The organism is Microcoleus sp. MON1_C5 (genome assembly GCF_036701875.1).
Lineage (GTDB): Bacteria > Cyanobacteriota > Cyanobacteriia > Cyanobacteriales > Microcoleaceae > Microcoleus.
Genome location: NZ_JAUBRN010000040.1, coordinates 1 through 57,671, shown reverse-complemented (window position 1 = coordinate 57,671; position 57,671 = coordinate 1). Strand labels below are relative to the sequence as shown.

Here is a 57,671-nt window from a genome sequence, read left to right as displayed (position 1 = left end):
AACGTTCAGGGCGTCGCGTATCAAGAAAAGTAAGAGGTTTAAAAAACAGGCTCAAAGCTAGGCAGATTCTAGGCAAGCGCCATCTCAAAATAAGTAGACAGCGTAAAGACCATGCAATAAAACTTGCAAGGTGCGTAATCTCATCCAACGATGTAGTCGTTTACGAAGATTTGAGAATCAAAAACATGGTGAAGAATCACTGTCTGGCTAAGTCCATTAACGACGCATCTTGGTATCAATTCCGTGTTTGGCTTGAATACTTTGGTAAAGTATTTGACAAGATTACGGTTGCGGTGAATTCCCAATACACCAGCCAAGAATGCTCTAGCTGCGGGGTAACAGTCAAAAAAACACTATCCACAAGGACTCACGCCTGTAAGTGTGGCTGCGTTTTGGATAGAGATTTTAATGCAGCTAGAAATATCCTCAGTCGAGGATTGGGTACGGTAGGGCATACCGGAACCTTTGGTCTTGAGCCAAGCAACGCTTTAGGAGAATCAATCTCTACTGTGGTTGGAGAAGTCCTGCCTCAGCAAATTGGCTCGTAGATTAAAGAATCCCCGTGCGTAAACGCCGGGGAGTGTCAAGACATTAAACGGGAAAATAATCGTCGGGGCGATCGCCTTAGCAGCCAAATTTACGAATAGGTGGTGAGATGTCTCAAAGGCCACTTCCCAAAAGAGCCTGAATCTCCTGAGAACTCTAAAGCTATAGTCAAGGTCTAAATTTCTATGATTAAATCTATCTAATGATCTCTTCCATCAAGGTCAATAAAGGGATCTAGCGCGGGATGAGCGATCGCTGTATTGAAATTAGTGCTTTCGGTCTATTAAAACTGTTCACTCAAAGCTTTTATATATAGCAGCGTAAGGCGCGCCGAGGCGCACCCTACCGGATAGATATGCAAGGGTAATTTCTATTCCTCTCAAAGCTTTTTTTGATCTCAAACAGCTTTGTTCTATTTTTTCTTTGAATCAGAAACCTCAGCAATCAAATCATCTTTATCAACTTTGGGTACAAAATCAGGGCGTTCTTTGGCTTCCCAACCGGGGGGACGCTTGGAGTTATACCAGGCAACAGAGCCGATCGTAGCTGCCGCAATAAAGCCAGCAACAAGAACTAATATTGGAGTGCTCATGCTGACACTTGATTCCGGCACTGGCTGCTGCATCAGCAGCTCAATCATTACTCGCCGGATGGGTGCAACAACTGCTATGGGAGTGGTCAAGCTGATACCTATCATTAGGCTAAATCCTTATCTACTCTACTTTTACATTATCTTAAGTGCTAAGGACGTTTGGTTGATATATCGGAAGACAGAAAAATTGACAGAATTGCCGTCATAATGTTTAGAGCTTGAAAATAGGAGAGCTGATTTTATGCCGTTGCCGACAATAGCATTGCTGTTGACTGCTAGTTTCAGCCTAGGTGCTTTACCGCTAACGGAATGGGCAGTGCGAGTGTTTGGCCGCCGAGATTTGAGGGCGCTGGGCACGGGGAATGTGGGGGTGTCTGCAGCTTTCATTCACGGGGGGAAATTAGCGGGAATTGCTGCGGTGTTGGTAGAAATTGCCCGGGGTATTGTGCCAGTTTTGGCGGGGCGATTTTGCTTCCCGGATGCACCTGCGATCGCGATCGCCCTGTTAATTCCTCTAGTTACGGGCAGATATGCGATCGCCCGAGGTGGAGGCGTGACCAACGCTGTTTGGGGTCTTTTGGTATTTTCGCCGCCGGTGGCTGTATCATCGGGCATTTGGGGGCTGCTGGCGTGGGGTTTGGCACAGCGGTGGTGGGGTGAGGGCGATCGGGCGAGACTCTTTGCTTCCCGTTGCGGGTGTCTGTGCACCCCAATCTGGGTTTGGGTGTGGCGACAATCAATGCCCGAATTTTTAGCAGCAACAGGATTAGCTTTGTTGCTAGCAGCAATTAATTTCAGTCAGGGTGATGATATGGCTTTATCTAAATCAGAACAATTGTTTTCTCTAGATGACTCGTTAGATGCTGCAATCTGCGGCGATAAAGCTGCTAAATTGTCTCAACTGAAACGCGCAGGTTTTAACGTACCTACGGGTTTTATATGGGCATCGAAGGAAGAAGGAAGAGGGAAGAAGGAAGAAGGAAGAGGGGATGAGGAAAATGGCGATCGACTGTTAATCAGTAATTCTGTAATCCAAAATCTAAAATCCAAAATCCAAAATCGAATGATTGTGCGTTCTTCAGCAGCGGGAGAAGATGGCGATACGAGTTCTGCCGCCGGACAATATCAAACTATTGGCCCTGTTTTGACTGAAGCAGAATTGCTCGATGCAATTAATCGCTGTCGCCAGTCTTATTGGACTTCCGAAGCTGTGGCTTACCGCCGCCAGCGACAACTCCCCGATACCCAAATGGCTGTATTGATTCAGCCTTACATTGACAGCCAAATTGCGGGAGTCATGTTCAGCCGCAATCCTTTAGATGGCGGTTCCCAGATTATTATTGAAGCTTTGCCGGGAGGTGCTGAATCTGTTGTCGGCGGACAAGTTACTCCGGTTCATTTAGAAATAGATTTTAGTACACCTGAATCATTAGAAAAAAGTTTAAGTGAATTTGAAAATAATTCTATTATTGATAAATCGATTATAGCAAAGTTGGTGAAACAAGCGCAAGCAATCGAAGCTTTTTTTCACGGCATCCCGCAGGATATTGAGTGGAGTTGGGACGGGGAAAAAGTTTGGATTTTGCAAAGCAGGCCGATTACAAATTTACAGCCGTTTTGGACGCGCACTATTGCAGCAGAAGTGATTCCCGGTGCAATTCGCCCGCTAACTTGGTCGATTAATCGGCCGCTGACTTGCGGGGTTTGGGGAGAGATTTTTCAGGTGGTTTTGGGCGATCGCGCGATCGGCTTAAACTTTAATGAAACGGCAACTTTGCTGGGTTCTCACGCCTATTTTAATGCGACTTTGTTGGGCGAAATTTTTCGGATGATGGGATTGCCAGAGCAGGGTTTGGAATTTTTGCTGAGAGGGCAAAAAATGGGCAAGCCACCTTTGGGGAAGATTTTGCCTAATTTGCCTGGTTTGTGGCGTCTGGTGCAGCGGGAGAGGGCGCTGAATGCAGAATTTAAAGGCGATCGCACTTCTATTTTCCTCCCCGCACTGCAAAGTCTGGAGAAGGAAGAAGGAAGAGGGAAGAAGGAAGAAGGAAGAGGTTCGAGCGAAGAAGAAATATTAATGCCCAATGCCCAATGCCCAATGCCCGAGTATAAATATTTGTCGGAATTGTTGGAGAAAGCCGAGCAAATTCAGGAGTGGCTGAAACCGATTACTTACTACAATATATTAGGGCCGATCGGGCTGGCTATTCGCAAGGCAATTTTTCGCGTTAATGATGACTGGCTGGCTAATGACAGCGCTCCTGAAATTGCTTCGGTGCGAACTTTACAGCAGTTGGCTCAAAAATTGCGCCAAGCTGCTGTTTCGCAGTCTGACGAAACTGTTTCAGTCGCACATTTAGTACAGACATTTTCTGAAACTCCGGCTTTACAAGCAGACTTTGAAAAGTGGCTTGATATTTACGGATATTTGAGCGAAGTGGGAACGGATATCGCTGTTCCTACTTGGCGAGAACAACCGGAAGTTTACCAAAAACTGCTAATAAGTATGGCTCAAAAAGCCCAAATTAATTTAGTCGAAAAGCGGAAATTAGGCTTGAGTTTTGGGCAGAAGTGGCGACTAGATAAATGTCAGGAAAGAGCGCTCGTCAAAAACGAAATTAGCGAAATTTACGCGCGGTTGTTGGCTCATCTACGCTGGACTTTTTTGGAGATAGAAGCTTGCGGATGGGCAATGCAGGTGTTTCAGGAAAGCGGGGATATTTTTTATCTGGAATTTGGGGAAATTCAGCAATGGATTCGCAGCGGGGCGAGTGTTTCGTTTAAGGATACAATTACGGCAAGGCGCGATCGCCTCTTAGCCGATCGCGATCGCCCGATTCCCCCTGTAGTCTACGGCAATTTGCTGCCAAATTCTCAGAAAAGGTCGATCGAACTTGCCACATCCGCAACTAATATCATGCAAGGAATTCCAGCAAGTATTGGTCGTGTCGAAGGCTTTGTCAAGATTTGCCGCACCGCGAGCACAGATTTAGGAGAAAATGCGATCGCAGTAGTTCCTTACACCGATGCAGGTTGGGCACCGCTGCTATTAGGAGCAACAGCAATTATCGCCGAAGTTGGCGGCCAACTATCTCACGGAGCAATAATCGCTCGCGAGTACAAAATTCCCGCAGTCATGAATATTTCTGAAGCGACCACTCGCTTGCGAGACGGTCAAAAAGTCCGAGTAGACGGGTATCTCGGCACTGTAGAACTGCTGGAATAATTAGCAACAGGCAAGATGCCTGTTCCACAAAGAGTTGATTTCTTGTAAAACAGGCATCTTGCGGAACGGGCAAGATGCCCATTCCACAAGAAAATTGAGTTTTGTGGAACGGGCATCTTGCCCGTTCTTGAAAATGGTGAAAGATGTAAGCTCAAACCAATAATCTCGTAAACCCGCCCCGACTTTCCTAAGCCTTTAAGAAATTCTGGACAACATAGTTCCCCACATTTCTACCCGCACTCAAACCATCTACGTTAGCACTCATGAAATGAATGCCTCCGTAAATGCGACTCATGCCCGATTCATCGGCCGCTTCGCTGAAGTTTTCAAAGGTTCGCAAAGTGTTGACAGTCCTGTCTCCCCGATCTCCAAAGCCGTAATCCGAACCAAATACAGAACTCATAACAGGATCAGCAGCACCGCTAAAGGTGCTGTGGCCCGACGTGTACTCAGGGAACGGCGGAGTAGTTAGCAACGGAGTCCACAGGGGGTCGGCCGTCGTGTCGGGGTTGTTGTCCGTGTCAGCTTGGCGGATAGCTGTCACCGGCCGCCATAAATTGTAGTGGTACTTGGCATCCCAGCAGCTAATAGCTGCATCGGCCAGAGCAATATTCAGCAGGGCGAACAAGCGGGCGCTATCTTCTAAGGATTGACCAGTCAGAGTCGCTGTTTCTTCGGCGATTTGGTTCCAGTGGCCCGGAGGCGTAAACGTCCCAGCGCCGTTGGCCCAGAATTTGGCGATCGCTGTTTGGTCTGGGGTGCGCGTGAGGCTGTCACTTTTGCCGATTTCTTGGACGTAGTTAAGTTCCTCTGCGTACTTGGCGCTGTCAAGGGCGGGCGGGCCCGACGGGCGGAACTGGGAACCGCTAGTCATGGCAAAGGGAGTAACCTCGGGCCACTGCGGCGCCAGCCCTGCGGCAAGGGCAGGGGGAGTCGGCACCCAACTGCCAAGGTCGGTTTTCGGCGTGTACTGCACTACTTTAGTGATGCCGTCTGTACTCCGCGAACTGATAATTTGGTCGGCAACTTGCTGTCCCAGGACAATCCCGTCTTGTTTGGCTTTGCCGTCGGTAATTTTGGCTAAAGACGATGCGTATACTTCGTTGAATGTGGCTGCTTGCGCTGGGTACACGCTGACTAAGACGCGGTGGGCGGCCGCGGCGGTGGCAGCTTCTGCTGATGTGCCTGCTGGTGGGTCTATTTCCACCAGGTAAGGGCTGTATTTTTTGCTGATGGAGTTAACAGCATCGTAAATGGCTGCGTGAACCATTGCCATGTTGCGGGAAGCGAGGGGAGGCGCGGTGCTGGCTGTCCGCACTGCATTCAGCATGACTCCGTTCCACTCGATGACAGGGTTTGCCGATAGCTGATTTGTGAATTGGTCGCGGTTGATTGTGTTGCTGTTGACTCCCTGCAAGACTGCTAAATACTCGCCCGTGAGTTTGTCTTGAATGACGGTGCTGTTGCTGTTGACTCCGGTGCCTTGCTGGATGTTTAAATCTTCAAAGGTGAGGCCGTCTACCAAGCGAATTTTGTCATTGCCGTTGCCGAAGTCGGCGATGTAGTCGGCTGTGGCTACAGTTGGGCCGCCGCTGCCTTTAGCAATGGCAAATATATCATCGCCTGTGCCGCCGCTCATGGTATCGCTGCCTGCGCCCGCGTAGATGATGTCGTTCCCGGAATCGCCACCAATTAGGTCGGTGCCTTTGCCTCCCCAGAGGATGTCATTGTCCGCACCGCCAAGAATCGTATCGTTGCCTGGGTCGCCGCAGATTTTGTCTTTGCCTGCATCGCCTTCGAGATAGTCGTCTCCGCTGTTGGCATAAATGATGTCGTTGCCATCCAAGGCGTTAAATCTGTCTGGTTCGGTAGTTCCTTGGAAATAGTCAAAGTTAGGAGTTGGGGGGAGGGATGCCATGTTTATTTATTGGATATTTTGATTAAATCGCAAAGCTTTCGTAAACTCTATAGATGCTTAAGTGTGTTTACCCCTAGTTTAATATTATTAAACTTTCTGGCGCGGAAGTAAACACCACAACCCCGCTTTATTGAATCTTTAATATTTAATGGGCTTTTTATGAAGTTTGGCAATCTAAATGTGCGTAAAAATACAGTCCTTAAAACTGCCTCCCATACTGCAACTTAGTTAAAATTTTACAAAAAAACATTTTTTTTTATGTAGAGCCATATAATTTTTACCTTCATAAAAGGTGGGGATTGTGTAACTGAGTAAGTATATATTGATTAAGCACTTCTCAAGGCTGCGATCGGGTCTAGTTTGGCGGCTTGGCGGGCGGGGACAACGCCGAAAAAGAGGCCAACTGCACCGGATACACTGACAGCAAGGACGATCGCCACGGGCGAAATACCAGCTTGCAAGGGCGTGAAATTACCTACAAGCAAGATACCGCCCACACCTACGCAAGTACCGACTATCCCTCCGGCAGCCGACAAAATTACAGCTTCGACAATAAATTGAAACAAGATATCTTGTTGGGATGCGCCGATCGCCTTTCTGAGCCCGATTTCTTGGGTACGTTCGCTGACGGAGGCCAGCATAATGTTCATAATCCCAATGCCGCCGACTAATAGGGAAATGCTGGCAACAGCAGTTAACATAAGAGTCAAAGCGCCGGAAATTGCCCCCATTCTTGCCATTAAATCTTTTTGATTTCTGACATTAAAATCATCTTCGGTAGTAATTTTGTGCCGCAATCTCAGCAGGTTTTCTACCTGAAATTGCGCTGCGTCCATTTGCAATTCATCTTTAATTGAAATAAATATCGACGTGACAGCCAAACCGTAGGGAGATTTGCGCCCGACTATGCGATTGGCCATTGTGGCGATCGGCACAACAGCCGAATTATCGTAATTCGTACCAAAAGATGTCCCTTTGGGCGCCAATACTCCAATTATTTCCATACTGACATTTTTGATCCGCACTTGTTCGCCGAGGGGGTTAGCATTGCCAAACAGTGTTTCGGTCAATTCTGAACCGAGAACCACAACTTGGTTACTTTGTCTGACATCGAGATCGGTCAAAAACCGCCCTTTTGCCATTTCAAAGCTTCTGACTTCTAGAAATTCTGGAATCGTGCCAAAAATTAGAGCCGAAACATTTTTGTTGCTGTAGCGAACTATTTCGGAACTGTTAAGTTCTGCTGACACGCCTTGAACGGAGGGGACTTGAGTTGCGATCGCTTTAGCGTCTGGCAGTACGAGAGTTTGAGGCGCACTTGAGATGGCACTTCGCCTAGCGTTCGGTACTCCCGGCCTCACGATTAATACGTTTGTACCGAGGGATTGAACTTCTGCTGCTACAAATTTTTGAGCTCCTTGCCCAATTCCAATCATTGCAATTACTGAGGCATTGCCCACAATCATGCCAATCATGGTTAAACTGCTGCGAGTTTTGTTTGCTAGTAGTGTTTGGCCTGCCATTTTGACGCTTTCAATAAAATTCATGATTTGTTAAAAAGGAAGAAGGAAGAAGGAAGAAGAAAGAATAAAGAAGAAAGAAAGCCCTATATCATTGTTTGCTGTGCGTCAAAATCCCAGGGCATTGGGATTGCGACGCACAGCGAAAATGACACACTTAATAACTAATTACTAGAGTCAACAGTCAACATTCAACAGCCAACCGTCAACCAACTAATTAAGCACTTCTCAATGCCACAATCGGGTCTAATTTAGCAGCTTGTTTTGCAGGTACGATGCCGAAAAATAAGCCGATGCTGCCGGAAACACCGACTGCAAGTGCGATCGCCACTGGGGAAACGCTAGCTTGCAGAGGAGTAAAAGCAGCGACCAAAAGCACGCCTCCGATACCGAATCCAGTGCCGATCGCCCCGCCTGCCGCCGACAAAATCACAGCCTCTATCATAAACTGAATGAGAATATCCTGCGGAGATGCTCCGATCGCCTTTCTCAGCCCAATTTCCTTCGTGCGTTCGGTAACAGAAACCAGCATGATATTCATAATCCCGATGCCGCCGACAAACAGTGAAATTGCCGCCACGAAAGCCAACATCAACGTCAAAGCACCAGTAATACTGCCCAAAGTCTTCATCAAATCTTTCTGATTTCGGACAGTAAAATCATCCTCTTTAGTAATTTTATGACGCAATCTGAGCAGATTTTCTATTTGAAATTGGGCTGCTTGCATCATAGTTTCATCTTTAATAGCCACCGAAATAAATGTTACTTTTGTACCGTATGGAGACGAGCGACCAACAATTCGATTTGCCATTGTTGTCAGCGGCAAATAAACGTTCATATCTTGATTGTCCCCAAAGCTGGAACCTTTTGCCTGCATGACTCCAATCACTTGAAAGGTCGAGTTTTTGATACGGATGTATTGACCCACTGGCTGTGTATTGCCAAATAATTGTTCTGCTGCTTCCGATCCTAAAGCAACCACATTTTCTTGTCTTTCTAAATCTAATTTGCTTAAAAATCGACCTTGACCGACATCAAAGCTTCTAACTGTCAGAAATTCTGGGGTAGTTCCGACAATGGAAGAGGAAACGTTTTTATTGCGGTAGGTAACGAGTTGACTATCATTGAGAGTTGGTGCGACTTCTTGGACAGAAGCAACTTGAGATGCGATCGCCTCTGCATCTTCCACTACTAAAGTCTGGGGCGGAATCACCGGGCGGGTTTGCGCTTCAGGACTGCCGGGAATAATAAATAGCAAGTTTGAACCCAGAGAGTTAACTTGTCCCTCGATAAATGTTTGAGCTCCTTCCCCGATACCGATCATCGAAATGACAGAAGCATTGCCTATGATAATTCCTAACATCGTCAAGGTGCTGCGAAGCTTGTTTGCCATCAAAGTTGTGACGGCCATTTTGACGCTTTCAACAATATCCATAATTTTTAGAAGGAAGAAGGAAGAAGGAAGAAGGAAGAAGGAAGAGGGAAGAGGGAAAAAGGAGCAATCATGAAATAACAAATAACAAACAACCAATTTGCCATTCACAATTCGTAATGCCCTCGGCCCTCTGCCCCATGCCCTATTTCTGATTCTTGATAATATCCTCTAATTTTTTACCTTGAGGAAGTTCGGTAAAAACGCGATCGCCCGCTTTTGCACCCTCTAAAATCTGAATCTTGTTGCCAATAGTCGAGCCAACCGTAACAGGCTTAAACTTCGGCTGTTGTTTCTCATCAGGAACTAGCACACCCGTTTGACCTTTATTAGTCACAATTGCCACCGTCGGCACAACTAAAGCATTGCTCAGCTTTTGACCGACAAATCTCAAATCTACGTTCATTCCCGATTGCAAGAAATCTTTGCCCGTATCAATGGCAACTCGAACTTGAAATAGGGTCACATCCCGTTCCTTAACAGCTTCCGGCGCAATTAATTTAACGCGACCTTTAAACACTTTATCTGGATAAGCATCAGCCACTATTTCAACTTCTTGGCCCGGTTTAATTTGACTGATATCAGCCTCCGGGACTTTCGCTAAAACTTCCACATCTTTAGCCAAAGCGACAATCGATGTCGAAGTTGCCGAAGTAGCTTCCGATGCCGAAGTTGCCGGAGTTACAAAAGCTCCTTGAATCGCGTATCTTTGGGTAATAACTCCAGCAAAAGGAGCGCGAACTTTCGTATCTTCTAACTGCACTTCTTGAAAGCGAACTTGCGCTTGAGCTTCGGCTAATTCAGCTTGAGCTTGAGCTATTTCTTCCGGGCGAGAACCGTTTTCTTGTGCCGCCAATTGGCTTTTAGCTTCAGCAACTGCTGCTTCGGCTTTGGCGATTTCTTCTGGACGGTTGCCGTTTTCTACTTGCGCTAATTTGCTTTTTGCTTCGGCAACTTCTGCTTCGGCTTGAGCAATTTCTTCGGAGCGCGTGCCGTTTTGCAATTGCTTCAATGCTTGCTGCTCGACTTGCACAGCAGCTTGCAGTTGCTGAATTTGCGACTCCCGACTTTCTTGCAGTTGTTGCAGGCGTCTTTGAGATTCTATTAATTTAGCTTGGGCAGTGCGATTTTCTTTGATCAGTTCATCCAGTTTATCTTTAGCCAGAGCACCTTCTTCCACTAGCGGCCGATTGCGTTCTACCCGTTGAGCGGTTAGTTCGGCTTGGGCTTTACTCGAGTCAATTTGCGTTTGTGCTTGGGCAATTTCTTGTTTGACACTGCCGGTTTGAGCATCTGCTAAACGAGCTTGAGCTTGGGCTAAACGAGCTCGCGCTTGGCTGACTTCTTCAACGCGGCTGCCTGCTCGCAGTCGTTGCAAACCTGCTTGAGTTTGCTGCAAGCGAGCTCTGGCTCCTGCAACTTCTTCCACGCGGCTCCCCGCTTGGACTTGCGCGAGACTGGCCTCGGCTTGCTCTAAGCGCGCTCTGGCGCTGGCGATATCTTCCGATCTGTTTCCTGCTTCGATTTTTGCCAGTTTAGCTCGCACGCTGGCTTCGCGGGCTTTAGCTTGAGCTAGTTGAGCTTCTACATCGCGGCTTTCCATGCGAGCCACGATTTGTCCTGCTTCGACTTTATCGCCCTGTTCGACAAATAATTCTGCGATCCGGCCGGAGCCTTTGGGGCTGAGATTCACGCGCTGTACGGGCTGCACGGTGCCGCTGGACGTGATCCGTACCGTGAGGTTTTGCGCTTCCACCGGCACTGTCATAGTGGCGATCGCATCTACTTTCGGCTGCGATCGACTTTTTGCTATATATATGGTGGTCGGTACAGCTAGCAACCCGGCTGCAACCAACCCAATCGCCCACCGCTGCGGTTTGCGCGCGGGTTTCTTCGGAGACTGCTTTTGGGCGGTTTTGTTATCTGCAATTTTGGTCTCTGCGGCCTTGGTGTCTACAGTCTGAGTATCTTCCACCTTGACCTGAGCAGTTTCCTTTTTAGGGCTAACGATCATACCGACTCACCTAATTTAATCTCAGGATTACCTTTAAAGGTAAAATTTTTGCTGATGCTTGGCATCGTCTTTCAGACTCATCCGATCGGGTGATTTAAAAAAAGTTCCCCAACCCGCACCTGTAAACAATTATAGCCAATCGTTGCAACTTATTAAATAATGTTAAGTTTTTTCAGCCTAAAGAGGTGGGCCCAAACTGAATCGCTCCTGGCTGCTGGCAAATAAAAATATATTTTAGCAGATAATATTGTTTTTGGGATCTAGGCGCGCGCTTCTCACAAGCGATCGCAGTGGGATATGACAGCGTGCGATCGACCGTCACTAGGTTATTGCGGACTCGTGTTAGCGATCGCAGCGGGATCTGCCAGTGCGAATTTCGCAACCACACAGTAGGGACACATTTATTCTCATAAACCCGCTTTCACGGGTAGCAGTGCGTAAGTCCTGAATACATATCCGCCCTGTGTCCACAACAGGTTAAAATATTTTTCAAATCCGTTAAAAATGGAAAATCAAAACAATGAATCGTCCTCAAAGCGTTACAGTTCTGGCAATATTGCAGCTAATTAGCAGCATTTTCAGTCTGCTTGAGGGCTTGTTAATCTTACTTTTGCCAGGCATTTTTGGCGGTCTCGGTGCGGCTTTCGGCGGGGCAAAAATTGGGGCTGCAATCGGCGGCTTCATTGGAATTTTTGCTGCGATAAGTTTTATTTTAGGTTTCCTCTCCTTACTCTTAACTTGGGGTTTGTTTCAACTCAAAAATTGGGCTTGGACGGGAACGTTAATTGTCCATATCATCGCCACCATCGTGCAAATTGTTAGAATGTTTGGCCGCGGCGGTACAGCAGTCAATTTTTTAACTCTGGGTTTTGCAGTGGCTAGCATTTACTACCTGCAGCAGCCGGATGTTAAACAAGCATTTCGTGTCTGATTTCCTTTTCATTAACGGTACTGAATTCTCGGATCGAAAAAAGCATAGGAAATATCAACCGCCAGATTAATCAGTACAAAAGTTACAGCCACAAAAATTACTCCTCCTTGGACAATTGGGTAATCCCGCGTCAGAATACCCGTATAAATCCAAGAACCAATTCCCGGCCACGAGAAAATCGTTTCCGTCAGAATAGCGCCACCTAAAAGAGTGCCGAACTGCAAACCGATAGTTGTGACGATCGGCAAAAAGGCATTTTTCAAAGCGTGTTTCAAAATCACCCAATATTCCGGTAATCCCTTAGCCCTTGCAGTGCGGATGTAATCTTGAGAAAGCACTTCCAGCATCGCCGAACGAGTGATGCGAGCTATAATAGCCAGAGGAATAGTTCCTAAAGTCAAAGCTGGCAGGATTAAATGGGCGATCGCATCCCGCAAAGCCGCCAAATCCCATCTCAGCAACGCATCCAAAACATAAACACCCGTAATCGACTTAAAACTAAACCCCAAATCTACACTAATCCGCCCGCTAGGAGGCAGCCATTTCAGATAAACAGCAAAGAAATAAATCAACATCAATCCCAACCAATACACTGGCAAAGATACCCCAATTAGCGAACCACTCATCGCGAGATTGTCTAGCCAGCTATTTTTCCGAACAGCAGCCAAAATCCCCGCCGGAATACCGATAAAAAGTGCCACCAACATCGCCACCACAGAGAGTTCAAAAGTAGCAGGCCAGCGACTTCTAATTTCATCAATTATGGGAATACCGCTAATAATGCTATTTCCCAAATCAAAGCGCAGCAAACTCCATAAAAAAGCCAAATATTGCAAAGGCAAAGGCTGATTCAGACCCAACCTTGCTTTCAAAGCTTCCACTTGTTCGGGAGTTCCCCGTTCTCCCAAAAGCACTGTAGCTGGGTCTCCTGGTATCAAATGCAAAAATATAAATACTAGCAGAGTGATTCCGAAAAGGACTGGCAATAGTCCCAGCAAACGTTTAAGAATATATTTAGCCATAATTAGATTTGAGATTTGAGATTTGAGATTTGAGAACAAGAATATGAATATAAAAGTAAATTTAGGTAAAGTATGAGGAACAAAAGAGAAGATATTTTGATCAACAGTGACATACTTACGCACATACTGACGCAGACATAGGCTGTTGTAAGATTGATTTTATTTTGGGTGAATCTTGCAGGCGATCGCACTCGATAAAAACGAGCGATCTCACCTTTAACTGCAATGTACGCATTTGGTGACATAAACTAATTTGTGAGGTGTATTATGCCTTCCTCAACAATATCAGCACGCACGATCGCATTTATCGACACTCAAGTAGAAAATTATCAAAGTCTAGTTGCAGGAGTAAAACCAGGAACAGAGGTGGTGGTTCTGGAAACAACAGGAGATGCGATCGCCCAAATCACTCAAGTCTTAGCAACTCACACCAATGTTGACAGTATTCATCTAATTTCCCACGGCAGCCCAGGCAATTTGCAACTCGGCAAAACAAGACTGTGTTTGGATAACCTCAAAACTTACGAAAACCAATTGCAGCAATGGCGACACGCTTTAACTCTAGATGCAGACATCCTAATTTACGGTTGCAGCGTAGCATCTGACCTCACCCCCAATCCCTTCTCCTGCAAGGATATGGGGGGATTGACACCCCCCTCTCCTCCCAGGGGAGGAGAGGTTCCCTTCCTCCAACGCATTGCCGCCCTCACAGGTGCAAATATCGCCGCATCTGGCAATCCTACCGGAAGTGCAGCCAAAGGTGGCGACTGGGAACTGGAAGTGAGAACAGGAGAAATTAAAACACAATTGGTATTTGAACCAGATGTAATGGCAACTTACCAAGCAGTTTTTGCTGCGGGCGACTTAGATATCAGCTTCGGCACTGGCGGAACAGTAACAACAAGTGTTAGTGGCAGCCGGGACTGGGCCAGCGACGTAGCTATCCAATCGGACGGCAAAATTGTTGTGGGAGGGAGTACTGATGTCGGTAATTTTGCCATTTCTCGCCACAACAATGACGGCAGTCTAGATGCCAACTTCGGGACAGGTGGTAAAGTAATTACAGATTTTGGGTTGACAGCCAGCTCTAGTGGACTAGCAATTCAGCCTGATGGCAAAATTGTAATGGTGGGGAACGTCAATCAAAACTTTGCGGTTGCTCGCTATAACCTAAATGGTAGTCTGGATACAACTTTTGGAATCGGTGGCACAGTCACCACAGATTTTAGCGGGAGCGACTTTGCTTATGTCGCACTTATTCAGCCCGATGGCAAAATTGTTGCGGTGGGTGGTAGTAACCAGAAACTCACCACCGTCGGCGAGGTTAACCGCTATGCCCTTGCCCGCTATAACAGCGATGGCACTTTGGATACCACCTTTGGCAATGGTGGCAAGGTAACTGCCAATGATAATAGGATCGCCTCGGCCGTGGATGCAGTCCTTCAGGCTGATGGCAAAATTCTCGTAATTCTCGTAGGAGCAGGGCCGACAAGTGATAGTGACTTTGAAGTCATCCGCTTTAACAGCAACGGCACTCTGGATACCGCCTTTGGCAGTAATGGTAAAGTTACTACCGACTTTGGCTTTGGTGACATGGGCTATGGCATACTCCTTCAGCCTGACGGCAAATTTGTGGTACTAGGAACCACCGGCTATTTTTCAAATTCAGACTTTGCTCTTGCCCGCTACAACAGTAACGGTACTCTGGATACGACTTTTGGAACTGGTGGCAAAGTAACCACAAATTTTGAAAGTTCCGATTGGGCTGGGGATTTAGTTCTGCAACTAGATGGCAAAATTATCGCGGTAGGACGAGTCGGTAATGATTCTGCCACCGTCCGCTACAACAGCGACGGCAGCTTGGATAATACCTTTGGCACTGGCGGTAAAGTAATTACCAAATTCCCAATTCCCATCACGAGCAGCCCTAATAACTTCTTTGCTACCGCAGTAACTCTCCAGTCAGACAGTAAAATTGTGGTGGCAGGCGTAGCTGGTGGTCAGTTTGCTCTTGCTCGTTACATTGGTACTACTCTCACACCAAGCCCGACACCTGCACCAACCCCTACTCCCACAGTTACTCCCACTCCCAGCCCAACGCCTGCACCAACCCCTACTCCCACAGATACTCCCACTCCAACGCCGACGCCTACTTTCACACCAACTCCTACGGCAACACCAACGCCCTCAATCACTCCGACACCATCTGTGACGCCAACACCGACGACATCCGTCACTCCGACACCAACGCCAACGCCCAATCCGACATCCACACCAACGCCATCTGTCACGCCAACGCCCAATCCGACATCAACACCAACGCCATCTGTCACACCGACACCAACGCCATCTGTGACGCCAACACCGACGACATCCGTCACTCCGACACCAACGCCAACGCCTAATCCGACATCCACACCAACGCCCTCAATCACGTCAACGCCCACTCCGACATCAACACCAACGCCCTCTGTCACACCGACACCGCTGTCCAACTCTTCTCCAATTATCGGTACTGATGGCGACGATTTCCTTCCAGGCGATCGCAGCAACGATACCATTAGCGGTAAACAGGGAAACGATACCCTCAGTGGTCTTGATGGCAATGATTGGATGCATGGTCATCAGGGAAGTGATTTTCTCGAAGGTAGCAACGGGGATGATACGCTTTACGGTGGCAAGGGCAATGATACTTTGCTTGCGGGTAACGGTGAGAATGTTTTATTTGGCGCGAGCGCTTCTGACAGTCTCATTGGCGGTGAAGGGAATGATACTCTCTACGGCGGTCAGGGAAATGATACCCTATTTGGCAGCTTGGGAAATGATTGTTTAATTGGAGGTTTGGGCAGCGATCGATTCCTCTTAGGACTTGATGTCGGAACAGATACCATTTTAGATTTTGAAGACGAGAAAGATTTGCTCACACTTGCTAGCGGTATCACCTTCTCTCAATTAGCAATTACTCAAAGTAACAGTGCAACTTTAATCCGGTTTGTGCCAACAGGAGAAATCTTGGCATCTCTGAGCACGATATCGGCGAGTCAAATTAATGCTGCCGACTTCACTTTCCTCTAAAACATGACTTACGCATAAACTCTATCTGTAGGGTGCATCTCACTTTTGGAAGGGCGAAGCATTTCGGCAGGCAATTTATTAATGAGAACCAGAGATTTACTGCCGGAATGCTTCGCCCCTACGAATATATTTGCAAAACTGAGATGCACCCTATTTGTTGCATCTCACTCTAACTTCTCAATTTTTGCTCACTTCCTCAAAAGACTCAGACCCCAAAGGACTCGGAATCCAACCTTGAATATTCTTGCGTTTGCCTAAAAGCGGCTGCGAATGTACGATCGGCAAACGCACAGCTTCCTCGTGCAAAATCTGGCTAACTTCCGCATAAATTTTCGCCCTAGCTGCTTTATCGCCACTGGCCCTCCCCCGATCCAAAAGTTCCAGAACTTTCGGATTTTTCCAATTTCCCAAATCCCCCGTGGAACCAGGCCCGAAGTGAGGATAATAAAAATTGTCTGGATCGCCGTAATCTCCAATCCAACCCATCATAAAAGCTTGAAATCCGGGAGGTTTTACCCGATCGGCTAAATAAGCAGACCAATCCTTTGTCAGCAATTTTACCCGAATCCCGATCGCGCTCAAATCCGCCGCAAAAGCCTCAGCAATCGGCTTCGGCGTGGGAAAATAGGGACGGCTGACGGGCATATACCACAAATCCAAATCAAAACCGTTCGGATAACCGGCTTTCGCGAGCATTGCTTTAGCTTGCTGCGGGTTAAATTCATAATCTTTAACTTTATCAGACGCCGCCCAATTCAGCGCAGGCGGGATAAATTGCGAATCATGTTTTCCGAGTTCTCCCCAGAAAGCTTTGACTATTGCTGGCTTGTTAATTGTTTGGGCGATCGCCCGCCTGACTTCCGGTTTTGACAAAGGTTCGTAACTCGGATTTAACCCTAAATAACCGACATTAAAAGAAGGTCGCACAACAGCTTCTAAATTAGGATCTGCTTGAACCTCTTTCAATTGATCCGGCGTTAAATCCACAGTAAAATCAAGTTGTCCTGCTCGCAACTGAGCCAGTCTCGCCGCCGGGTCGTCAACAAAGCGAAATACCAATTGATTGACTTTTGGCGTGCCAGTTTTCCAATAATTCGGATTTTTCTCCAAAACAATGCGATCGCCCGATCGCCATTCCTTAAACACAAAAGGCCCCGTACCCACCGCCAGCGACCCCGGAGTGCCGTACTTAGCACCCGCTTTTTTCACCGCCGCCGGACTCGCCATCCCGAAATAAGCGGAACCTATCGCCGACGGAAAAGCAGCAAAAGGTCGATTCAAAACAAATTTAATTGTAGACTTATCAACAACCGCCACATCTTTTACTAAAGAATCTTTTTCTCCCTTAAACCCGCCAAAAAGATCTTTCCAAATCGGATAATTCTTGCCCGCTTCTCGAAAACCGTTAGGATTTTTCGCATCCCACCAGCGATCCACATTAAACTTAACAGCTTCCGCATCAAAATCCGTGCCGTCGTGAAACTTTACCCCGGAACGCAATTTAAAAGTCCAAGTTTTACCATCTTTAGAACTTGACCATTCAGTAGCCAGACTCGGTTCAAGTTCCACAGTTCCCGGTTTGAAATCAGTCAAGCGATTGTAAATTTGGTCGATAACAACCACCGAATTGCCATCAGTAATATTTCCCGGTTCCAGATTGACCGGCGGCCCGCCCGCACCGTAAACTAAAGCCCCAGCCGGAACCGCAGCAGGAGTTGTCGGAGTTGGAGAATTATTGCTAACCGTGTTTGAAGGAGTGCCGCAATTTGATAAAATTACAGCCATCCCAAAAAATAAACCTAATAAAACCAAACGCCATAATTTTAACAATTTCATCTCAATAGCTCCCGTTTACTAGCAAACTGCACTCATGTAATAATAAAATGGTAATTCTCCCCGGCTCTTCCCTCTGCGAACTCTGCACTCTCTGCGGTTAATTTAATAAATTCTATCAGGACTTACGCAACTGTCACAAGCACTCGCGGCTCAGCCACACCATCCGCCCAAAAACAAGACCCTAAACATAGTTAGGGATAGAACTGGTAAACTCCAGTTCTATCCTAACTATTTCTGAACCTATCAAGCAGCTTTTTCTCCAAAAAACTTTAGCCGTTTCAACCACTTCTGCCAGTATTCCAGCAATTGTTGGCGTTCCAACACAAATATTTCCGCATCTTCACCTGGAAGAGCCACAACAATCAAAGCATTAACAATTTTATTACCAAACAGACTTTCACCATAGCATCGATTAATTGCCCCACCATAAGCCACTAACTGTAAAGGCTTGTCGTAGAGTTTTGCTAATCGCATTTTAGGTTCTTCAGCAGTTGTCCACTCAATAGTACACGGAACACCTTGATAACGGGCAACTAAATCAACTTTCCCGGCGTATCCTTCCACATAATTTGGCACAACAGTCTCGACCAACTGGAGATCGCTAAGTTTCTCCAGTACAGGCTGAACGCTATAACAATAGGGCTGAATTAGGCTGGAAGCAGTGGGAGATAGCCCTTGCAAATAATCCTTAACCCACTGATGCAATAGTTCTCCCCGGCGACGGCTGGTTACAGCAATGCGATTTGCTTCTGTGTTCCCTACTTTCTTGCGCCAATTAGAAAGAGCAGCTACAGACTCAATCGGCTGTGTAGCCTTAAGTATTGTGGTAACTGGTGGTAGAAGAATGCCATTTTTGCCTTGGTAGTAAAAGCGTCCATTGATGTAGGTTCCTTTCATAAATTCTGAGGGTTAAATCACTACATCAACTAGCTTCGAGGGTCAGTGTCTGAGATTGAGTTCGGATAAGGTTCTCCAAATGTATGATTTTGGGTATTATTTTAGGTATGGGTTTCAAAAGACTCGGTTAAAGTGGATATAAAGTATGTAGTTAGGGTATGGCAAGAAAAACGCTTCGGGTAGATCCAGAAAAACTAAAAAAGGTAAAAAGGGTTTTTGAGGGTACAGGATGGACACAACAGGAACTGGCAAACGAGGTAGGTCTATCTACTCGTCAGCCAATTGGTAAATTTCTTGGTGGCAAGACTGTTGACCACAGCTACTTCAAAGAAATCTGCTTCAAGCTCGGCCTAGAGTGGCAAGATATTGCTTACCTGCCCAAAAATATTGAATTTGAACCAGAGGAGAAAAAGCAGAGTAATCCTCCTCCACCCCAAGATGTTGAACCTGAGCTAGTTGAGAAGGTACTGGATAATAGCTGGGATATTGATGACTTGGTGCAAGAGGTACGCGAGAATTGCCGCGAGATGATTCAAGACCAATGTGGGACAATGCGATCGCCCACTAGGTCGCAACGCCTTGACGTAAGTGACCTCTACACCAACGTCAACATTCTGGAAAAAATTACCAGTTATCGGCGGCGCGAAATTGATGAACTGTTGCAAGACTGTAATTCAGAAAACTTCGATCGCTTCGGACTTGGCCAAGTAACTGAACCACGAATACCAGGACTAAAAGCAGTTGAAAACCATCCTAAATTAATGGTGTTGGGTAAGCCAGGCTCGGGAAAAACTACATTTTTGAAGCATTTAGCAATCCAGTGCAATAAAGGTAACTTTCAATCTCATCGCGTCCCAATTTTTATCGAGCTCAAGCCGTTTGCAGAAACAGAAGGAAAACCGAGCTTACTGGAATACATCATCCAGATTTTTTCTGATTGTGATGTCTCGGCTGAACAAATAGCTGTGCTATTGAAGCACGGTAAAACAATGGTTTTACTCGATGGTTTGGATGAAGTAAAAGATGAGGATAACAACCGTGTCATCAAGCAAGTTCGCGATTTTTCAGACAAGTTTCGCACGAATCACTTTGTAATAAGTTGCCGGATTGCAGCAGAAGATTATACTTTTGAGAAGTTTACAGAGGTTGAAGTCGCAGATTTTGATGACGAGCAGATTGATACCTTTGCCCAGAAATGGTTTCAGAGTAAAGAACCTGCCAAAGCCGAAGAATTTATTGAACAGCTTATGGAAAATGACCGGATTCGAGAACTGGCAACAACTCCGTTACTGCTAACGCTGTTATGTTGGGTGTTTGAAGAATCAGCCAAATTCCCTGTTAATCGTTGGGAACTTTATGAAGAAGGAGTGGATATCCTGCTGAGAAGATGGGATGAAACCCGAAAAATAGAGCGAGAGCAGATTTATAAAAATTTATCATTGCAGCACAAGAAAGATTTACTGAGTCAAATTGCTCTGACTACCTTTGAGCGGGGAGACTATTTCTTTAAACAGAAACAACTCGAACAGGATATTTCTGATTACATCCGCAATTTGCCCGATGCTCAAAACGGCCCGGAGGCTTTGCAACTGGATAGTGAGATGGTTGTGAAGTCCATTGAGGCGCAACATGGGTTATTGGTGGAACGGGCGCAAAAAATCTACTCTTTCTCTCACTTAACTTTTCAAGAGTATTTCACGGCTAGGGCACTTGTTAGCAATTCTGATCCACAAGCTTTGCAAAAGCTGGCTTGTCACCTTACGGAGCCACGTTGGCGTGAGGTCTTTTTACTGGCTGTTGAGATGTTGCCGTCTGCCGATAATCTGCTACGCTTAATGAAGCTACAGATCGATCGACTTCTAGATTTAGATAAAGATTTACATAATTTTATCAGTTGGCTTAACATAAAATCAAGCACAGCCTATGTATCGTTTTATAAAAAAGCAGCTATACGCGCTTTCTATTTGGAATTTGCTTGTAGACCATACATTTTCTATGTTTTAGAAGATCTATTTCCCTCGCAATTTGCAGAAGACTTAAAAAAGGAGTATAATTTTATTTTTCTTAATTTGGAAGAAGAATTTAACTTCCTTAGATATCAGGAAACAGCGATAGATGTATACCTGTTGAGGGTTTTTAATGATTTACGCCAGGGCGACATTGACTCAGTTGATTTAGAGGAGGCTCTTGAATTATCAAGGTTACTTGATAGCGATTGCCCTCTACATCAAACTCTTGACGAACTTAAAATTCAAAAAAATACAGAAGAGGCAAGCAAAGGTGACTATTTAGATTGGATCACAGAAAACAGTGCCATTTTCGCCGATAAATTAAGGCAACAGATTATCAACTATAGAAATATAGGTCACGCTTGGATCTTCAGGGAAAATACGGAGGATGTGCTACTACAGTATCATGATGCAAATAAGTTGCTAGTTATTTGTCTTAATAGTGATACTGCTCATGTATCTTCTAAAGTGCGAAAAGAGATTGAGGAGACGTTATTGTTATCAAAAGATGAGATTGAAAAGTGGAGACAACAAGAACCCACATCTACTTAAATATAGCGTTTCTTAATTCAGCGGGGTACATCCATATCGCTGGGATGGCAAGGGTTTTAAGTCATCTAGCTGTACCTTTGCGTAAGCCCTGGCTATATTCAAACCAAACAGAATCTAAATATATTCTTCACGTGTCCCCTATTGATAGATCATAAAAAATTGTCCGCTCTCAAGAAAGCCCCGTGAATGACGTACCAAAAGCCCAAGCGATGACTGATGCAGAAGTGGAAGCACTGTTAGATACCACCGACGGTTTATTGAAGCTATAAAATATGGGACACGCCGATGATATCATGTTGGAATTGGCGGGAATTTGCGATCGCGATCGAGTCACACTCGGCGGCGTCGTCGATACCCGCAATTGCAAAAAACCCCTGAGCACCAACGTCCAAATTATCGATCGCACATTCATTCGAGGGCAAAATCTCAACTCACACCTTTACATTAGGCTACCCAACCAGCATGAAAGCCAACGTTTGCGGCCCAGCTAGAGGGGTCATTCGATTTTAGATTTTAGATTTTAGATTTACTCCATGAATCTGGGAGCTTGAACAAGAGTCTAAAATTTTAATCTCTCCACCACGTCGGGGGCTTGTATCGGTTTTTGGGCGGGTCACAAATGGCAAAGCGATGGATTAATTCGATTGTTTGAAATGCGATCTACCTGTGGAGCATAAACATTCCTTTTCACACCAAAAATATCTTTGAATATCTGCATATAACAACCCGATTTAGGATTCGCAAACATCAATATTTCTCTCTTTTCTCTTTCTCTGCGCCAAGGGCGCCCTCTACGGTTGGTTGAAAAAAATCTACTTTACATCAAGCAATAGGATGGCTATATGCGATCGCACCCACCCTACAAATCAAAACTCTCTTCACCAATACTTCCCAGTTCCCCGCTACCCAGAAACTCTTCCTCCTCTACTTCCTCAATCTCAGAGTCGAAACTTTCCACCACAAACGGCAAACCAGCAGCCATCAAACCCCGTTGAATCAGTTCCGGCGTTTCGTCAAACAAAACAAATAGGGGATGAACAGCCTCAGCTTCATCGCTGTAAATATGGCTGTAGCGGTACGGCATCACCCATTCGTAACCTTTATCCAGCCAAACCTGAGACTGTCGCCAGCGGCCGAGCAACTCAGAAAACTCTTCGCCCGGACGATGAATGAAAATCAAAATTTCCACTCCAATCTTAACTTTCCATTCAGGATCGCACATCAAAATGGCCAAATCGCACGGCAAACAAACTGCCTGCCCCGGCGATATGCTAGTGCCGCCCCTTCCCGCATAAGAAACTCCGTCCCGCAAGCGCGCAATTGGCAAAGGAATTGTGATTAAACTATCATGGGCGCGGCGGATACTGGGAATCATTTCCATGTAAACGCGATATTTTTTCAGCAGGGCGATCGCGGCAGAAGATTCGCTGTACTCTGCTAGTAAGGCCTCGTAATGTGATTGTTTAACAGACATTTTCAAACCAAATAATAAGTAATTACTAATTGCTGCTAATTGCTAATCCATCGCTTCTCGTTACCAGCAAGACCTTGGTAATGAAGATTTGGAGGCAGAGCCTCCAAATTGTTTTCTCCTTTTAATCGAGGCTGTGCCCCCTCCAAAGGTCTTCCCAGGCAGAGCCTGGGAACGATTGAAATAGTCATTGGTTAGGCGTTAATTGGTACTAACTAATAACTAATAACTAATTTAGCCCTTTTTTACATCTTGTCAAACACGGAGAACATCGGCAGATACATCGACAGCAAAACCGAAGCTACGATACCACCGACGAGAACAATCATCAGAGGTTCTAGCATACTGGTAAGTCCTTTTACTGCTTCTTCCACTTCTGTTTCGTAGAAAGCGCCAACTTTCATCAGCATCTTGTCAAGTTCCCCTGTCTCCTCGCCAATTGCCATCATTTGAATGGCCAAAGACGGAAAAACAGCTTGTTCTTGTAAAGCAATACTGATCATGCCGCCGCCTTGAATTTCCTGTCTGGCATATTCGATCGCATTAGATATCGCCTGATTTCCAGCCACATCTCGCACAATTTCCAAAGAATTGAGAATCGGCACCCCCGATCGCGTCAGCGACCCAAATATCACGCAAAACCGAGCCACCGCCGATTTTTCGATCAAATCTCCAAACACCGGCAATTTCAGCGCAATCTTATCAATTTGTAGGTGACCTACTGGAGTTTTGTAGTACATATCGAAGGCAATTTTGAGCGCTATAATTACCCCAATAACTGTTATCTGTTGGATCGGAGGCCAAGCCGTACAAAATGCACTAATTCCCAACATAAACACTGTAAAAGCCGGCAAATCTGCACCAATATCATTAAAGATTTTGGCGAAAGTTGGCAGCAAGAATATGGTCATTGCGAAAAAAACCACGACCGCGATGCCCAACACAGTCTTCGGATAAGACATCGCCGAATTAATTTCGGCTTCCGTCTTGTGATTTTTTTCCATCATCACTGCCAGACGGTCTAGGGTTTCATCTAGCACCCCCCCGACTTCTCCTGCCGCCACCATACTGATAAACAGTTGGTCAAAAACATCAGGAAACTTAGCCATCGCCTCTGCCAAGTTTATCCCCTCCTGCACGTCAGCATTCATGCTCCTGAGCGCTCGCTTCAGCTTAGCATTAGAACACTGCTCGTGCAGCACAGAAAGGCATCTAACGATCGCCACCCCTGCATTAAACATAGCCGCAAACTGACGAGCAAAAATAGCCATATCCTTAACAGTAAGACTGGTAAGGTTATACTCAATTTGCTCCTGAATCTTACTGAAATCAAAGCCACCTTTCGGTTTTTCGCGGATAACGTTGGTAGCCACAGCTCACCTCTGAAAATTTATTAAAATTTATGACTCATCAGTCATCAGTCATTAATTCAGTCGGCCGACTCCTGACTAATGACTGCCGACTGAATTAATGAGCTCCTACCTTGGCGCCAACAGGTGCCGGGCCGATCAAGCGTTCGAGTTCGTCAGCCTTAGAAGCCTTGGCCATTGCCGATTCCCAAGTGACTTTACCGCTCTTGTAAAGTTCAGCGAGGGCCATTTCCATCGTCCTCATGCCCAATTTCGCCCCCATTTGGATTTGGGAGTAAATCATGGGAGTTTTGCCCTCCCGGATCAAGTTCGCCATAGCTGGAGTATTCACCATGATTTCCATAGCGCAGCAGCGGCCGCCCCCAACTTTTATTACCAAATTTTGGCTGCAAATTCCCACCAAAGAGTTAGACACCTGGGCGCGAACCTGGGGTTGTTGAATGGGGGGGAACACGTCCAAAATCCGATCGATCGTTGCAGCCGCCGAATTAGTGTGCAGCGTTCCCATCACCATGTGACCCGTTTCAGCAGCCGAAATTGCCAGACCGATGGTTTCCAAGTCCCGCATTTCCCCCACCAGAATTACATCAGGATCTTCGCGCAAAGCTGCTTTCAGCGCATTAGCAAAGCTCTTAGTATCTTCGCCCTTTTGGCGCTGGTGAAACAAACTCTTGATATTAGGAAACACGTATTCGATCGGATCTTCAACTGTGAGAATGTGTTCCGCCCGCGTCCGGTTGACCAGATCCAACAAAGCCGCCATCGTAGTAGTCTTCCCGGAACCCGTTTGTCCCGTCACCAACAGCATACCCCTGGGTCTTTCCGTCAGATCCCGCAAAATTTGCGGCACGCCTAAAGCATCTGCATTAGGAATCTTAGAAGCCAGAGCCCGCATACAAGCAGCCCAAGCACCCCGCTCCCGGTAGACATTGACGCGGAACCGAGCCAATCCCCGAACCCCGTAAGCGCAGTCGAGTTCCCACTCCATTTCCAACTGCTTGCGCTGCATATTGTTGAGCATTTGGAAAATTAGGATCTGCACTTCCTCAGCAGACAGAATGTCGCCGTATTGCGTCTGAGGAGTTAGTTTACCGCTGACTCGGAAGAATATAGGCGCGCCCGCTTGGATGTGTATGTCCGAACCCCCTTGCTCTACCAGGGACTCCAGTACGTCTTCAATCATCAGACCCATAGATACCTCTCCTCGATCAAATTTATAGTTATTGACCAATCTAGCTCAGTTAACAGTCAACAGTTAATAGTCAACAGTTAACTGCTGAATCAATCCAAAAAGCGTGGCGTCAAGCAGTAAGGACAATCCAACATCTCCGGCTTCAATTCCGCCCGACAAGTTTTGCAGGTAAGTCCCTGCTTGCGTTTGGCTTTCATTTCCGCCTCCAGGCCCGAGTCAGTAAACGTCACCCGCTCGACTTCTTCAAAGGTAGTCGCGCCTTCCCGCACCAACTGCAAGCTGTAAGCCAACAACGTTTTCATCCCTTCTTCTACTGCTGCTTCCTTAATCTGCTCTGTGGGAGCTCCTTGAGTGATCAGGGTTTGAAGCCGCTCAGTATTTTTCAGGAACTCGTAAACCCCTACCCGTCCTTTGTAGCCTAGGCCGCCGCACTTCCGACAAAGTTCCTCGCGTTCTGCCAGTTCCTTCCTTTGCTCCACCGGTACGGTGTTGGCTTTGTAAACAGTCAGATCAATTTCTTGAGAAGCCGACAGACCGTACTTGCCGAGCTCTGCGGCAGTAGGCTGGTAAGGAGTGCAGCATTTGTCGCAAACGCGCCGCATCAGACGCTGAGCCAACACGCCCAACAGAGCGGCCGAAACCATGAACGGTTCTACGCCCATTTCGGCCAAACGCGCGACAGCCCCAGCCGCGTCGTTCGTGTGCAGCGTCGTCAGTACCAAGTGTCCCGTCAAAGCAGCTTCCAGAGCAGTTTTGGCCGTTTCCTTGTCCCGCGTTTCCCCCACCAGCATCACGTCAGGGTCTTGCCGCAAAAATGCCCGCAGAATGTTGGAAAAAGTCAAGTCTTTTTCCCGAATTACTTGACATTGGGTAATTCCTGGCAAAGCATATTCGATCGGGTCTTCCGCCGTACTGATATTAACCCCCGGATCGTTCCGTTCCGCCAGAATCGAGTAGAGAGTAGTTGACTTGCCCGAACCCGTCGGCCCCGTCACCAAAATCAGTCCGAACGGACGGCTAGCACTCTCTCGGACTAAAGCCAGAGTTTCCTGGTCGGAGATTAACAAACCCAAGCCCAACTGAGTGCTGGAACTGTCCAAAATCCGCAGCACGATTTTTTCGCCGTACCGCGAAGGTAAGCTGTTCACCCGGAAATCCACCGTGCGTCCCTCAAATACCCGGCGGATACGGCCGTCTTGAGCTTGTCGGCGTTCGGCAATATCCAGGTTCGCAATAATCTTGAAACGAGCCGTAATCGATGCGACTACCTGCTTGGGAAACCGGAAATACTCTTGCAGCACCCCGTCTTTCCGCATCCGAATCCGCATGAACTCTTCTTGAGGTTCTACGTGGATGTCAGACACCTTTTCCGACAGAGCTTTAGCCAAAATGATATTGACCGCCTTAATTACCGGAGCGGCCTCAGCATCGTCCAAGGTGTTAGCTAGGTCTTCTTGGTCGGCACTCTCCTCTTCTAGCGAGAGTTCGCCAAAATCTCCCTCCCCTAAATCCATCTTTCTCTGCTTTTCGGCTGCTGCCATTTTGGCTGCTACCTTAACTTGGTCCTCTTGATAGGCAGAAGTTATGTCCTGATAGTCGTCTGGCGTAATCACCCGTCGCTGCAAAGCCAAGCCGTGAGGCTGTAAAATCCGCCGCAAATCTTCTATGGCGTTGAGGTTGTCGGGATCTACCATGGCTACTAAAACGGCCGCCGGCTCAGTTTCAGTCTTCGCTACGGGTAAAAACCGACCTTGGTGACAAATGTCGATCGAAATCTTCAACGCGTCGAGCATAACTCCGAGTTGCTCGTTAGACATTTCGCTCATCTCGGGGTCAAATGCTTCAACCCCGTAGACTATCTTCCGTTCAAACATCTGCTGCTTCTTGTAAAGTCGCAGCAATTCTGGGGGTAACGGCTGCCCGGTAAGTGCTTCTAATACCTCCGTCAAACGCTTGCCCGACTTCTGGCTTTCAATTTGAGCTTGCTTCACTTGCTCGCCGTTGACGTAACCCGACAGAATCATCTTGGTGAGAGCCGGAGGAAATTGGCTCACAGAAACTATGGATGTGGAGCGAAGCGGGGATGTGCTAGTCATAAAAAACACTCAATAGGTGGGAAACTCAGTCACAAAGAGTGCTGAGAGGAAAACCAAAGCGGGGTTTTAACCCCCATATTCTTTGCTTATGGATCAGCTATCATTTTCTTGCTCAATCCCTATCTCTCAAGTGTAAGCTCGCAGTCCCCTCTAAGCTTCGTCCACAAATTGAGGAGATGTTGGAGGGATTTGCCGGTGCTTGCAATCACATTTTGTTCGTTGAGTGCTAAGTTGCTTACTTACCTGATTAACTTGCGGGATACTCTCGTTATAGCGTCAGGGCACATCACTTGGGGATTCCCCGTACCGGGAGAGAAAAGCGGGGCGGGGTGTGTCCCCTTCCCAGGCTAATTCTATTTTCCCAAATTGTTTGCTCAAATTACAGCGCCCGTGGTGACGCGGTTAGCTGTACTAAATTAAAGATGACCTATGTTCTGTGATGATAGCTTTTACGAAAGCCTCGATCGCCATTGTGAAATATATTTTGATTAATTATCTGCGATCGGTCACTGCCCGATCGTCGGCTGCATGAGCCCCCAGGGCAAATTTTGAGCAACTCTAGTTTTCGCTCACTAAATATTACTTTAATTCTACCCTGGTGTCCGAACCTTTGTGACGTAAGGTTGACGGTTCAAAAATCTTGGGAAGAGGCAAATTAGATATCAACCGTATTTACAGATGATCACCTCAGCGAGACCAACTAATCTCTCTCATTTTGCTGGCAAAAATTCGAGCCTTCAAGCGACTTCGGCGGTATTGGAGCCGAAAAACCACAGCCCCAATTCGCATCAAGATTAACAACCTAGTATCTGAGTTACACAAGTACACAGCTAACTACTTAGTCACTCAATACAAATTCCTTTTTCTCCAGAGTTGGAAAACTCAGCAAATGGTAAAATATGCCAGCCTTAGCTTGCGACTAAAACAGCCTGACAGATGATAACTTTAAGTCACTATCGTTTTAAGTAAACCTTGAAACATCAAGCCTCCTAGGTGGGAAATGTTGTAGTAGATTTAACTGAAAAATATACTTATAAAAATTGTTGTAAATGCGATCGCGTTAATTAAAAATGAGGAACCAACAAACGTTGGGTGGCCCCCTGTGCTGCCATATTATACGTAAATATCTAAACGGGCCTTTGAATATTTTATGGAAAGCTTTGAGCAATGTCTCCAGAGCTGGCGAGTTGTCCTCTTTTCACATTTTGCCATACACAGTCAATTCGAGTCCTCTAGATTTACCGGGTTAACTGTATCTGCTAGAATTGATAGGGTTCTGTCGCGCAGCTTTTATGATTGACGAGGAAAAACAGCAAGATCAAGATCCTAGCTCAACTGGGGAAACCACCCCAGAGGGTTCGCCAATGGGAAGCGAAAATCCGGCGGCATCAGGAAACTCGAACGAATCGGCGGATTGGGAGCTCGAACTTGCTCGAGCTTATCAAAGTGCTCAGGGCGATCGCACCCCAGCAAACGCATCGGGGCCTACCGTCACCGGCAGTTCAACAAACAGTCCGACTGCAGACGCGGCGGAGCCTTGGAAGAAGGAACTGGCCCAGGTAACCGAGGAAAAAGAGGCTTTAAAAACTCAGTTGCAAGTCGCATCCGCTCAACTAGAAGAACTGAAAAATCAAAATCTCCGCCTAGCAGCAGATTTTGAAAACTTCCGCAGGCGTACCCAAAAGGAAAAAGAAGAGCTAGATTTACAGGCAAGGTGTCTCACGATCAAACCCCTGTTGCCGGTAATTGACAATTTCGAGCGCGCTCGATCGCACATCAAGCCGCAAACCGATGGCGAAATGAACATTCACAAAAGCTACCAAAGCGTTTACAAGCAAATGGTAGACGGCCTCAAGCAAATCGGGGTTTCTCCGATGCGCCCCGAAGGCGAACAGTTTGACCCCAACCTCCACGAAGCTCTGCTGAGTGAGCCAACTGACGAACACGAGGAAGGAACAATTATCCAAGAACTAGAACGCGGCTACATTCTGGGCGAGCGCGTCTTGCGGCACGCCAAAGTGAAAGTTGCAGCGGCTGGGCTATCTGTGGTAGCCTCAGATGAAAATCCCGATAGTTCAGAAGGTTAATCGGGATACAAGCTACTGCATTCCTCAAAGTCACTGACCCCCGAATAGAATTCGGGGGTTCCAAGGTGGCAGACTCACCAAATTAATTAAAGATGACTAAAAGCAGGTCAGCGCTTGATCCAAAAATTCTGAAAAATGTTTTTACCAGTCTTTGATATTGCTTTAGGACATCAAGTTTATTTCCTACAAATCTAGTCTGGGAATGCTTGTTTAAACAAGCTGAGTCGTTTTTCATCTCCCAACCTGTAGTTGGAGATTTCCAAACATCCCACAAAGTTTTATGAGGCGCTATGGGAAAAATTATTGGAATTGACTTAGGCACGACTAACAGTTGCGTAGCTGTGTTAGAGGGCGGTAAACCCGTCGTGATCGCCAATTCCGAGGGCGGGCGCACAACTCCGAGTATAGTAGGATTTGGCAAGGCGGGCGATCGCTTAGTAGGTCAATTGGCCAAGCGACAAGCTGTAACTAATGCTGTAAATACTGTCTACAGTATCAAACGATTTATCGGACGGCGGTGGGACGACACGGAAGAAGAACGAGCCCGAACTCCCTATACCTGCATAAAAGGCAAAGACGATACCGTTAACGTCCAAATTCGGAACAAGGTTCACACTCCCCAAGAAATCTCGGCAATGGTACTCCAAAAGCTCAAGCAAGATGCAGAAGCTTATTTGGGACAAACTGTTACCCAAGCCGTGATTACAGTGCCAGCCTACTTCACAGACGCCCAGCGGCAAGCTACCAAAGACGCCGGTACGATCGCGGGCCTAGAAGTCCTGCGGATCGTCAACGAACCGACGGCTGCAGCCCTTTCCTACGGGCTGGACAAGCAAAATATAGAACAGAAAATCTTGGTCTTTGACCTGGGCGGCGGTACTTTCGACGTTTCGATCCTGCAACTGGGAGACGGAATTTTTGAAGTCAACGCTACCTCCGGTAACAACCATCTCGGAGGAGATGACTTTGACGACTGCATAGTCCAGTGGCTGGTAGAAGCTTTCCGGACTCAAGAAGGCACTGACCTCTCACAAGACAAAATGGCCTTGCAGCGCCTCCGAGAAGCTGCCGAAAAAGCGAAAATCGAACTCTCCAACCGAGAATCCACCTCAATCAATCTGCCCTTCATCTCTTCTGACGAGAAAGGGCCGAAGCATTTGGAAATGGAACTCTCCAAAGCTCAGTTTGAAAAACTGGTGGCTCATTTGGTGCAAGCGACGATCGATCCGGTGACTCAAGCCCTCAAAGACGCAAGTTTGACCCCCAAAGACATAGACAGGATTATTTTAGTGGGAGGCTCAACCCGGATTCCGGCAGTTCAAAAGGCAATTAGCAAGTATTTTGGGGGCGTTTCTCCCGATAAATCGGTCAATCCCGACGAAGCTGTAGCGGTAGGCGCGGCAATTCAAGCCGGGGTGTTGGGTGGTGAAGTCAAAGACTTGCTGCTGCTCGATGTGACGCCGCTCTCCCTGGGACTCGAAACCTTGGGCGGAGTATTCACCAAAGTAATCGAGCGCAATACAACTATTCCCACCAGCCGATCGCAAATGTACAGCACGGCGGCAGACGGGCAAACCTCGGTAGAAATTCACGTACTCCAAGGCGAGCGGGCATTGGTTAAAGACAATAAAAGTCTTGGCAAGTTCCTGCTCAAAGGCATTCCCCCAGCTCCCCGCGGCGTACCTCAAATCGAAGTTACCTTTGAAATCGATGCCAACGGGATTCTCAAAGTGGCTGCTGAAGACAAGGGAACCGGAAAAGAACAAAGCATCCAAATTTCCAATACAGGGGGATTGAGCGAAACCGAAGTCGAGCGGATGCGACAAGAAGCCGAACTTTACGCCGACGAGGACATCAAGCGCGCTCTACTGGTCGAACTCAAAAATCAAGCTGACTCCCTCGTCTATAATTGTGGTGTAACTTTAAAAACCAACGCGCAACTGCTGAGCGACGAGCTCAAGGCAGAAGCGGAAACAGCCGCAGCAGCCTTGCGAGCAACGATGACTAACCCCGACATCACAGTCGAGGAACTCACGCCCGCAATCGAATCTTTCAAGCAACTGCTATACTCGCTGGGGACAGCAGTCTACGACCAAGCCCGCAGCGGGGTAGCCCCGTCAGGATCTGTTGGTGAAAGCGAGATGATGTCAGAAGTAGAATCATCAGAACCAGAAGAGGTTAAAGCGGACGACGACAGTATTTTGGTGGAAGAAGAGCTGCTGGTGGCGCCCCAAGCTCCGCCGGAACCAAAGCCGGAACCAAAGCCGGAACCAAAGCCGGAACCAAAGCCGGAATCAAAGGCGGCATCAAAGGCGGAATCCAAGCCGGAACGACAGTCAAAACGACAGTCAAATCCACAGTCAAGTCCACAGTCAAATCCACAGTCAAAACAAAAACAGAAGGTTCCCGAACCAGAAGTTGATGATATGAATCCTTTCCTTTAAAACTGAAAAGCTAAAAATTAAAAGTTAACAATTAACAATGAGAATTTTTAACTTTTAATCTGTAATTTCAGGAAAGGTCGCCCGTTTCTTTTTCGTACACTTTTTGTTATTTACCTCCAGGCAAGCAGCTCTATGGCCGGTGATTACTATGAAATATTAGGCGTTTCTCGCAGCGCAGACAAAGAAGAAATTAAGCGTGCTTACCGCCGCCTAGCTCGCAAGTACCATCCAGATGTCAACAAAGAACCCGGTGCCGAGGAGCGGTTTAAAGAAATTAACCGCGCCTATGAGGTACTCTCAGAACCAGAAACCCGCGCCCGTTTCGACCGTTTCGGCGAAGCAGGCGTCAGCGGTGCAGGTGCACCGGGGTTCCAAGACTTTGGTGACAGCTTTGCCGATATTTTTGAAAGCTTCTTTCAGGGTTTTCAGGGAGGCGTCGGTGGCCAACAACAGCAAGGTCGCAGGCGCAGCGGGCCGGTGCGCGGAGACGATTTGCGACTCGATTTGCGGCTGGATTTTCGGGAAGCAGTGTTTGGTGGGGAAAAAGAACTCCGCATCAAGCATCTAGAAACCTGCGAAACTTGCACCGGGACTGGCGCCAAACCGGGAACCAGACCCCAAACCTGCTCGACTTGTACCGGCAGTGGTCAAGTCCGACGTGCTACCCGCACTCCTTTCGGCAGCTTTACTCAAGTTTCAGTTTGCCCCACTTGCAACGGCACCGGGCAAGTGATTGAGGATAAGTGCGAAACTTGCGGGGGCCGGGGCCAGAAAGAAGTGATGAAAAAGCTGAAAATCACAATTCCGGCTGGAGTTGACAACGGTACTCGCTTGCGCGTTTCCAATGAAGGGGATGCCGGCAAACTGGGCGGGCCGCCCGGGGATCTTTACGTGTTTTTGGCCGTAAATGAAGACCCGCTATTTAAGCGCGAGGGTACTAACGTTAGCTCGGAAGTTAAGATTAGTTATTTGCAAGCAATTTTAGGGTGCCGGTTGGAAGTGGAAACCGTAGACGGGCCGACGGAATTGTTGATTCCTAGCGGAACTCAGGCGAATACTGTTCTGACTCTTGAGAAAAAAGGGGTGCCTCGGTTGGGAAATCCAGTCAGTCGCGGCGATCATTTGATTACGGTGTCTATTGACATTCCGACTAAGGTGACGGCTGAAGAACGGGAATTGCTGATGCAGCTTGCTAAGCTGAAGGGCGATCGTACCGGTAAAGGCGGCTTGGAAGGGTTTCTGGGTAATTTGTTTCAGAAATAAGCAATTTTTGACACCACTTGGTGTCAAATTTTCCTGTTTGAGGATTCCCCGGCAATTTGTTTTAGTATCTGTCAAAAAATTGTGTGGAATTGCTCACAAAAATCTCAGGTGGGACGCTTCCTAGGCATTCGGTTTCAGTAGCGCTCAAAAAAGTGAGCGCAATTGCGCTCACTTTTTTCAGAAAGAATAATATTCTGTGTCCAATTGGACACAAAATTTTAGATTTTCCAGTGTCCATGCAACTTATTTAAAAAACTAAGGCTTTCAGGATTGGAGATTGCAAAAAGCATCATGAATTCAACATCGAAAATTGAAACTCCCAAATCCCCAGATGCCAAAATCGATCTGCGGGGTACCCCGTGTCCTCTGAATTTTGTTCGCACTAAACTGCGCTTGGAGCAAATGGCACCGGGTGCTGTTTTGGAAGTGTGGCTGGATGCTGGGGAGCCGATCGAACAAGTGCCCGATAGTCTCAAAATGGAAGGCTACCAGATTCTGGAAACGCAATTTGTCGCGGATGAGCCGGAGTCGGGCTTTTTTTCAATGAAAGTGCAGCGCCCAGAAGACAAGGAAGCAGGATGAGCCTGAATTCGCCCTCGATCGTCGGTACTGTAATTGCTGTTCAGGCTAACTTCTACCAAGTGAGGTTAGATCCCGAAGTCTCGATTGACGGGAAAAATGCTCCCCTCGCTGATTCTCCGACTCTCCTGTGTACTCGTCGCACTCGACTGAAAAAAATTGGTCAACAGGTGATGGTGGGCGATCGCGTGGTGGTAGACGAACCGGACTGGACTGACCGCCGGGGAGCAATTTCTGAAGTCTTCCCGCGCCAAACAGAACTCAACCGCCCGCCTGTAGCTAATGCCGATCGCATTCTCCTTGTTTTTGCCCTTGCTGAACCAGACTTAGATCCCGCGTCATTAACTCGGTTTTTAGTCAAGGCCGAATCTACAGGTTTAGAAGTGAGTTTGTGCCTGAACAAATGCGATTTGGTCACGCCCTATGAGTTGGAACAGTGGCGCGATCGGCTTGGCGGCTGGGGCTACGAACCAATGTTTATTAGCGTCCGCAGCGGCGCAGGAGTTCAGGAAGCCCCCGCTAACGATCAAAATGAAGTTTCTGCCTCGGAACCAGGTTTCCATGACTTAGTGGAGAAAATAGAGCCATCTATGCTGAGTTCTGAGGATAACGCCCAAAATCCAAATTCGCTCAAGCCGTTACATCCGTTAAAGCCCGTACATAGCCCGTTGCCGAACTTGCTTCTAGACCACTTGCAAGGGAAAATAACGGTAATTTGTGGCCCTTCTGGGGTTGGCAAGTCCAGCTTGATCAACCAACTGATCCCGGCCCTGAATCTCCGAGTGAACGCTGTTTCCGGCAAACTCGGTCGCGGGCGCCATACGACTCGCCACGTCGAACTATTTGAACTCCCCGGCGGCGGACTTTTGGCCGATACTCCGGGCTTTAATCAGCCGGCTCTCGAATGCGATCCCTCAGAATTAGCGGAATATTTCCCAGAAGCGCGCCAGAGGCTGGCTTTGGGTAGCTGCCAGTTTAGCGACTGTTCGCACCGAGACGAGCCTAACTGTGTCGTGCGGGGCGCTTGGGAGCGCTATGAGTATTACTTGCAGTTTCTCGAAGAGGCGATCGTCCGCCAACAAGCTCTGCAAAACTCCAGCAGCGCCGAATCGAGTTTGAAGCAGCAAACCAAGTCTGATGGTACGCAGCATTACGAACCGAAGCTGCAAACTAAAAAATATCGCCGCTCTTCCCGCCGCCTTCAACACCAGTCACTCCAAGATATGTGTCAAGACTTAGAGGAATTGTGAGGAAGTCGCCGCCCATGGCCTGCAGGCGCTAGAAAACCGTACCCAGACTTACCCCGAAACTGGGTTCGAGCGAGGAAAATATAGAGGTTGCACTCCTCGGACCCCGTTCCCATGCAGCCGGTGTCTTTAGTGGCGAGGGCGTAAGTCCTGAGTACATTAATAGCTAAAATTAAATGGCCTTAGATTTGTTAAAAAAAGTAGAACAGAAGCAAAAGTTAGCGGGTACTGCAGGAGCAAAAATATTGTGAATATTCAAGAACTGTTTGAAAAAGGCGGCCCCGCCATGTGGCCCCTGTTGCTGTTATCGATTCTATCTTTGAGTACAATTATCGAGCGCTTGTGGTTTTGGGCAAGCCTTCTGAGCAAAGAAAAGCAGATTGTTAACCGTATTCTGGAAGCCGCTCGCAGCGATTGGGGGGCGGCTAACGAGATGGCAAGACAAGCTAACCGACAGCCGATCGGGCGATTTCTTTCTGCACCTCTGCGGCTCTACAATCCCGAACCAGATTTATTTCGACTCGCACTCGAAGCGGCAGCCGATGAAGAGTTGGCTTCGATGCGTCGCGGTGACAAAATCTTAGAAGCTACGATCGCTCTAGCCCCTTTGCTGGGCTTGCTGGGAACAGTTCTGGGCTTGATTAACTCGCTCAGTTCTATCCGTCTGGGCGACATCGGCACGGCGGCAACAACTGGCGTAACTTTGGGGATTAGCGAAGCGCTGATCACGACTGCTACTGGGATGATAGTAGCAATTTTTACCTTGGCGTTTTATCGGATATTTCAAGCTTTTTTGTTCAACCAGGCAAAAATATTTCGCAAAGCTGGAAATGAACTGGAATTGCTTTACAGGCAATACTGGCCGGCAGCTAATGCTAAGGGTCGATCGCCCGGTGCAGAATACAGCAATTCTTCTTTTGGTGCAGATGGTTTGAACAGGCGTTCTCTCAATTCTCAAGAATCGGGAGAACGGAATCGGGAGCCGAAATTGAAAGGTTCCGATCCGGCTGAAGATTCACCTTCTAATAATTAAAACTCCAGAGAACTGATGAAGATTAATCTAGATACTCCTGCTGAAGAGGCTCGGATAGACCTGGTGCCTTTAATTGACGTGATATTTTGCATTCTGACGTTTTTTCTGCTGGCCGCTTTGCAACTGACTCGCCAGCAAGCAATTAATGTCGATTTGCCTAAGGCGAAGACGGGACAAGTACAGATGCGAGAGATGCTGATTGTCAGCATTGACGATTTCGGGCAAACTTATATCGATCAATTGCCTGTTAATTACCAACAGCTCGATCGAGTTTTAAAGAGTTTCCAAAGTAAAAATCCTACGGGGTTGATGGTGCTGTACGCTCCTCAAAATGCGAGATATGCCAAAGTTGTGGAGGTTTTAGACAAATTGAGAGAGGTAGGGGGCGATCGAGTGGCTCTAGCAACTCTTCCTAGTTCAGCTCCCTCGCCGCTGCCGAATTCCTCGCTTCCCAATTCTGGCATTCCTGCGGCACCTGCGATCGGCAATTCCGGTCAACCCCTGCCGTCTCCTGTGCCTCCTGGGCAGCAACAGTTCAATCCCAATCAGTTTCAATCTCCTCTCCCCGCTCCTGGGCAGCAGCAGTTCAATCCCAATCAGTTTCAATCTCCTCTCCCGGCTCCACAGCAGCCTAGCAACTTTGGGGCAAATCAGGGCATTCCTCCTGTTTCGCCTGCACCCGCGGCTCCCAATTTCAGACCCGGAGCGGCCACTCCACCCCAGAATAGCCGGCCCTCGAATTAGCTAGAAGGAAGAAGGGAGAACAGAGAAATAGAAATTCTCCGACTCTCCCCATCTTCCGCTCCCCTCATCTTCCACTCTCCCCATCTTCCTCATTTTCCAATCTCCCGCTCTCCTGATCTTCCAATCTCCCCATCTTCCACTCTCCTCATCTCCTCATCTTCCAATCTCCGCCTCTCCCCCTCTCCTCATTTCCCCCTCTCCCCTGGCGGAGAGAAGCTCCGCCCGATTTGGTATAAAGGGCTTCAATTCTTTTGGTTCGTACTGAGCCTTTTTCCTCTTGACAAGTAGATACAGTTGTATATGCCTGCAGAAGGAACTTTTGCAGACATCTCGCCATCTCTCTCCCTAAGTAAGTTCTTTCCTGGGACAGATGGTAACTTTGTCAAATGATTGTTACCTTTTGTAATATAGACTAAAGCCAGATGGGCCATCGGGCATCCCGAAACCAACGGTCGATCGCTGAAACAAGTTACAAATCTGGTTAATCCAGGTGTTCACTTTTAAGTCACCTTTACTTACAGAGGAGTCAAAGTCATGAGCCAACCAGCAGAATTGTCTTTGGAACAGCAATTTAGCCTGTGTTCCTTCAAAACACAGGTAAGTGACATGAGCCGCGAACAAGCTCAAGAGTTTTTGGTCAAGCTTTACGAGCAAATGATGCTTCGGGAAACCATGTACCGCCATTTTTTGAAACACCACTGGGGTTTAGAACCTAACCCAGGCGTTGAGTAACAAAGAGTCGCAGTCGGCGACCTCCGTCTCTTACTCTCTTCCCTCAGGCGGAAAGGAGTTGGGGGTGATGGGGCGTCACTCGAAGGCAGAAGGTAGAAGACCTGTATAGAGACTTGAGGAAAATTGGACAGTTTCTTTGTGGATTTCACTCGAATTGCGGAGTCGAGCTAAGCAGTTTGTCGATCGACCACAGGAGAGCGCAAAAATAATTTATGGCGCCTAGACTCGAAAATTGAATAACTATTAATAATAAGTGTTAATTTTTTAACCAATTAAAATTTTTAACAAATTCAATATATTTGTCTTTAGTGGCAGCGGATGAGGTTTGACAACAATGGTGCTAGTCGGACATCTGAGCGCGACCTCCGACTAGCCAAACCTTTAATTTTCACATCCAACCCTAGAACTCCCAAATGTGGACTCTAGAAAGAGTTATTCCCCCTGACGTTCCAGAGTCGCCTCCATTGTATTCGTCAAGTAATGACCAGACATGATGCCGCTAGATTGGTAGTAGCGGTTGTCATCAACCCGGTGAAGGGTGTCAAAACCCGTCCGCCGCTGGCGTTCGTCTCCCAATACCCAATAACGCTGGACGATCGACTGGGGAGCAATCCAACCTTCGCCCTCGACGCGGCCGAGTTCGCTGTGTTGGAGTACAAATGTATACTGCCGTTCATCGCTGTTGAGGTGTCCTCGGTACTGCAAAATAATCTCTTCGCGATCGCCTCCAGGAAATACGAGCTTTGTCACCATACTGAACCAATCTGTTCGGTTCCAGCTCACTAAAGTTTTGCCTTTAACCGTAATTGGCACGCCATTGCGCTCAATCCAGCTTCCTTCGAGCGTCCATTGGCCAGATTCCATTAAAAACGTGTGAGCCACAGTGCTGTTCCTATGCTTTTCCTGCTGGCTACAATGCTGGTGCAACAACGCACAGCCGTTGTCCCTCAGACTCTATGCTATCACGCCCAACTGTGCCAACAAGAGTTAATTTCTCCTAAAAGTACCGGTGTCCGGGCACCAGTAACTTGAGGCAGATTGCCGGGAATGCCCCGAACCCGCCATGCGGCTAAAACCGCGAAAGCTATCGCCTCTTTAAAATCTACATTCAAGCCGGCCTCAGAAGTAGTCAACACTTGCACTGGATGCAACTGAGATTGCAATCGGCGTTTTAAGTAGAGATTATGGCTGCCGCCCCCGCATAGTAAAACTCGATCGGGCATAGCCGGTAAAAAAGTTTGGTAACTGTGAACGATCGAGGCAACAGTCAGTTCTGTCAGAGTAGCCAGCACGTCAGCAGGACTGAGGTTGTAACCTTGGGCCTCGACCAAACACCTGTCAAAATAGTCTACACCAAATAGCTCTCGCCCCGTTGATTTCGGCGGTGCTTGGCGGAAGAACTCTGATGCGAGCCAATCCTCGACTAAAGCTTGACAGGGAGTTCCCGATGCCGCCCAAGCTCCACCTTCGTCGATCGTCTTAGTGCCGCCTGAGAAGTGCTGTACTGCCAAATCTAACAGGGAATTCGCCGGGCCTGTATCCCAACCCGATATGCCATCCCCAAGACTGAAAATCTCAGACTCGTCATTGTTTTCCCCTTTTCCTCTTGCCGGAAGATAGGTAACATTGCCAATTCCCCCCAGATTTTGGATGCAGAGGCTGATGTTGGGTTCCGCCAGCAGGCAGGCATCAACTATTGACACTAAGGGTGCTCCTTGACCCCCTGCTGCAATGTCTGCCGATCGAAAGTTACTCACAGTAGTAATTCCTGTCAATTCCGCAATTAGCGCGCCCCGCCCAAGTTGCAAGCTGTAGCCCATTAACGCACCGGCGCTGTCTTTCTGGGCTTTCCCAGCAGGTCGGTGGTAGACGGTTTGACCGTGAGAGCCGATTAATTCGGCTGTATCATATTCTGCTTGAATTGTCAATGCCGCCGTGGCAAATTCTTGGGCGATGGCATCATCTAATTGGGCTAGTTCAGCCATTGACAAAGCTGAGCCACTGCAAACTGAGAGAATTTGCGATCGCAAATTAGCAGGATAAGGGAAAGTCTTGCCTGCCACCAATTGCACTTTCAAGTCTGTGTGGGAACCGACCACATCCACCAAAGCAGCATCAATGCCATCCACCGACGTGCCGCTGATCAAACCGATAACGCGGGTCATTCAATTTTAGATTTTAGATTTTAGATTTTAGATTGTTCAATTTTTCGATTTTAGATAGTCGGGTGCGATCGGGCGATCGAATATTATTTGAGGTCGATCGTGACGATCACCACAGTAATATTATCGCGTCCACCTTTCTCCTTAGCTGCTTGAATTAAAGCATTTGCAGCGCCCTCGCAGGCGCGAATCGACTTCAGAGGCGAAGCTATCAAAGGATCGGAAAGTTCTTCAGTCAAGCCATCGCTGCAGAGCAGCAAGCGATCCCCAGGCTGCACGTCCACCGGCAAAATATCTATCTCCCGCAAATCATCGCGGCCCAAACACTGGGACAAAACGTGACGCCAAGGATGAGTGCGAGCCTGGTCGGGAGTTAGAGCCTTTCTTTTGACAGCCTGAGCCACCCAAGTCTGGTCTTCAGTAATCTGTTCCAAACGAGAGCCGTGCAGTCGGTATAACCGAGAGTCCCCGATATTAGCGCACCAGGGTCGGCCCTCATCCCTAAACATTAGAACCACAGCCGTAGTTCCCATATCAGCACGCTCGGGGTGGTCGAGCTGATCCGTCAAAATAGCTTGATTGGCAATTAAAAAAGCCTTTTCCAACAACAGCGGAGAATCCTCAGGCCCTTCCCAATGTTCGAGCAAATAAGATTGAATCGCCTGAGTCGCAATCCGGCTGGCTTCTTGACCTCCGGCGTGTCCTCCCATTCCATCGGCCACTATGAAAAATCGCCCGTCAGAGTCTATGTAGTACGAATCCTGATTTACGGAACGAACTAGCCCTGTGTCTGTCTTACCTGCGAAAGAGCGTTTCATAGATTGGGTGATTGGACTCATCGAACTTGAAAGCTTGATTTAATTGGGTGAGATGTTTTCTTCCAAAACTTAAATCCCGAACGGCAGTTGAAATTTCTGCACCCCACGAGCGCGAGTTTTGGAAAAATTGCACTTCCTTGACCTCATATTGTAGATCGTATGATGGTAATCCCATCTTAAAATTTTGCTAAATCCAGTAAATTCAGCAGCACCTGCAAAACAAGACTGGATTTCTACCCAAAATCCGAGGTTTGGCTGGCGAAAAATCTAGGTAGCAACTGGGTTTTTAGCCTCACAGCGCGTAAATATTGTAAATTTCAGCAATCTGTGGTCAGCCAGCAAAAACTTAACATTCGATGTCAAATTCTTGCTGGCGAGAAATCTCAAACCTGAAATTTCCCATCTCAAATTGCACAATTATGACATCCTGTCTAAACGATCGATCCGCTTGAACAAACGCAGCATAGCAAACCCTGCACCCGCCGCCAGCACGGCAACAGCGACAGCCGGCCAGACTTGATTGCTGACAAACAAAATTGTCGCCGACAAAGTAAAAGCACTCATCAGCAAAGCATAATTCGTGCCCATTTGAGCGCTGCTCATGCGGCGAAGCAAGCGCTCTGTTTCTGCAGAACGGACGCGAATCCGCAAATCTCCCTGTTCGAGTTTATCAATAGTCTCCTCAATCCGGCGGGGCAAACCCAAAGCACTCGAACTCACCTGAGCCGCTTGACGGCCGATTTCGTTAAAAATGCTGCTACTTGTATCATGGCCATTTCCATTAGTCATAAGCTGCATGGCAAAAGGTTGTGCCACCTCCATAAAGTTGAACTCGGGATCTAAACCTCGGCCCACCCCTTCGATTGTGGAAAAAGCTCGCATTACAAAAGTAAAAGTAGCTGGGAAGCGAAAAGGTTGGTTGTAGGCAATATCGTAAAGGTCGTCGGTAATCGCGCTCACCGACTGATTTTCAAAAGGCTTGTCCATGAAATTGTCCAGCATATACTGGATCGATCGGCGCACCGGACTCATATCACCCGTAGGCACCAAAGCTCCCAAATTGATCAGAGAATCCATAATCCGCTGTCCATCCTTGGAAGCAATGCCGTAGAGCGTCTCCATCAGTCCTTCGCGGACGTTCGACTGGATTTGCCCCATCATGCCAAAATCGTAGAAAATCAGACAACCGTCAGCACTAACAGCGATGTTGCCGGGGTGTGGGTCAGCGTGGAAAAAGCCGTCGTTGAGCAACTGGCGCAAATAAGCTTTTGCCCCCAACTGAGCGATTAATTTACGATCGATCCCGGCCGCTTCCAAAGCTTCATAGTGGCTGATTTTAATCCCCGGCAGGTATTCCAAAGTCAGCACTCGCGGAGCCGCGTACCGCCAATAAACCCTCGGCACCCGCACCCAGTCACAGTTGCTAAAATTGCGGCGAAAAGTATCAGCATTGCGGCCTTCATGGAGATAGTCAATTTCCAGCCACAGAATGCGACAGCATTCCTCATAAATCCCCATCCAATCGCGACCGCGGCCCCACTTAGGATGGTTTTGAAAGTAGCGGGCAATTCCCTTAAGAATTTGCAAATCGATCTCGAACAGCTTCCGCAGTCCCGGTCGCTGTACCTTGACCACCACTTCCGGGCCCGAATGCAGTTGAGCTTTGTGTACCTGACCCAGACTTGCAGCAGCCAGGGGTACTGGGTCAAAGCTGCGGTAGAGTTCTTGAACTGTCTTGCCCAAATCTTGCTCAACAATTACCTCTAACTGCTCGTAGCTGAAAGCAGGGACTTTATCTTGCAGCTTAGAAAGTTCCTCCACAAACTCTGCAGGGAACAAGTCGGCGCGGGTGGAAAATAACTGCCCAACTTTAATGAAAGTTGGCCCCAAATCCAAGAGTGTTTCTCGAACCCAGATAGCTTGAAAGCGGCGTCTGGCAACTTTCTTTTCTTCAGTTACGCCTCCCCAGTAGCTCCAATTTTTGCTGTCGAGCCAGAGGGAAGCCAGCCAGAGCAAAACAAAGGCCCAAATGTCGAAGAAGCGCCGCTTCCGGGAGTATTTTTCGCGATTCCAGCGATAAGCTTTACTTTTGTAGGATTTACTAGCAGTTTTTGGCTCATCGGCTTCGCCAGTGTGCTTGGGGGAGCGCTGGCGATTAACAGAGTCATCAAGGAGAGCAGACACTTGGGTTCCCAAATTGCTTATTTTATGTTGTTGCTTTGATTGAAAGTAGGAGCGCAGGAGCGCAAAGCAATGCGCTCACGTAGTAAATAATAGTTGTGGTCGAATCGAGCGCTAGGGCAAACTGCTGCGGTAGCGCTGCAATTCCGATCGCACCAGAGCCACTTCGGCGCGCAGCTCGTCAATAGTCGCTTGCAAATCAGCAGGATGGATGTCTTGAATGGTGGTGGTGCTTGCAGTGCCAGTTCTGTTCTGCATCGCCTCATCCGAAGCTCTATTTGCCCGTTCCACAACTCGATCTGTGAACTGTCGCAAGCGTTCTCTTTGTTCTGCGTCAAATTTGCCGAGTTCAGAGAAAGCGTTGGTTGCTGCGCTTTCTAATTGCTCGTACAGTGCTTCGGCAAGTGCTCTGCCTACAAAAAAAGCATGAACTGGGGGTTTACTCATAAAAAATCTCTGTGCGCTTCCGCAACAAATTATAACTTGCTTGTCCCCGATGATGCTTGCTCCCAAAGGAAGGAAGTTTGGGGGAATTGACTCTCCCACCCCTTTGTCGGGGATGGGATTGTTGAGAGTTAGAACAGTCTAAGGCGCCACGGCTTAGCACAAAAGCCTCGCTTACACTGGCTCAAATTCGAGGTTGGGGTTGCTTTGTACCAAAATGTTTGCAGCTTGGCAGTATTAATACGCGACATCACACCACCTCAGCGCCGCGCACATATTCTAACATAATTTAAATCAAAATAGAAAACCGTCCTGCATTTTTTTGCGGGCATTTGGATTGCAGAGGAAATAGGAAATATTCGATAAACTCAGACGGCGACTGTTGGGATTTTCAGATTCGAGCGAAGTTTTTGGAAGATAGTCGTTGGCTAGGTTGGGCCTTATTATCTCAACTACTGAGCGGATATTTGCTGACTCATAAAACCAAGTATTTGTCCCCACTTTGAACCAACAAAAACCATACTAATTTGTCGCAGGTTCGGGAAAAGGCATCGTGGGATCTGCTACAGGGGGTGGTGAATCAGGTGCGATCGAACTATCTGAATTGTTGCCACTGCCGCTCGGTATCGCAGGCTCAGGCGATCGCTCGATGGGCGAGGCTATTACTGGCGGCGCGGATTCCGACGGCGGCAAGGTTTCAGCGCTAGCACTCTCAGGGGCAGGCGGGGCGGGCGCGGCGGGCGGTTCTGCAGGCAGGGGCGCAACTTCTGGTACTGGTGCGGCTTCTGGTTGGGGCTCAGGCTCGATTTCGGTTTGAGGCTCTGGAATGGGGGACTCAGAAGGCTCCTCTGCGGGTTCGGGCGTCGGCGATGGCTCAGGTTCCGGTTCGGGTTCTGGGGCGGGAGTTTCCTGGCTTGGAGACTCAGAAGGTTGTGCGCTCGTTTCTGAGGGATCGTCGATCTGTTCGGGAATGTTGGTGCTGTCTAAGGAGGGTTTGGGGAGCTTGTTGAGTTCGATCGGGTAGAGAGGGCTGCTTTCGACAGACGGCTGCCCGAACATCGGCCCTGACAAATCGCGGGATTTGAGCAAATCTTCCAGAGATGGGAAGGATTCAATTTTGGGACGATTGCTGAGACTGGTGCTGTTGTAGTGCCATGCTAGGTCAAAACCCATCCAGCCTGCAATTGCAGCCGTTACGAGAAACGCCAGAAAAGTCAACTGCGGGGGGGGAGGTGCGGGCAATCTTAGACTTTGCTTGCCTTTTCTTTTTACTGATACTCGCTCTGTTTCTTGCAGCATGGTGAGCCAATTTTCCACTGTCTGAGGGCGGTTGTGGGGGTCGATTTCGAGTCCCTGAAGGATGGCTCGCTCGATTCTTGGGCTGAGGTTGGGCTGAAATTGCCGTAACTCAGTCAAGGGAATGCGATCGCGCAGGGGTGCTGCTACGGGCGCCACGCCGGAGAGTAAGTAGTAGAGGGTGGCTGCGATCGCGTAGATGTCAGTGGCCGGTGTACATTTACCGTCATAGAGGTATTGTTCGAGCGGCGCGTACCCGGGGGAGAGCAAGTTAGTGTGGGTTTGTTTGGTGCCGGCGGTAAAGCCGCGGGCAATTCCGAAATCTATTAACATTACTACGTGAGAATCGGCTCGCCGGATAATATTTTCTGGATTGATATTTCCGTGCAGCAATCCGCTGTGGTGCACTGTACTTACGGCTGAGGCTATTTGCCGAATATAGTGAAGGGCCTGGGCTTCTGACAGCGGCTGATCGGTTTCGACTATTTGGGCGAGAGTTTGGCCCGGAATGTAGTCCATTGCAATAAAAGACTGTCCGGCTTCTTCAAAAAAGTCGATTACCCTGACTATGTTGAAATGCTGACACCGCGATCGCCGTTGGGCTTCGGCAATAAACTGCTGTTGAAATTGGGCAGATTCTGGGTGTTGGCGCAGACTTTCGTTGAGGGTTTTGAGTACGACGGTTTGGTTTAAATGGGTGTGGATAGCTCGGTAAGTGATGCCGAACCCTCCTATCCCTAAAGTCGCGTTAATTTTGTATTTGCCCTGTTGCAGGACTGTTGCTGGCGCTAAGTTCATCTTCAGTTGATGCCGTTTCCCAAACTATGCTACCGCCTTTGGGTTATTTCGCAGAGTTAGGGGTGAGGTTCGATCGGCGCCCTAGTTTGAGCTTTAGCTCTGCTATAGCAATCCTATATGATTTGTGATAATTTACCATAACTATGAAGCTTGACGAAATAAAATATCTGATAATCGGTAACTAACTTAAATATATATTTGACGAGAGCAAATGTCTGATACAGATGATAGCACTCCCTAATCAATTGTTTAGCTTGTAACCAAATATCTTCAATTGAATGCTGAGTCGGAGCGTAGGAGTGCGAAGCTCAAAGAAGTGATTTTCCAATCTGATTCATCTTGCATCATTATTCACCCATGACAAAAACTCTTTAACCTAGAAAAGAAGAATGATATTTAGCGCCATCCCCCATTAATGCTATCCGCTTGTCGTTACATTGACTCATCACATACTTTAAATATTGACGGGGTGACAACCCCGTCAACTATCAGGTGCTTTTCACTTAATTGAACCTCATAACATCGGAAAGTGCTGTAAATCTTTTTTGCGAATGTTTTCTCCCCAGACCCCAGAGATGATTGACCGGATCGTAGCAGTTGCCCTTAATTTGATGAATCCGAACCATTTAAGACATTGGTTCACTCATTGCTGCTAATGTACCTCATAGCATCGCAAACTGCTGTAAATTGTGCAGAATTACCGCTCGACTAAAAACACAATTCCCAATTCCCCAATTTCATCGCATTTCAGGAACTCTCACAGTCTCTGTAGGCGGCATCATGGCTTCTTTAGCATTCAACTTTTGATTCAACTCACGAATCCGGCGCGACAGCAAGCGAATAATATTCACAGCAATTCCCGGCGTTTCATCAATCGCATCGTATAGCTGCATTTGAGTCAGCATCAAACACTCGGATTGTTCGAGAGTAGAAATAGAAGCCGAGCGAGGTTCTGCGTCAAAAAGCGACATTTCCCCGAAACAAGCCCCCGCTTTCAACTGTGCTAAATCCCGATCGCCTATATGCACCCGCACCGTTCCCGATACCAAAATATAGAGAGACCGACCTTCTTGTCCTTCCGTAAAAATCCTGTGCTTGGAAGGAAACGAAAGTTCATCCATTACCGATGCTAGACGCACGAGAAAATCATCCCGTAGTTCCTTAAAAATCGGAACCTCCCTCACAAACAATAGGCGTTCGACGCTGGTTAACATAATGAGATGCAATGATTAATTTAAACTTAAAAAAGGGAAGAAGAAGGGAAATAAAAATTGTTGACGGTTGACGGTTAACTGTTGACTGACAATAATAACTGCCAACTGACAACTGACTAATGTTACCTTTTTCCCCCAGCACCGAACTCTGCCATCATCTCTTCAACTTGAGCGGATACCAAATTATCGGGGTCATTTTGCAGCCTGGGCAACAATTCGACCAAAGCCCGCGGCGAGGCTATTTTCAAATAGGCTAACACTGCTTCGCGGACAAAACCCGTCGGGTGCTGCAGACAGACGAGAGTTTGTTGAGCCGTAAGACTCCAGCGCGCTTCTCTCGCCAAGTGAAAGCAGCAGGCCAAGGCCCAATCCGAAAGGAAGTGGCGCAATTCTAGCAAGCGGCGCAAACGATCGCTAGGGGCTAGAGGTTTGTAAACCATCAATTCCGAGAGGTTGCTCAATTTTTCTCTTTGCGAGTTTTGGTCTAACAAATTGATGAGCGATCGCTTCCTAGCTATATCCACAGTATTATCGAGAATTTCCAATCCCCTAGCAACCAAAGAAGGTTGGCCGGAAGCGATGTTGAAAGCAGCGGCTTGTACCGTGTCCAGCGGATAAAGAAACTTCATCAGCAAAAAACACCTATCCCTAGCATCAGCTTCCAACCCCGCCAGAGCCCGCTGCAACAATTGAGCCGTATCGTTCCCAGGTGCCCCGGTGCTGTTGGCATCCCGCTCGGAGAAATTGCCGTAGGTTGTTACCCCAGACAAATCTACCAGACCTGCATAAATTTGACCGATAAACATTAACTCCTGTTCGATGAGAGTTTCCAAGCCGCTGCGGCCGATGCGGTCTAGAACCCCTTCTATCCCCGCTTCCGAAGGCATTTTCAACAGGATGCGGAGGATGTTGCGCCTGGTAGTTCCCCAGGTCGTCATCAAATTGCTGACCAAAATGTCGATCGCCTCCGGAGTCCCTATTTGACCCAGAGCCGTCCAAGCTTGCAACCTGACCAAATCCGACTTGTGGATGTCCTCAGCCAAATACACGAGCAAAGGAATGGCGTCGTTGTGAAGTTTGACTATAGCCTGCAAAGCCGCTTCCCTAGTCGATTTGTAACCGAGTCCGCGCAGCAGCGAAGGATAATATTCTTCCGAATGAGTAGACGAAATCACGTCTAACAGAGCACAGCGCACTCGCAGAGATTCATCTTGCAACAGATTGGGGATGTGCAGCCGCAGTCCTTGCAAATAATCAGCTTCTCCCAGAGCCCGCGTCCCCATAACACGTTCCCGCTCTTGCTTGTGTGTCAGCATTTGGCGCAGCGTGTTAGTAGCCTCTGCCTTTTGCTGGCGATCGCCCCTTCTCATAATTAAAGCAGCCGCCGTACCCCGCACCACCGGATCGACCGTCGGCTGCAAGTAAGGCCGCAAGCTCTCAATATTCGGTTCAGCTTCCGTCAGCCAGATGTAGCGCAAAGCCAAGGCCAGAACCTCCGGCGGCAAGGATTGCTGCGAGAGTGCGCGGACAGATTCTAAATATGCGGGGTTCGGGTGTTGCAGCATCGTTTCCAAGCTCTGGCGCTGCAAACCAGGGGACAGCGAATCGAGGAGGGGAGCCAGAACTTCTCCGACATTTTTGGGGTCAATTTGCGTCAGGAGTTCTATGCAAGAGCGCTTTTCATCTTCGCCCCCCGGCTTTTGTAGAGTTTCCACCACTGCGCGCTTGAGAGCTTTGAGGTCAACGTCTGTGACGCCCAAGCGCCCCCGCTCCGCACTTTTGACCAACAAACCCACGTATTGAGAGCGGATCAGCCATACGACAAACACCCACAACAGTGCCAATATTACGATCGCGCCAATAAATATCAAACTTTGCTGGTCGTGAAATACATTTTCGTCTTGCTGGGGGAGTATCTTGCCTGTCACCCACAGCATAATCAGGATGCCTACTCCTGTAGCTCCGCAGGACAAAGGTTCGCCCACACCGTTGACCAAAGTTTGAATTCCCGATCGAATATTGTCGGGAATCGGTTGAAATAAAACCGGGCTAACGGTTTCCAAAAGCGTGTAGTGAAGCAGTTCGTCTAAAAATCTCAGCAATATTAGCCCGATAAACACAGATACTAGCTGGCCCAGAGATGCTCCTATGGTCAGCACCCCGAGTATAGCGATGCCCGCCGGCAAAATCATCGCCGTCACGAATACACCGATTCTTTCCACCAACCGGCTCGAAGCGAACCACTGAGTCGCCACTTGAAACAGGCCTTGTATGCCTTCATAAATGCCCAGGAAGCTAGCGATCCAACTAGCTCCGTCCCCCGGGTTTTGGTATTCTAACTGGCTGTAGAATTGGAAATCTACCAGCACGTAGACGACTTCTGCGAGGATGAAAAAACTGACTAGAGGTACAGCGTATTTTTGGAGCGGGCCTGTAACTTTGCGGGCGGTAAATTCTTCTTGGTCGTCGTCTTCGTCGTCATCTGTCCAGTGAGCCGTTTCCGGGAATGCTTGGCTGTATTTTTCCGTGAGGTAGTAGAGCAACACCGAGCCTGTCGCCACCATCAACCCCGATATGAGGGTAACGTTTTTGAGTCCGACTACGTACAGCAAAACAGGCAGAGAAAATCCGCTGACTACTCCAGCTACTAGATAGCCGCTACTGACTAGCGGATAGGTACGCTTGATTTCTCTAATATTAAACAGTTGGTTGGAAGTGATAGAAGTATTAAGGTCGTTGAGGACATAACAAGCTTCTACCCACAGCCACATCAAAAAAATAGTAATAAAAGCGATGCTGACGCCAGCTATCTTAGTATTTTCGTAGCCGATGCCGAATCGAAACAAAAATAGCGGTATCGACATCATTGCCAGAACAACCACTACGGTGCGCCTTAGCGGCAGGATTTTTTGCAGCCACGAGTAGACAAATCCCAAGCCAGAACCGATAAACGCGCTGGCTATGTAGATCCAGGGCATTTTGTCTGCACCAAATTCATCTAGAAAAAGACCTACTGTGCTGAGTTCCAGCCAGATCAGACCGACGGAGGTTAGAGTGTAGACGAGGAACATCAGTATGGTTCGCTCTACTTCTTCCGATCGCAGGTTGAGCGATCGCAGCACTCCTTGTCTTACTCCCGCCGAACCGCTGATTTGAAAATTTTCCATGCAGCCTTGATTTTCCTGTGTGGTAGCTTATTCCTGACTGACTAACTTCGGAAGTCATCAGCTATCAGTCACCAGTTTATGACTGATGACTGCTTACTAATGACTATCTATTTATACTTTCTTGGGCGACAGCAGCATCATCATACTGCGTCCTTCTTTTTTCGGGGCTTGCTGCACTTCTGCGATTTCCTGCAAATCTGTGGCCATGCGCTTGAGCAAGTCCTCTGCGAGGTTGCTGTGTTGGATTTCCCGACCTCTGAACATGATCGTGGCTTTTACTTTGTCCCCAGATTTGATAAAGCGGTCTGCTAGTTTGAGGCGCACTTGGTAGTCGTGTTCTTCAATTTTGTAGCGCATCTTCACTTCTTTAACATCGGCAGTGTGCTGCTTCCGCTTTGCTTCTCGCGCTTTCTTTTCCTGCTCGAATTTGTACTTCCCATAGTCCATTACCCGGCATACGGGCGGGTCAGCTTTGTCGCTGACAAGTACGAGATCGAGTTCTTTTTCTTCTGCGAGGCGCAGCGCTTCTGCAGGCGTCAATATCCCTAGTTGCGCGCCGTCGGTATCGATTACCCGGATTTTGGGGTATCGAATATTTTCGTTGATCTGGGGTAGGTTGCGATTTTGTCTTCTTTCAATCACAGGCATGAATGGTTTTACAAGCAGTAGTTTAATAGCGAAGCTTCTTGATAGTTACAGGTTTGATCGGTCAATATTTCACTTGGACGATCGAACTGTTTTATAAGGTGTTACCCTTACCGGACGTACTACCGCGCCCTGTCTCCCCTCCGCTAAAGCCTTGGGGAATATTTGGACGATCGTAAATGAATTCTTACAATACTTGCTATTCTACTCAGTCTGGCTGAGTTTCTGCCTAGTTTTATTTTAACTTCACACACGATCGCCTGCCCCCTTGCCCGATTGATGACAAAACCGTCAAAAATTCAGGGTAAAAGCTTAAGGATGAGGTACAACCGCTTTTCCTAGCCCATCTCGCCCGGTCTGGCAAGTCCCCCAAGTCGCCTGATTTGCCTTGTAGAATAGGTATAAGCAAGTGTAAATTTATGTTGCGAGCTGAGGCAAAATTGACAAATTCTCTGCTGTGGCACCAACGGGTGGGAACTCAACGAGACTGGATGTGGCGGGGTTGGCAAACTCGCTACACTTATTTGCGGCCGACTTTGGGGCGAAATCAAGGCGCGCTCAAATCTCAAGATTCTGGGGCCCAGGCAATTGCCCCGCACGCATCGGGAACGCCGATTATTTTACTGCACGGGTTTGGAGCTTCGATCGGTCACTGGCGACAAAATCTCGCCCAACTCGCCGAAAACCAAACGGTTTACGCCTTGGATTTGTTAGGGTTTGGCGCTTCCCAAAAAGCTCCGGTCAACTACTCTGTGTCTTTGTGGGTCGATCAAGTTTATGATTTTTGGCTAACTTTTATCAGAGAGCCAGTAATATTGGCAGGAAACTCGATCGGCTCGCTGATTTGTCTGGCCGTGGCCGCGGCTCACCCGGACATGGTGGCCGGCACGGTGATGGTTAGCCTCCCAGACCCCTCTGTGCGAGCCGAAGCGGTGCCCGGATGGCTGCTTCCGGGGATCGAAGCTGTTGAAAGTTTGTTTGTTTCTCCGATCGTACTCAGGCCTTTGTTTTATTTTGCCAGCAAGCCTTCCTTTGTCCGTCGCTGGGTTGGCTTTGCCTACTCCAACCCCGAAGCTGTTACCGACGAATTAGTCGAAATTCTAGCAGGGCCAGCAGGCGATCGGGGAGCAGCCCGGGCCTTCTGCGCTTTATTTAAAGCTGTAGGCAGTTCAAAATTTTGCCCCAGTGTCAAGATTGTGATGCGAAATTTAACAATTCCCATGCTGTTAATTTGGGGCAAACAAGACCGGATGATTCCCCCTCGGTTCGCCCGACCCCACCAATTTGTCGAATGCAATCCCAATTATGTAGAGCTAGTTGAATTAGATAATGCGGGCCACTGTCCCCAGGATGAATGCCCGGAACAAGTAAATCAAGCAATTTTGAACTGGATGAGCCGGAATTTTGCACCTATGGGCGAGAGCCAATTGCAGCACTGTTGATTAGACATGGGGCCGTGGATTACTAAGGGAAAAAAATCACTTACGGGTATCGATGCCGCTCAAAAATAAATTTGCTAGAACTCGATCGCACCCGGTGGTATGGTATAGCAGATGTGGAAGGCTATAGCGACGAAGCTGACTGGGTAAAAAGAAGTCCGAGGGAAGGCCCAATCGACCGCTTAGGTTTCAGATATTAAGAACGTCCTAACCGTCAGGGCTGTTGCTATATTACAAAACTTCCCTATCTTGAGAGTCAGTCGATTTGAGGTTCGATACTGACTCCCCAGGGGCTATCTAGAGGCTTGAACTAACCTAAACCACTTGTTTGCTGTGGGCGAATCCTGCCGGAAATTAAGTCTCCGTCTTTCTGTGATGTCATGTATCTACTGTTATTGATTGCCCTTTTTTTAGAAGGTCAGAGATTGACACAATCACCAAGATAGTGTATCTTCTCTAACTGGTAGTACACATCCAAGTTATGCAGTTAGTCGAAAGGCAAGTCATTAAACCAAATCACAGGTTTTACCCAGAAGCCGATCGATTGTCTTTGCTGTCCAAAAAACTTTACAACTGCGATAACTATATCATCTACGGTCAAAACTTTTTCTCAGGTCAACAAACCAATGCTCTGGCTGTCGATCGTGCACTCAAAAACAGTCTAAAGGACAAAGCATTGCCAGCCCAAGTAACACACAAAACTCTCCCGTTACTGCTGAAAACATGGACTAGCTATCATAGTGTCAAATTGGCGGGCGCGATCGCGATCGCCCCACTAAGTTTCAAGCAGCACCGAAAATCCCTGAGTAAAAAATTCAGAAAAAAAGAGAGCAGGGGCGATATGGAGTTGTATTTAACTGTGAATCTGTTAGCAAATAATTAGCAAAAAAGATTTTTCCAAAGAATATGTCAGTTTGTCTGGGACTAACATTTGGTGGCTTTGAAAAGTTACCTAAATCTTGGAAATCCGGATTGTTCCCGAGGTAAGTTGTTAAGTTATTGAGGTAGTTTAGGAAAAGTTAGAACAAAACGCAAGTGTAAAGCGGATTATAACCCTTGCCGTAACGAGCTTCGCCAACATTAAAGAGCTATGAAACCCCTCCCTGGAAGAACGGTAAAATTCTACCTTCTAACTTGTACCTTCTAACTTCAAGAAGCACCTTGTTTCTTGCTCCTAAAAATAAATACCTTCCCTTGTGCCCACAATCTTTCAGTCTGCTTATAACCGATCGCCCCCAAGTATACGGGAAAGTTCAAAAATGCCGGGATCTGGCATTTTGGAGCCTGTTAACGCATAAAAAAGTAAATTTAGCCAACAACTGACGGCCCCCGTGCCCCCGGTCTGCTGGCGGCTAACTGCTGAAAGCCGATCGGGCAAGCAGCGCCCTTCCAGCTTTTGGCAGTAACGCAAACGAGGAAAAAACTGTCGTGAAATTCCACTGGCTACTACCGAGTTTCTTAAGTGTATTTTTGCTCGCCGGAGCCGCCGAAGCAGCTAGACTGCAATCTTGGCGGTTTGATGCTTCAGAGAACCGGCTTTACATTACAACAGACGGGGGAGTACAACCCAAGGCTCAACTGATTTTCAACCCGATGCGGTTGGTAATCGACTTGCCGGGGACGAGTCTGGGTCGTCCCTCGGTCAGCAAACCGCTCTCAGGGGCGATCGAATCGGTGCGGGTAGGGCAGTTTGACAACGATACGACCAGAATTGTGGTCGAGATCAAAGACGGGTTTACTATAGACCCTCAGCAAGTAAAATTCCGGGGGATTTCTCCGACCGAGTGGACAGTGGATTTGCCAACGCCGGTGCCGGGAGAAACTCAAAATCCGATTTCAGAGCCAGGGGGAGAAAGGTTATCGGTTGAATCTTCAGCATCCCAAGCCCAGTCGGGCGAGGCGACTGTAGTTCAGAACGTTCAGGTGACGGCGGACGGTTTTTTAGTCCGAACTGCGGGCGGTCGCCCCCAAATTAATTTTCAACAAAGTCGGGCTGGGGACATCGCCACCCTCGATATTGAAGGAGCTAGTTTAGCTGCGGGCCTAAGCAGCCAACAGCCTCAAACGAACGGTCAGCACGGGGTTGACCAGATTGAAGTCCGGCAACTGCCAACAGACCCGCCCGTTACCCGCGTGACTTTGCGGATGAAGAATTCTAATACTCAGTGGCGGGCATCTGTGAGCAATTTGGGCGGGGTTGTGCTATTGCCTGGAAGTGTAGTACGACAGCCCTCGGTTTCCCGCCGCCTGACTGTAGATCCTCGGGCTAGACAAGCTCAAGGAAATTTAGCGAGAGTTCAGTCAATTGATTTAGCCAGTAACGGCACGCAACTGGTGGTGAGAACTGACCGCCAAGTCTCCTATACCAGCGGGTGGGACCAGGGGTCGAGAGCTTACTGGATTAGGATCGCCTCTAGTTCCCTGGCGGGGGAAATTCCTCAGCTCGATGCCAACAGTCCTGTATCGTTTACTGCCAGCCAAGAAGATGCGGAGACTGTGGTGATTTGGGTGCAGCCGCGATCGGGGGTAGAGGTAGGCAGGGTGACGAGACCGAACCCGCAGTTGCTGTCTTTGCAGTTGCGATCGAATGCTAGCGCGCAGCAGCCTTTGACTCGCACTCCGAATTGGCAGCCTTTGCCGAGAAGGACTTTCGGAAACGACGATTTGCCCCAAGCTTCTAACCGCCGCGCCGTAGTAGCGATCGATCCTGGTCACGGTGGCCGCGATCCGGGGGCAGTCGGGATTCAGGGCATTCAGGAGAAGGAGATTGTTTTGGATATCTCGTTTCAGGTGGCGAGGCTGCTGGAACAGCAGGGCGTGCAGGTGGTGATGACTCGGACTGACGACAGCGAAATCGACCTGGAACCGAGAGTTTCTTTGGCGGAACGGGTGAATGCTACTTTGTTTGTCAGCATTCACGCTAATGCGATTAATATGAGTCGGCCGGATATTAGCGGGATTGAGACTTATTATTTCAATAACGGCCAAGATTTGGCCAGGGTGATTCACGCCAGTATTTTGGAGGGTACAGGGGCGACTGACCGCCGAGTGCGGCAGGCGAGATTTTACGTTTTGAGGAAGACTTCTATGCCTTCTGTTTTGCTGGAGGTAGGTTTTGTGACGGGTGCTGAAGATGCTGCTAGGCTTTCTGACCCAGCTTACCGCAGTCAAATGGCGGCTTCGATCGCTCGCGGCATTTTAGTTTATCTTCAACAAAGATAATATATTGCCGGAGGGATTGGTAATTGGTAATTGGTAATTCGGCATTGGTAATGGGTAATTGGTAATTGGTAATTTTTCCTGATGACTGATGACTGATGACTGAGGGCTGATGGCTGGTGCCTGCTGACTATTGACAACCGACTATTGACAATTAACAAATGACAACAGACTCTGGACAACAAAGAATCGGTATTTTTGACAGCGGCGTGGGCGGTTTGACTGTTTTGACCCAGTTGTACCGACAATTGCCTAACGAATCGATACTTTATTTTGGAGATACGGCGAGGCTGCCTTACGGCACTCGCACGCCGTCAGAAATTGTGGAGTTTGTCCGCGAAATTATGGCCTGGTTGGTGGAACAGGATGTGAAAATGGTCATTATGGCCTGCAACACCAGTTCTGCTTTGGCGATGGAGATGGTGCAGGCTGAGTTTGATATCCCTGTGCTGGGAGTAATTCTGCCGGGGGCGCAGGCTGCGGTGCAGCAAGGCAAGCGGATCGGGGTCATCGCAACTCCTGCTACGGCTGCTAGCAATGCTTATCGAAATGCGATTTTGGAGATGGACGATTCTTGCCTGGTGTGGCAGGTTAGCTGTCCGGCTTTTGTGCCGCTGGTGGAGCAAAACCGGATTCACGACCCTTATACTTGTGAGGTGGCTCGGGAATATTTGGCTCCTTTGATTCAGCAGCGCATCGATACGCTGATTTACGGCTGCACTCATTATCCGCTGTTGGCTCCTGTGCTGCGCTCGCTTTTGCCTGCTGGGGTGACATTGATCGATCCTGCGGTACGGGTGGTGGCTGCTGCAGCCAGAGAATTGGAGCTTTTAGGGCTGCGGAATCCTGGTACTGCGCTACCGACTCGTTTTTGCGTGAGCGGCCCCCCGCAGCAGTTTGCGGAGTTGTCGGTGCAGTGGCTCGGTTGTACTCCTGCTGTTGAGAAAATATCCCTGCCGACAGTTGTACGATCGCCCGTATCGCTGGAATCTGGCGAATAAGCCGGAAAATTTATAGGTTAATCTAACCCCCCAAAACTCAGGTAAAGCTGGATCTGGGGGGTTTAATTATTGCGATGTAACCTAGCAATTACACATCAATAGGTAATATTATTGAACAAAAGCTTTGATGAACAATGCAAATAATGTCCTATACGTGCTGGATCTCTTCAGCCTTGAACCATGTCACCCTATGTATCACAAGCAGTTTTACTTGTAGACGGCTATAACATAATTGGACTTTGGCCTCGACTCCGAGAGAAGCGCGATCGCGACGAACTCGAAACAGCTCGCCGCGAGTTAATAGAGGTTTTAGTTAACTACAGCGCTGTTCAAGATTTTGAGGCTCGACTGGTGTTTGACGCGCACTATCGAGATACTCCCGGCGTTAAAGAAATTATTACTAAAAATTTATCGGTGCACTACACTGACTTCGGTCAGACAGCAGATACTTATATTGAAAAATCTTGTGCTAGTTTGCGCTACGAGTTGCGATCGGTCAAGGGCAAAGGCCGCATGATTGTCGCCACATCAGACCGAGCGCAGCAGTTGACCGTAGTCGGCTACGGTGCCGAATGGATGTCCGCCGAACAACTAGCGGCTGACGTAGAATCCACCGCCCGCCGCAGCGAGCGCCAGCACAAATCCCGCAAACACAATTCCAGTCGCTTTCTCGCCAATTCCCTCGATCCAGAATCCCAGCAGCGCCTCGCCAAGTTGAGAATGGGGCTGCATTAGCTGCTGAAACCCGCTCGCTGTCTGACAAAAAAAAAGTTTGTCAAAGGCCTTGCCAAATCGAGTAAGTTCAGCTATTGTTAGTAATTGTGGGTAACAAAAACCCCCAATCCTCGGTAGCTCAGTGGCAGAGCGGTCGGCTGTAATGAATGCAAGCCTTTGGAATCAACCAAAAGCTCCAGTGACATAGCAGCTCTATCCGGTAACGGGTACTGAAAAATCGGGTGAATTCAAGGAAACCGCAGCACTTCGGGTGGCGGCAATCTTGAGCCAAGTCTGGCGAAAGGCAGCGGTTGCGATCGCAAGTAGCCAGGAAGGTGCAGAGACTAGAGATGAGGAGCCTAACCAATAAATCTCATAGCGCCCGACATCCGACGACAGATCACAAACATGATTTGTAGGGATGATGAAATAGTCCGCGCCCTTCGGAAACGTTGGGATAAGTGTAACCGATTGGTCGTAGGTTCAAATCCTACCCGGGGAGTTAGTAAAAGTCTGAAGTTGGAATTTTCCAGCTTCAGATTTTTTGTTTTTATTTGTTGAACCATTTGTGTATTGTGACTCAAGATGCAGACTTTACGGAAAGAAGTTGGCTGTATAGTTCTCCACCGAAAGTAGTGTGGTTAAGATGTGGAAACGCACCCACCAATTAACCCTCTTTTGTCACTCTCGTGGTAGTATAAGCAGTGACACACCCCAAAAGCATTGCCAGTCCTATGGTAGACCC

40 protein-coding genes and 1 pseudogene (1 of these 41 running past the window's edge) are annotated in these 57,671 nt (G+C 48.0%); 20 read left to right on the top strand and 21 right to left on the bottom strand.

The genetic code is table 11. From position 1 onward, the window contains the following. On the top strand, positions 1-548 hold the end of the coding sequence (locus tag QUA71_RS19205; RefSeq protein WP_333287394.1) for a transposase. 643 nt of this gene lie to the left of the window's left edge; the window shows 548 of its 1,191 coding nt (coding positions 644-1,191); its start codon lies beyond the left edge, outside the window; its stop codon occupies positions 546-548. 410 nt (positions 549-958) lie between these two features. On the opposite strand, the gene psb35 is transcribed toward QUA71_RS19205, so the two are convergent. Further along, on the bottom strand, positions 959-1,171 hold the full coding sequence (gene psb35, locus QUA71_RS19200) for a photosystem II assembly protein Psb35 (RefSeq protein WP_199292739.1): 213 nt from the start codon (positions 1,169-1,171) through the stop codon (positions 959-961). 208 nt (positions 1,172-1,379) lie between these two features. Between psb35 and QUA71_RS19195 the strand changes: the two genes are divergently transcribed. Further along, complete coding sequence (locus tag QUA71_RS19195) at positions 1,380-4,364, top strand: glycerol-3-phosphate acyltransferase (RefSeq protein ID WP_333287379.1); 2,985 nt, start codon at positions 1,380-1,382, stop codon at positions 4,362-4,364. Positions 4,365-4,551: 187 nt separating this feature from the next. On the opposite strand, the gene QUA71_RS19190 is transcribed toward QUA71_RS19195, so the two are convergent. The 4 genes from QUA71_RS19190 to QUA71_RS19175 all read right to left on the bottom strand — a co-directional run bounded on the left by QUA71_RS19190 (position 4,552) and on the right by QUA71_RS19175 (position 11,248). Further along, positions 4,552-6,282, bottom strand: a complete 1,731-nt coding sequence (locus QUA71_RS19190) for a chemotaxis protein CheB (RefSeq protein WP_333287377.1) — start codon at positions 6,280-6,282, stop codon at positions 4,552-4,554. Positions 6,283-6,608: 326 nt separating this feature from the next. Further along, positions 6,609-7,829 (bottom strand): ABC transporter permease, encoded by a 1,221-nt coding sequence (locus tag QUA71_RS19185; RefSeq protein ID WP_333287375.1) that lies wholly within the window; start codon positions 7,827-7,829, stop codon positions 6,609-6,611. A 190-nt stretch (positions 7,830-8,019) separates the two neighbouring features. After that, positions 8,020-9,237 carry an ABC transporter permease gene (locus tag QUA71_RS19180; protein WP_333287373.1) on the bottom strand — a complete coding sequence of 406 codons (1,218 nt, stop codon included), beginning with the start codon at positions 9,235-9,237 and terminating at the stop codon, positions 8,020-8,022. A gap of 142 nt (positions 9,238-9,379) precedes the next feature. Further along, complete coding sequence (locus tag QUA71_RS19175; protein ID WP_333287371.1) at positions 9,380-11,248, bottom strand: efflux RND transporter periplasmic adaptor subunit; 1,869 nt, start codon at positions 11,246-11,248, stop codon at positions 9,380-9,382. A 520-nt stretch (positions 11,249-11,768) separates the two neighbouring features. On the opposite strand from QUA71_RS19175, the gene QUA71_RS19170 reads away from it, so the two are divergent. Then, positions 11,769-12,179 carry a hypothetical protein gene (locus QUA71_RS19170; RefSeq protein ID WP_333287369.1) on the top strand — a complete coding sequence of 137 codons (411 nt, stop codon included), beginning with the start codon at positions 11,769-11,771 and terminating at the stop codon, positions 12,177-12,179. Positions 12,180-12,190: 11 nt separating this feature from the next. Here QUA71_RS19170 and QUA71_RS19165 read toward each other — a convergent pair whose 3' ends face one another. Beyond that, entirely contained in the window at positions 12,191-13,201 is a 1,011-nt protein-coding gene (locus tag QUA71_RS19165; protein WP_333287367.1) for an ABC transporter permease, read from the bottom strand. 267 nt (positions 13,202-13,468) lie between these two features. Between QUA71_RS19165 and QUA71_RS19160 the strand changes: the two genes are divergently transcribed. Next, a complete protein-coding gene (locus QUA71_RS19160; protein WP_333287365.1) occupies positions 13,469-16,276 on the top strand; it encodes a DUF4347 domain-containing protein in 2,808 nt (935 codons plus the stop codon). Between the two features lie 177 nt (positions 16,277-16,453). Here the strand turns inward: QUA71_RS19160 and QUA71_RS19155 are convergent, their stop codons facing one another. Continuing rightward, positions 16,454-18,112 carry an ABC transporter substrate-binding protein gene (locus QUA71_RS19155; RefSeq protein ID WP_333287363.1) on the bottom strand — a complete coding sequence of 553 codons (1,659 nt, stop codon included), beginning with the start codon at positions 18,110-18,112 and terminating at the stop codon, positions 16,454-16,456. A 243-nt stretch (positions 18,113-18,355) separates the two neighbouring features. After that, positions 18,356-19,009 carry a hypothetical protein gene (locus QUA71_RS19150; protein ID WP_333287361.1) on the bottom strand — a complete coding sequence of 218 codons (654 nt, stop codon included), beginning with the start codon at positions 19,007-19,009 and terminating at the stop codon, positions 18,356-18,358. Positions 19,010-19,167: 158 nt separating this feature from the next. Here QUA71_RS19150 and QUA71_RS19145 point away from each other — a divergent pair, with 158 nt between their 5' ends. Both QUA71_RS19145 and QUA71_RS19140 read left to right on the top strand, forming a co-directional pair. Further along, positions 19,168-21,570: an NACHT domain-containing NTPase gene (locus QUA71_RS19145; protein ID WP_333287359.1), complete on the top strand. Its 2,403-nt coding sequence runs from the start codon at positions 19,168-19,170 to the stop codon at positions 21,568-21,570. Between the two features lie 197 nt (positions 21,571-21,767). Next, positions 21,768-22,074: pseudogene (locus QUA71_RS19140) on the top strand (saccharopine dehydrogenase-like oxidoreductase); the annotation flags it as partial. Between the two features lie 355 nt (positions 22,075-22,429). On the opposite strand, the gene QUA71_RS19135 reads toward QUA71_RS19140, so the two are convergent. The 4 genes from QUA71_RS19135 to QUA71_RS19120 all read right to left on the bottom strand — a co-directional run bounded on the left by QUA71_RS19135 (position 22,430) and on the right by QUA71_RS19120 (position 27,699). Continuing rightward, positions 22,430-23,044, bottom strand: coding sequence for a hypothetical protein (locus QUA71_RS19135; protein ID WP_190660379.1), 615 nt, complete (start codon positions 23,042-23,044; stop codon positions 22,430-22,432). Positions 23,045-23,286: 242 nt separating this feature from the next. Continuing rightward, positions 23,287-24,414, bottom strand: a complete 1,128-nt coding sequence (locus QUA71_RS19130) for a type II secretion system F family protein (protein WP_333287357.1) — start codon at positions 24,412-24,414, stop codon at positions 23,287-23,289. A 94-nt stretch (positions 24,415-24,508) separates the two neighbouring features. Further along, positions 24,509-25,603, bottom strand: a complete 1,095-nt coding sequence (locus QUA71_RS19125; RefSeq protein WP_190660384.1) for a type IV pilus twitching motility protein PilT — start codon at positions 25,601-25,603, stop codon at positions 24,509-24,511. Between the two features lie 89 nt (positions 25,604-25,692). After that, entirely contained in the window at positions 25,693-27,699 is a 2,007-nt protein-coding gene (locus QUA71_RS19120) for a GspE/PulE family protein (RefSeq protein WP_333215430.1), read from the bottom strand. 1,292 nt (positions 27,700-28,991) lie between these two features. On the opposite strand from QUA71_RS19120, the gene grpE reads away from it, so the two are divergent. From grpE to QUA71_RS19080, 8 genes are all read left to right on the top strand, one after another. After that, positions 28,992-29,786, top strand: coding sequence for a nucleotide exchange factor GrpE (gene grpE / locus QUA71_RS19115; protein WP_333287354.1), 795 nt, complete (start codon positions 28,992-28,994; stop codon positions 29,784-29,786). A gap of 290 nt (positions 29,787-30,076) precedes the next feature. Further along, positions 30,077-32,230 (top strand): molecular chaperone DnaK, encoded by a 2,154-nt coding sequence (gene dnaK, locus QUA71_RS19110; RefSeq protein WP_333287353.1) that lies wholly within the window; start codon positions 30,077-30,079, stop codon positions 32,228-32,230. 132 nt (positions 32,231-32,362) lie between these two features. Next, the gene (gene dnaJ, locus QUA71_RS19105) at positions 32,363-33,493 is read left to right on the top strand and encodes a molecular chaperone DnaJ (RefSeq protein ID WP_006635247.1); all 1,131 of its coding nucleotides are present in this window, start codon (positions 32,363-32,365) and stop codon (positions 33,491-33,493) included. A gap of 291 nt (positions 33,494-33,784) precedes the next feature. Continuing rightward, complete coding sequence (locus tag QUA71_RS19100) at positions 33,785-34,075, top strand: sulfurtransferase TusA family protein (RefSeq protein ID WP_190660391.1); 291 nt, start codon at positions 33,785-33,787, stop codon at positions 34,073-34,075. Next, positions 34,072-35,322: a ribosome small subunit-dependent GTPase A gene (rsgA, locus tag QUA71_RS19095; protein ID WP_333287350.1), complete on the top strand. Its 1,251-nt coding sequence runs from the start codon at positions 34,072-34,074 to the stop codon at positions 35,320-35,322. The genes QUA71_RS19100 and rsgA overlap by 4 nt, the downstream gene beginning before the upstream one ends. 244 nt (positions 35,323-35,566) lie before the next feature. Further along, the gene (locus QUA71_RS19090; RefSeq protein WP_333287348.1) at positions 35,567-36,352 is read left to right on the top strand and encodes a MotA/TolQ/ExbB proton channel family protein; all 786 of its coding nucleotides are present in this window, start codon (positions 35,567-35,569) and stop codon (positions 36,350-36,352) included. Positions 36,353-36,367: 15 nt separating this feature from the next. Then, positions 36,368-37,096 (top strand): biopolymer transporter ExbD, encoded by a 729-nt coding sequence (locus QUA71_RS19085; protein ID WP_333287346.1) that lies wholly within the window; start codon positions 36,368-36,370, stop codon positions 37,094-37,096. Positions 37,097-37,630: 534 nt separating this feature from the next. Next, entirely contained in the window at positions 37,631-37,828 is a 198-nt protein-coding gene (locus QUA71_RS19080; protein WP_006635253.1) for an NblA/ycf18 family protein, read from the top strand. Between the two features lie 432 nt (positions 37,829-38,260). Here the strand turns inward: QUA71_RS19080 and QUA71_RS19075 are convergent, their stop codons facing one another. The 9 genes from QUA71_RS19075 to infC form a co-directional block, all read right to left on the bottom strand. Then, positions 38,261-38,710 (bottom strand): hypothetical protein, encoded by a 450-nt coding sequence (locus tag QUA71_RS19075; RefSeq protein WP_006635254.1) that lies wholly within the window; start codon positions 38,708-38,710, stop codon positions 38,261-38,263. 80 nt (positions 38,711-38,790) lie between these two features. Then, positions 38,791-39,993 carry an anhydro-N-acetylmuramic acid kinase gene (locus QUA71_RS19070; protein WP_333287344.1) on the bottom strand — a complete coding sequence of 401 codons (1,203 nt, stop codon included), beginning with the start codon at positions 39,991-39,993 and terminating at the stop codon, positions 38,791-38,793. Positions 39,994-40,076: 83 nt separating this feature from the next. Continuing rightward, positions 40,077-40,808, bottom strand: a complete 732-nt coding sequence (locus tag QUA71_RS19065; RefSeq protein ID WP_333085120.1) for a PP2C family serine/threonine-protein phosphatase — start codon at positions 40,806-40,808, stop codon at positions 40,077-40,079. A 417-nt stretch (positions 40,809-41,225) separates the two neighbouring features. After that, complete coding sequence (locus QUA71_RS19060) at positions 41,226-42,992, bottom strand: AarF/ABC1/UbiB kinase family protein (RefSeq protein WP_333138046.1); 1,767 nt, start codon at positions 42,990-42,992, stop codon at positions 41,226-41,228. Positions 42,993-43,103: 111 nt separating this feature from the next. Further along, complete coding sequence (locus tag QUA71_RS19055; protein ID WP_333215412.1) at positions 43,104-43,436, bottom strand: DUF6825 family protein; 333 nt, start codon at positions 43,434-43,436, stop codon at positions 43,104-43,106. 519 nt (positions 43,437-43,955) lie between these two features. Beyond that, positions 43,956-45,527 (bottom strand): serine/threonine-protein kinase, encoded by a 1,572-nt coding sequence (locus QUA71_RS19050; RefSeq protein WP_333287341.1) that lies wholly within the window; start codon positions 45,525-45,527, stop codon positions 43,956-43,958. A 737-nt stretch (positions 45,528-46,264) separates the two neighbouring features. Beyond that, entirely contained in the window at positions 46,265-46,741 is a 477-nt protein-coding gene (locus QUA71_RS19045; protein WP_190660410.1) for a Crp/Fnr family transcriptional regulator, read from the bottom strand. 122 nt (positions 46,742-46,863) lie between these two features. Continuing rightward, the gene (locus tag QUA71_RS19040) at positions 46,864-49,908 is read right to left on the bottom strand and encodes a HEAT repeat domain-containing protein (RefSeq protein WP_333287340.1); all 3,045 of its coding nucleotides are present in this window, start codon (positions 49,906-49,908) and stop codon (positions 46,864-46,866) included. A gap of 111 nt (positions 49,909-50,019) precedes the next feature. Beyond that, entirely contained in the window at positions 50,020-50,556 is a 537-nt protein-coding gene (infC, locus tag QUA71_RS19035; RefSeq protein WP_006635262.1) for a translation initiation factor IF-3, read from the bottom strand. Between the two features lie 416 nt (positions 50,557-50,972). Here infC and QUA71_RS19030 point away from each other — a divergent pair, with 416 nt between their 5' ends. From QUA71_RS19030 to QUA71_RS19005, 6 genes are all read left to right on the top strand, one after another. After that, positions 50,973-51,995 carry an alpha/beta fold hydrolase gene (locus tag QUA71_RS19030; protein ID WP_333287338.1) on the top strand — a complete coding sequence of 341 codons (1,023 nt, stop codon included), beginning with the start codon at positions 50,973-50,975 and terminating at the stop codon, positions 51,993-51,995. A gap of 478 nt (positions 51,996-52,473) precedes the next feature. Beyond that, complete coding sequence (locus QUA71_RS19025) at positions 52,474-52,875, top strand: hypothetical protein (protein WP_333287336.1); 402 nt, start codon at positions 52,474-52,476, stop codon at positions 52,873-52,875. A gap of 545 nt (positions 52,876-53,420) precedes the next feature. Continuing rightward, a complete protein-coding gene (locus QUA71_RS19020) occupies positions 53,421-55,214 on the top strand; it encodes an N-acetylmuramoyl-L-alanine amidase (protein WP_333287334.1) in 1,794 nt (597 codons plus the stop codon). Positions 55,215-55,372: 158 nt separating this feature from the next. Beyond that, positions 55,373-56,212 (top strand): glutamate racemase, encoded by an 840-nt coding sequence (gene murI, locus QUA71_RS19015; protein ID WP_190660417.1) that lies wholly within the window; start codon positions 55,373-55,375, stop codon positions 56,210-56,212. A 180-nt stretch (positions 56,213-56,392) separates the two neighbouring features. Continuing rightward, positions 56,393-56,947 (top strand): NYN domain-containing protein, encoded by a 555-nt coding sequence (locus QUA71_RS19010; RefSeq protein ID WP_242722119.1) that lies wholly within the window; start codon positions 56,393-56,395, stop codon positions 56,945-56,947. 533 nt (positions 56,948-57,480) lie between these two features. After that, entirely contained in the window at positions 57,481-57,597 is a 117-nt protein-coding gene (locus QUA71_RS19005; protein WP_333287332.1) for a DUF5615 family PIN-like protein, read from the top strand. Positions 57,598-57,671: the final 74 nt, after the last annotated feature.

Bases quoted from the DNA above. Each gene is read 5' to 3' on its own strand.
- dnaJ (WP_006635247.1), top strand. From the start codon at position 32,363: ATGGCCGGTGATTACTATGAAATATTAGGCGTTTCTCGCAGCGCAGAC.
- QUA71_RS19045 (WP_190660410.1), bottom strand. From the start codon at position 46,741: ATGTTAACCAGCGTCGAACGCCTATTGTTTGTGAGGGAGGTTCCGATT.
- QUA71_RS19155 (WP_333287363.1), bottom strand. From the start codon at position 18,112: ATGAAATTGTTAAAATTATGGCGTTTGGTTTTATTAGGTTTATTTTTT.
- QUA71_RS19040 (WP_333287340.1), bottom strand. From the start codon at position 49,908: ATGGAAAATTTTCAAATCAGCGGTTCGGCGGGAGTAAGACAAGGAGTG.
- QUA71_RS19175 (WP_333287371.1), bottom strand. From the start codon at position 11,248: ATGATCGTTAGCCCTAAAAAGGAAACTGCTCAGGTCAAGGTGGAAGAT.
- QUA71_RS19100 (WP_190660391.1), top strand. From the start codon at position 33,785: ATGAATTCAACATCGAAAATTGAAACTCCCAAATCCCCAGATGCCAAA.
- QUA71_RS19160 (WP_333287365.1), top strand. From the start codon at position 13,469: ATGCCTTCCTCAACAATATCAGCACGCACGATCGCATTTATCGACACT.
- QUA71_RS19050 (WP_333287341.1), bottom strand. From the start codon at position 45,527: ATGAACTTAGCGCCAGCAACAGTCCTGCAACAGGGCAAATACAAAATT.
- QUA71_RS19010 (WP_242722119.1), top strand. From the start codon at position 56,393: ATGTCACCCTATGTATCACAAGCAGTTTTACTTGTAGACGGCTATAAC.
- rsgA (WP_333287350.1), top strand. From the start codon at position 34,072: ATGAGCCTGAATTCGCCCTCGATCGTCGGTACTGTAATTGCTGTTCAG.
- QUA71_RS19150 (WP_333287361.1), bottom strand. From the start codon at position 19,009: ATGAAAGGAACCTACATCAATGGACGCTTTTACTACCAAGGCAAAAAT.
- QUA71_RS19085 (WP_333287346.1), top strand. From the start codon at position 36,368: ATGAAGATTAATCTAGATACTCCTGCTGAAGAGGCTCGGATAGACCTG.
- QUA71_RS19185 (WP_333287375.1), bottom strand. From the start codon at position 7,829: ATGAATTTTATTGAAAGCGTCAAAATGGCAGGCCAAACACTACTAGCA.
- infC (WP_006635262.1), bottom strand. From the start codon at position 50,556: ATGCCTGTGATTGAAAGAAGACAAAATCGCAACCTACCCCAGATCAAC.
- QUA71_RS19080 (WP_006635253.1), top strand. From the start codon at position 37,631: ATGAGCCAACCAGCAGAATTGTCTTTGGAACAGCAATTTAGCCTGTGT.
- QUA71_RS19195 (WP_333287379.1), top strand. From the start codon at position 1,380: ATGCCGTTGCCGACAATAGCATTGCTGTTGACTGCTAGTTTCAGCCTA.
- grpE (WP_333287354.1), top strand. From the start codon at position 28,992: ATGATTGACGAGGAAAAACAGCAAGATCAAGATCCTAGCTCAACTGGG.
- QUA71_RS19190 (WP_333287377.1), bottom strand. From the start codon at position 6,282: ATGGCATCCCTCCCCCCAACTCCTAACTTTGACTATTTCCAAGGAACT.
- murI (WP_190660417.1), top strand. From the start codon at position 55,373: ATGACAACAGACTCTGGACAACAAAGAATCGGTATTTTTGACAGCGGC.
- QUA71_RS19065 (WP_333085120.1), bottom strand. From the start codon at position 40,808: ATGAAACGCTCTTTCGCAGGTAAGACAGACACAGGGCTAGTTCGTTCC.
- QUA71_RS19180 (WP_333287373.1), bottom strand. From the start codon at position 9,237: ATGGATATTGTTGAAAGCGTCAAAATGGCCGTCACAACTTTGATGGCA.
- QUA71_RS19120 (WP_333215430.1), bottom strand. From the start codon at position 27,699: ATGACTAGCACATCCCCGCTTCGCTCCACATCCATAGTTTCTGTGAGC.
- QUA71_RS19025 (WP_333287336.1), top strand. From the start codon at position 52,474: ATGCAGTTAGTCGAAAGGCAAGTCATTAAACCAAATCACAGGTTTTAC.
- psb35 (WP_199292739.1), bottom strand. From the start codon at position 1,171: ATGCAGCAGCCAGTGCCGGAATCAAGTGTCAGCATGAGCACTCCAATA.
- QUA71_RS19165 (WP_333287367.1), bottom strand. From the start codon at position 13,201: ATGGCTAAATATATTCTTAAACGTTTGCTGGGACTATTGCCAGTCCTT.
- QUA71_RS19055 (WP_333215412.1), bottom strand. From the start codon at position 43,436: ATGAGTAAACCCCCAGTTCATGCTTTTTTTGTAGGCAGAGCACTTGCC.
- QUA71_RS19145 (WP_333287359.1), top strand. From the start codon at position 19,168: ATGGCAAGAAAAACGCTTCGGGTAGATCCAGAAAAACTAAAAAAGGTA.
- QUA71_RS19030 (WP_333287338.1), top strand. From the start codon at position 50,973: ATGTTGCGAGCTGAGGCAAAATTGACAAATTCTCTGCTGTGGCACCAA.
- QUA71_RS19135 (WP_190660379.1), bottom strand. From the start codon at position 23,044: ATGTCTGTTAAACAATCACATTACGAGGCCTTACTAGCAGAGTACAGC.
- QUA71_RS19170 (WP_333287369.1), top strand. From the start codon at position 11,769: ATGAATCGTCCTCAAAGCGTTACAGTTCTGGCAATATTGCAGCTAATT.
- QUA71_RS19070 (WP_333287344.1), bottom strand. From the start codon at position 39,993: ATGACCCGCGTTATCGGTTTGATCAGCGGCACGTCGGTGGATGGCATT.
- QUA71_RS19125 (WP_190660384.1), bottom strand. From the start codon at position 25,603: ATGGGTCTGATGATTGAAGACGTACTGGAGTCCCTGGTAGAGCAAGGG.
- dnaK (WP_333287353.1), top strand. From the start codon at position 30,077: ATGGGAAAAATTATTGGAATTGACTTAGGCACGACTAACAGTTGCGTA.